The sequence below is a fragment of the Candidatus Hinthialibacter antarcticus genome, from assembly GCA_030765645.1.
GTDB classification, from domain to species: Bacteria; Hinthialibacterota; Hinthialibacteria; order Hinthialibacterales; family Hinthialibacteraceae; genus Hinthialibacter; species Hinthialibacter antarcticus.
This window is the reverse complement of record JAVCCE010000027.1, coordinates 1-57,671: the sequence shown is the minus strand read 5'-3', so window position 1 is coordinate 57,671 and position 57,671 is coordinate 1. Positions and strand designations below refer to the sequence as shown.

Sequence of the window (57,671 nt, the reverse complement as noted above, 5' to 3'; positions counted from 1 at the left end):
TGCGGCGCGCCCGCCATCAACACCAGCGTGGGCGCATCATACTCGGTCAGCAAACTGACGTGATAATGTTCGGCGTAATCGGGGTACGGTAGAATTTTTGGCGGCGGGTCGAGCAGGTTTTGGATGTCCATCGGCGTCGACTCGGCGTCGCACAGCAGAATATCGAAATGGCTGCGGCGATTGGCAGCCTCAAATTCGGCAATGTTGATTTCGAGATCCGCCCGCAATAGCAGTTCATCGCGCAGCAGCTGCGCCGCGAAATCAAACGCGCCGCCCCGCGCCGTGCACACCGAAACGATTTGGTTGAATGAGAGAGTAAAAGACATAACCCGATATTGTATGTGAATGGCGGCGGCGGAACAAAGGCCGCGTCCCGCCGTAGCGAATTAAGAGAGGGTCTATAGCAATGTCATTGACTTTAGACTTTAAGCCCCCCTTTTTAGGGGGGGACGGCGTTGAAAGCGCCAGAGGGGATTTCAAAACAGCACAAATAAAGGTTCATCCGGTAAGTGAGTACTTGCATTGATGGATGGTCATGATTTTGATTACGAAAACGTATCCCGGCGTATCAATAATTGACAAACCAAATATAGGCATGGGTGCAACTCTGGGAGCGCCTGTGCATAAGGGCCTGAAAGCCCGCACTGAAGCGAGCAGAGGTGTACCCATGCCACATGCAGCAAAATCTCAATTCAATTTATAAAAAAAGTATCCAATTTACGGAAGAACCCAAATAAAGCGATACATTCAAATAATACTTCAAGGGCTGGCTTCATTTTATTCAGCCTTGGCTCGCCACCCCTTAAGTCAATGACATTGGGGTCTATAGCGGTTACCAGAATTACGTGCGGTCGTTTTCGCCGCAGGGCGCCAAACATAACACAAGCGGTCAATGTTTGTTGTTAACGAAAAACGGGACGGCCAAATGACCGTCCCGGGGGATGTTCGATACGAAACGAAATACGAATTACATACCGTATTTCTTCTTAAAGCGCTCAATGCGCCCGCCTTTGGTGGCGTGTTTTTGCTTACCGGTATAAAACGGATGGCAGGCCGAGCAAATTTCGACTTTAAGTTCGTCCACGCCGCCGCCGACTTCAAATGAGTTGCCGCAAGCGCAGTGCACTTGGGTCAAGTAATATTTTGGGTGAATATCTTGCTTCATGGTTCTTTTCTCCAGTTCATTTACGCAGAGAAGAATTATAGTGGAACCCGCTCAGGGTTCAACCGCCGCAGAGCGATTTCTTTATGATGCGCCAACCAGGCGTTTTTTTTCTTCATCATGCAAAAAACAGCGTACGCTGCGCCCGTTTCCGGTTTGGATCTCCGGGCAGACTTCTTGACCGCACGGTTCAAAGCGCTTCTCGCAACGCGGCTCAAAGCGGCAATGGTCCGGGTAGGCAAACGGGCTGGGCACGGTCCCGCTGATGACATTGAGGCGCGCCTGGGTTTCATCGGTCATTGATGGAATCGAGCGCAGCAGCCCCTGGGTGTAGGGGTGTTGCGGGTCGGAGAAGATCATCTCCGCAGGCGATTCTTCGACAATTTGCCCGGCGTACATCACCGCCACCCGGTCGGCGACTTCGGCGATAACGCCCAAATCGTGGGTGATGAGAATAATTGAGGCGTTCATGCGCTCTTTGAGGTCGTCCATCAGCGCCAATATCTGCGCCTGCACGGTCACGTCGAGCGCAGTGGTGGGTTCGTCGGCGATGAGTAAGTCCGGGTCGCAGGCCAACGCCATCGCGATCATGATGCGCTGCCGCATCCCGCCCGAGAGTTGGTGGGGGTATTCTTTGGCGCGTTGCGGCGCTGCGGGGATGCGCACCTTTTCCATCATTTCAACGGCGGCGTTGAAGGCGTCGCGCCGCCCCATGCGGCGGTGGATGCGGTAGACCTCTGCGATCTGCTCGCCAACGGTAAATACCGGGTTGAGCGCGGTCATGGGTTCCTGGAAAATCATGGAAATCTGGTTGCCGCGAATTTTGCGCATCTCTTTTTCGGAACATTGCAACAGGTCTTGGTCTTTGAAGAGAATCTTACCGTCAACGATGCGCCCCGGCGGGTTTGGAACCAGCCGAAGGATTGACAGCGAGGTGATGCTTTTTCCGCAGCCTGATTCGCCCACGAGTCCAAGCGTCTCGCCGCGCTTCACTTGAAACGACACGCCGTCAACAGCGCGGCCTACGCCGTCAACCGTGAAGAATTGGGTTTTTAGGTTTTGTACGTCGAGTAAGATTTCGGTTGCATCATTCATATTCAAAAGCCAATCATGAAATTTGGTTGAAGGTTTATCTTACAACTTTTTCTTCAATTTGTTGAATGTACCAGAGTTTAGCGTACTTAGTGAATATGTAGCTGGCGGTTTGCCCGGCCAGAATCAAGCCTATGTAGCCGTCGAGAAACCCGCGCCGCAGCACATATTGTTTAAAGAACCCCCAAAGCGGATGCAGCAGAATCTTCACCCAGTTGGCGCGGACGCCCTGTTTGTTGAGTTCGATGGCGCCCCAAGAGGTATAGCGCTGAAACTTGGCGTATAACTGGTCAAACTCGCGGTAGGGGTAATGGGGCATGCGCCCGCGCAGCCATCCGGCGGGCTTGTCGAGGACCACTTCCGCTGCGAGTTGGCGCTCGCCGTAGCGGCAGTGGCGGTGAATGAGCCGCGCCGCCTTGTCGCGGTCCCAGCCGCCGTGGCGCACTTCGCGTCCGAAGACGAAATTGCGGCGATAGACAAAGTAGGCGTCGTGCTGCATGGGCTGCTCGAACAGCTGTTCGATTTCCTGGCGCAGTTCGGGGGTCATGCGCTCGTCGGCTTCGACGATGACGATCCATTCGTGAGAACATTGGGGGATCGCCCAATTTTTTTGGGCGGCGTTGTTGAGGTATTCGTGCTGCGCCACCCGGGCGCCGAACGACTCGGCGATTTCAACCGAGCGGTCGGTCGAAAAAGAATCGACCACGAAGATTTCGTCCGCCCATTGGACGCTTTGCAGGCAGTCGGGCAGGTTGGCTTCTTCGTTATAGGACAAGATCAGCGCGGTCAGTTTTTGCATGTTTTATTTTGAAATTCCACTAGGCGCCCGCATTCAGTTATTTTGACTGTATCTATCGCTGAGCCCCGGCCTGCGGTAGGCAGGTCTCGCTTTTCGATGCGTGAGATTACTTCGATCGCGATGCTCCCTCGTAATGACACTCTCGTCCTGCTCCCTCTCCCACCGGGAGAGGGTTGGGGTGAGGGTTTTTATGTCGTTTTGCGCAAGGCAAATTTTAAGCCCTCATCCTCCGTCCCTGCCTGCGGCAGGCAGGTTCTCCCAAAGGAAGAAAGAACTGAATGACACTCCCCGGCTACTTGATGATTTTGCGCGTCTTGAACCACTCGATACAGCGGTCTGGCCAGTCTGATAACGCTGGCTCGCTTTGCGCCAAGCCCAAGCCGTGCCGACCCGGTTCATAGATGTGCATCTCAGCGGGGATGTTGTGTTTGCGCAGCCCCAGATAAAACATGACGCTGTTCTCAGCCGGAACAGAGGTGTCATCGTTGGTTTGAAAGATAAACACGGGCGGCGTCTCAGCCGTAATCTGCTTTTCATTGGAAAGAAACTCAATCATCTCCGGCGATGGATTCTCGCCCAGCAAATTTCGACGCGATCCTTTGTGGGTATAGGGGTCTGTCATGGTAATTACCGGATACACCAACACGGAAAAATCAGGGCGGCAGCTAGCTTGTTCAATTGCGTTGTCGGCGTCCGCCTTGCCCGAATCAAAGTGAGTGGTCGCAGTCGAAGCCAAGTGTCCTCCCGCTGAGAAACCCAGGATGCCGATCTTGTCTGTCTTGATTTTGAACTCCGCCGCGCGGCTGCGTACGATGCGAAGGGCGCGCTGGGCGTCAGAAATCGGCGCCGGATGTTTATAGCGCGGGGCGATGCGGTATTTTAAAATAAACGCCGCGATGCCGTTTTTGTTGAGCCATTCGGCGATTTGTACGCCCTCGTGGTCCATCGCCAGGTGGCCGTATCCGCCGCCGGGGCAGACGACAATCGCCGCGCCGGTGTTCTTCTCTTGCGCAGGCAGATGAACGGTCAGGGTGGGGATATCAGCGTCTTCGCTGCCAATGGCGCCGGGCGCCCCGTCTGGCCAAAGGACAATGGTTTCTTGCGCCGAGGCGAAATTCATCAAACTAAGCGAAATAACCGCAAGCAAAAATACTTGACGAATAATCATTTTATCTCCCTATATGAGTTCGTTGGATTTTCATACCAGATTACACCTAAATTTTCTCGTTCTTCGCAGGTCAACAGGTCAAGATCGCCGTCTTGATCGAGATCGAGCATCTCCAGCCGGTCGAATTTTGTCCCGACCAGCCCGCCGATGTCATGCGCAACCCATTCGGTTTCTTTCGGGCTTTCTCGATACGACAGCCACATCACGCCGCGTTTATCTTGTGCATTTCCACAGGTAAAGGCGATATCCATATCGCCGTCGAGGTCGATATCGCCCACGCCGACGCTCTTGCCTGTCCCTGTATTGGGCGGCATTTTAATTGTCCATGATTCGGCGGCAAATTTCCAGCCTTGCTTGTTGATTTTCCTGTGAATATCAATTTCGTTGCCATAGGTTGCGACAACGGCGTCAAGTGAATCATCTTGATCGAGGTCGGCGAGGTCCATAAACATAACCTCTTTACCTATAGAACCGAACAAATTGGCCTGAATGCTTTTATCATCAGAGAAATGAAACTGTTTTGCGCTGCGGAGGTCGTTTTTCCGGTCTGTGACGAACAGATCGCTCAGAATCCCTTGCGGATTAGTCTGCCCGATCAGCGACATAATCCAGCCGGCGTCTGAGAATTTATGCACTGACCAATCCTCGAGGCGGGTTGGGTCAGCGGGCGACTGAAGCCAACAGATTGAGCCGTCTTTTCCCTTAGAACCGACTACTAAATCAACGCCGTCAAGCCCATCCACTTGCGCAGGGAGACAATACATCCATTGCTGGGTGTTGCGCAATTGCGGGAACGGCTCTGACTTCCATTCGCCCAGCGGTCCGCCGCTGGTGTTCCAATGCACCCACACCGAGCGCTCTTTTCCTTCGGCGCAGGTGATGACTTCATAAGTCCCGTCTCCGTCGAGGTCGGCCCAGACGGCGTCTTCGGGCGATGGTACCTCGGCGATGATCTTGGTTCGCCACGGTTGATGGACATGTTCAACGCCGGGATGGAGCGAAACGCTGATCTTGCCGCCTTCTTCCCAAGGCGTGACGATATCGAGCAATCCGTCGTGATTGGCGTCGACCAAGCGGACGCCGTCTGCTCCCTGAGAGACACTCGTGACGGTATGGCGCGTCCAGGCGCCGTTTTCGTTTGCAATCACCGCCGGGCAAAAAGTCATTGCGGCAAAAAGAAGGGGCAATATATTAATGCAAAAGCGATTTATCATGCTTATTTGTCCCCGCACTGGGTGCTTTTTTAGAATTTGAGTTGAGATTTCTCGAACCATCTCATAAATACTTAGTCTTTCGCTGCGTACGGCATGGGTACAACTCTGCCTGATTTGGTTTGTCAATTTTTGATATACCGGAATACATTTTCGTAACCAAAATAATGGCTATTCATCAAGATAGGTATTCAATTATCAGATGAACCTTAAATAAGATATTGGCTTTTTACTCGCGCTATACAAAAGATTGGATGTGCTCATAAAGCCGTCGGCCAATGCGCTGGATGTCGTGTTGTTCTTCAGCGAAGCGGCGGGCGTTTTCGCTTTGCGCGCGCCATTCCTCTTCATTGTTGAGCAGGTCGCTGGTGATTTTGACCAATTGCGCCGGGTCGCCGTTTGCGCAACCGCCTAAGCTTTTCTCGGTGAGGAGTTCGTCTGGATTGACGTTGAGCGACACAACCGGACGCCCCCACTTGAACGACTGCACAAAGGTATTGGGATACCCCTCGTTATCAGACGTATTGATTGAAATGCGGTGTTGTTCAAATAGATGCTCTGTCTCGCCAAACGACACGCCTGGATAGAACGTCACATTGGCAATAGCGCTGGCGCGCTCCTGAATATCTTGAAAGAGTTGCAGACGAATGCTATTGGGGTGAATCAGCGGACATACCATCGTGAATGAATGACCGGGCAATGCCTCGGCAAGATCAAGCAAAAGGCCGGGTCGCTTGCACTCATCGCAGCGGCCCACCCACAAGGCCGCGCCCGTCGGCGTCGTCGGACGCTCGGGGATAACATGGGCGGAACGCAACACCAGGCTGTCGCGGCCATAATTTTCCTGGAGCAGGTTTTGTTGATCAAGCGTCTGGGCGATGACGGTCGCGGCGTTTCGCAGCCCAAACATATAGAGCGAGCCGTATAGCCTTCCCCGTTCACGTTCGTGTACGCGGTCGGCGTCCCAAACCGACGAACACATAAAGGCAAAGGCGCGGCCTTTTTGTTTAGCGGCGAACGCGACCACGCCGGTTTCAACGCCGCCGCCGCGCTGAATGTAAACATCTGCATCTATGTCGAGACACGCTTTGTACATGTCCCACAGGCCCAACGTCGAACGCGCGGCGGAGGTCTTGCGATAGGGCAGTTTCCAGACTTCGACGCCGCTTTCGGTGGTGAAACGCTTAAACGGGCCTTGGCCGCGCGTGATAAACCGCACCTCGGCGCCGCACTGACTGGTAAGAAAATTGGCGAGCAGATACAGCTGTAGCTCCGCCCCGCCAAACTGCGCCGTTTCGCTTGCGTCAAATAGTTTTTGCGCCCAAAGCGATAGGATCGCGATCTTCATGCGTTCGTTTTCATGCTGGTCGGTTTCTCCGGCGCCATTATAGGCGCCGTGGAATGGCCTCGAAAGGGGTTCCTGATTTCAACCTTGATTGTAAAGTACAGCGTTGAGAAAGCATCTACTTTCTCAAAAAAACATTAACGCTACGAACGAGAATTATAAAACGATGAGTTACTTGGTAACAGGTTGTGCGGGTTTTATTGGAAGCCAGTTGTGCGAACGGTTGTTGCAGCAAGGCGAAGAAGTCATCGGGCTGGATTGTTTTACCGATTATTACAGCCCCGCCCGCAAAAAGCGCAACCTTTCCGCCATTCGAGAAAATCCTAACTTCACCTTTATCGAAGGCGACATTCTCAGCACCAACTTGCTCCCGCTATTGGCGCAGAGCGACTGCGTATTCCATACCGCCGGACAACCAGGCGTGCGCGGCAGTTGGGGCCAGCAATTTGACGTGTATACCAAAAACAATATCCTCGCCACTCAATGCCTGCTTGAATCGATCAAAAAATCCGAGAGGCGCATCCGTGTGGTGTATTCGTCGTCGTCGTCCGTGTATGGCAACACCGACCAATTGCCGACCAGCGAGACGGCTGTGCCGCGCCCTTACTCCCCCTATGGCGCCACCAAACTGACGGCGGAGCATCTCTGCATGTTGTACCATGACAACTACAACATCCCGGTGGTGTCGTTGCGCTATTTCACGGTGTACGGCCCCCGGCAGCGCCCGGATATGGCGTTTAACATTTTCATCAAAGCGATGTTGAACGACGACCCCATCATCGTTTTGGGCGACGGCCAACAGACCCGCGATTTCACGTTTGTTCAAGACATCATCAGCGCCAATATTGCCGCCGCGCAATTGCCGGTTGAAGGGAAAATTTTTAACCTGGGCGGAGGAACGCGCATCTCGCTGGCGGGCGTGATTCAAAAACTCGAAAAAGTGATGGGCGTGAAAGCGAACATCGAATACCGTGAAAAGAACCTGGGCGACGTGCGCGATACCTGGGCGGATACCAAACAAGCCCGCAAGCACTTAGATTACAAGCCTGAAACCGGCTTGGATGAGGGATTGGCGCAACAAGCCGCGTGGGAAAAAGCAGTCCTGTCGGGCGAAGAATTCGCCTAGGCTACCGGGCGTCTTTCATCTGGCTATTTCCGTCAGCCACTTGAATCGCACTGCCGTCATAGATCTGTGTTTCGGGATAGAACGTACTCCATGCAAACCAGAATGAATGGACGACTTCTACCGCCGGGCCTGCTTCGACCCAAACTCGATCATTACCAAGTTTTTTTAAGGCGACCTTCTCGCCGCCAACCTCATCGCTAATCTCAAAGCCTTCTTTCATCATCGCCAATGGATAGGCCTTGCTCTCGCCATTACTGAACAGCCCAAGCACGGGTTGTTTGATCGGCAAGCGTTTGTCGTGATGATTGATGGGGAACATTAAATTATCGCCGTCAAAATAGGCCTGGTAAACATTGCCCTGGTAGTTTCGTTTGTGTCCGGTTTTGTTGGATAACACCTGCGTATCCGGGTGCGCGTCTGTCCATTCTTGCCACGTAACCAGTTGGTGCGGCAACAACGCCAGCGGCTGTCCGGTGCGCTTGCCCGCGACGGCCTCGCCTTGCATTTGCGACCACAGGCTTTCATCGTCCGGCTCGGCCTGGCGGTCATATAGCAGTACATTGCTTTGATAGAGCAGGCCGGACACGCCAAACTCTAACACCTCATCGTCCACGCGGCGGTCAAACACGGTAGTCGAATCGCACAGCGGGCAATACACAACCGCAAAACTCGTTTCTCCGGTTTCAGCGTTCACAATTTCATGCCACTGTAGAATTTTCAGCGGGTAGGCCCGCGCTTCGCCGTCAAATTCGACACCAACCACGCGGTCTTCCGCTTCCATAAAACTTGCTTTCACAGCGGGGAGCATACGGGGATCGGTAAGCGCCGGGATGCCGTCTTTGGGCGGACCGCCAGCAAAAATTTGATGTGTGTCGATCGAAGCCGTTTCGGTGTCAAACACGGGCGGGCTTGAGGCGGCGGCCATGGCTTGTTGTTCGACTTTGTCGCACATGAAACAGATATTAAAATAGCATGTAGCGGCAATCACGCCGACCAGGCCGAGCGCAACATAGAGTTCACGTCCCTGCGGCCAAAACGATTTCGTCGAACAAAAAAGCCCCATCTTGGTTTACATCCTTTGCGGTTGCGTCTAGCGTCATTGTATCGGGCCAAGTTCTGTTGCAAAAAAAATACTCGTTTTAATGATATAAATCCGCCATAATACCATTAACGGGAGTCTTGGGCATGAACGCGCAGTCGCTAAGCGATCAAGAATTACAAGCCGAAATCACCACGCTGCGCCAAACACTGCATACGCAAGAAGAGAAAATTGAGCGCGGCGAAGACAGCGCCAGCCGCCCCGAGTTGCGCACCATGATGACTCGCCTCAATCAACTCAGCATCGAAGCGCGGCGACGCGGGCTGGTCGAAGAATGAAGTTGTGATAAAATTCGGCTCGAGTCTACCGTTTTGGCGCCGACAATATAAAAGACCATCTTTGCGCGTGGGAACCAAACAGCAATAGGGAATGGCATGACGCAGACCCATGTATCGTATGACTGGCTGGAAGACGCGCTGTTAGGCGTGTGTCGCGGCGTTTTTACCGACGCGACCTTACAGATCAAAAACCTGACCCCGCGCATTCACCGCATCTTTCCTCATTTAGAATACGCCTTCACCCTGACCTCAGACGACGCGCAAACCGATATTGTCTTGCGCTTGCAATACGGCTTTTTTTCTCTCTGGGAAGGTACCGAACCGCTCAAGATCACCAAAGAATATTCCGCCATGCGCCATGTTTACCAGAGCGGATTGGCAGTGCCGTTTCCATACACCTACAGCCCGTCTCGCCGCCCGTTTGGGCGCCCCTTTATTTTGATGGACGCCGGCGACGGTTATTTCTGGTGGGAGCGCGAAGACAGCCTGTCGCACATGCAAGAGCATGTCGTCGATACCTTGGCGGTGTGGATGGCGCAGATGCACCTGCAAACGCCGACCACCCATCCGTTGATCCCCACGGTGCATCTGACCGATCTGTTCGATAAAATTCAACCGCGCATCCAGCCGCTCGAAGACGAGAAACTCAACGCTTGTTTTGATGAATGCCGAAGCCAGATGGCTCACATCAACGACTGTACCTACGTCATGCTGCATGGGCGTCTGGATTTAGACTGCCTGCTGATTAACCGCGGCCAGGTGCGTTGCGTTACCAATTGGGAATACGCCGCTTTCGGCGACCCGCGTTGGGACGCCGCCTACACCTCGCTTTCGCTGCAACGCATCAATGACCGTACTCTCGCCAATTATTTCCTCGCCCGCTATGTGCAGGAACTTGGCGCGACGCTCGAAGACATCAGTTTTTGGGAAGGCGCGGCGGCGCTGCGTGAATATGCGCTCAGCCGATGGCTGCGCAGCCTGGACGCCAAAGGCTTCGAGTCGATTGCCGGCCTGCAAACCCAACTCTTCGACCAGGAAGACTGGCTGCGCGACCGCGTCTATCAACAATTCGGGTAGGCGAAGTACAACCGCCGTCAAGTATCATCGCGAGCGCAACGAAATAATCCAGAAAATACTGAAAAGAGATTGTCCTCCGGCGGATCGCAGGTAATGCAGAAAACGCGTGGGCGTCTCTGTGAGCGCCTGTACAAAAAGGGACTGAAAGCCTACACCGAAACGAAGAGAGACGCATTTACGCTTTACTCTCGCTGCCTTACGCAACCCTCACGCCTCATCCACCCATACGATGCGCTCGATGCCGAGAGATTGAAGTTGTTGAAAGAGGCTTGGCGGGACGCTGACGCGCAGTATGAGATCATTGTCGCGATACTTGGCATTGATTAACAGCAAACGCCCCAGGTCAGAATCAGAAAATAATTTTCCACTTGAAATGGATACACGAACGCCGCCGGGTTCTTGTGAGACCGCGACGGCGTGGTTTGGCAATAAGGTTTGAATTTCATCGAACGCAGCATTTGAATGTGGATCAAACTGATGCGCTGATTGCAAAGACATCGCGACTAAACGAAACGCATGTCTTTAGCGATGGCGAAGCGACGTTTGCGGCTGAAGGTCTTCGGTGTGCAAGGGCCTTCTCCCGATTTGCCCGCAATGGTGAAGGCGGTATAGCCTTCGCCGCCGTTGCCCAGACAGGCGCCGCAGGACGCGTTCGCCACGAACAAGTTGCAGTTCATCAATCGGGCGAACTCGGTGATGCGGTCAATGCGTCGGCTGTGAATAATGGCGGTGTGACCAAAGCCGTGCTCGGCTTCAAACGCCGCTTGAATGGCTTCTTCATACGAGTTGACCCGGACCATGCCCAACACCGGGATCATCATTTCATGCACAATATATGGGTGGTTGCGGTCAACTTCGGCGATGAGCAGTTCGCAGTTCGCGGGGACGCTCAGCCCCAGCGCTTGTTGCGCAACCACGGCGGCGTCTTTGCCGATGTAATCTTTGTTGACGTGATTGTCAGGCGTAATCAAGGCGCGGGTCAGCGTCTCAGTCTGCGCCCGGTCTAACAGGTAGGCGCCGCGCTGACGAATCGCGCTGATAAATTCGTCAAAGACCGACGAAACCACGAAGCACGATTTCTCTGTAATGCACGGTAAGTTGTTGTCGAAGCAGGAGCCTTCATACACGCTCACTGCTGCGTTCTGAATATCAGCGGTCTCATCCACCACGGCGGGCGGATTGCCCGGCCCGGCGACGATGGCGCGTTTGGGGCTTTCCATGGCGGCGCGAACAACCGCAGGCCCGCCAGTCACGACAAGCAGGCTGATGTCGTCGTGAGTCATAATGGTTTTGGCGGTGCGCAAACTCGGCTCCGCGACGGAGGTCATTAAATTCGCTGGTGCGCCTGCATCGGTCAATGCGCGGTTAATCACCTGCATGGATTGCAGCGTGCACGCCACCGCGTTGGGGTGCGGACCAAAGACGATGGTATTGCCCGCAGACAACATGGCGATGGAGTGGTTAATCACCGTCGCGACCGGGTTCGTCGTCGGCGTAATGGTGCCGATTACGCCGAAGGGCGCGTATTCTTCCATCATCAGGCCGCGGCTTCCGGTGACCGCCAGGGTTTCGAGGTCTTCAACGCCGGGGGTCAAGTTCGCCGCCATGCCGTTCTTCAAAATTTTATGATCGACGCGCCCCATTTTGGTGTCTTGTATGGTGAAGCGAGACCATTCGTCGTTATGTTGATGGGAGACTTCGCGAATCAGTTTGATGTATTTCTTTCGCTCATTGAGCGGGACGACGCGAAATTGTTGAAAGGCGCGCTTCGCTGCTGCGATGGCGTCTTCGATATTTTCAAACACGCCGTCGCGCCCTCCGCTGACCGCGCCGCCCATGCAGGTGGGGGTGTGGCCGCTCGACGCTGGCGCGCTCGCAGGCTGGTTTTGCAGCTCACCGAGTACGCGGTGAACAATATCGGCGATTCGCTGTTCGTCCATGGGTCAAAAGTCTCCCTTAAAAATTCGCTCTTTGTTGCGTCAATGCGCGGCTTGCTGCGGCGGCACAATGACGACTTCGATGCCCCGCCGGGTCAGCGATTCCATCGCCAGCGGGGTAATCAGCCCGCCGCGCGCCGCTTTGACCACGGGGCCGTTCAATTTGGCGGCGTCTTCTTCAGTCACCACACAAGTAATGAGTTCAGAACTTTCGTTATCGGCTTTATTACACGCGGTACAAAGTACCTTGTCTACCGCGTCGCATGTGGGCAATAACTTCACGCCCATGGTTCCCAACTGCATACGGTATTTGTCGAGAACGTCCTGCACGCCCGGCACGTTGTTGCCGAAAATGATGCAGGCGTCTTTATCGAGGCCTTCGCTGGATGCAATCACCGGAACCTTGTGCGCCAACGCGGCAATGGTGATTTTCAGCGCGGCGTCATCGGTAATGGCCAGCGCCAGTTTGGCGGCGTGGTTACGGCACACCGACGGCATGTATACCGCCGCATAGCGCCCCATGTCTTGCCGCATGGCTTGAATTTCGTCAACGCGATCGATCAAGCGAATGCCCAGGGCGTTCAGCTCATCGATAGAAAACGCGCCGACAGCGTCGGGTGAAAACACGGCGTCAATCTGGACGCCTTCGCCAATCCATTGTTGAAACGCATCGACGTTGGGCTGCCAGGGTTCTCGCGCTCCGGTGAAAATAACCAACACCGCCGGGCCGTCGCCTTTGGGCGGACACGCGCATTCTTCCTGCGGCTCCGCTTCGCACGAACACGCCGGGCTTTTGCAGGCGTCGGCGTCCAGCGTTTCGCTTTGCGGCGCGGGCAACAGGGTCTCGTCGCCGCGCTGCTCAGACAACGCTTTCATTACTTCGTCAATGATGATGCGTTCCAAGTCGGAGTTGTTCATAAAAGGCTATTCATTTCGCTGCGAATATCACAGCAGAATCTCGACTTTCTCGCCGCCGCGCAGCCCGCAGGCGTTGCCGTCGTCGGTGTCGAGGTGCATTTCGTCTTTAAAGAGTTTAGAGACCCGCGCCTGGCATTCTTCCAGCACGGTCTTCTTACCGTTGGCTTCCACGCGGACCTTCACGCTCTGGTTGTCTGCGATGCCCCACTTCGCCGCCGATTCGACCGACAGATGAATGTGGCGATTGGCCTGGATCACGCCTTTTTCGAGGTGCAACACCCCTGCCGGGCCGACCAGGATCAACCCCACGCTGCCGTTATGATCGCCGGAGCGGTTCACAGGCGGGTCGATGCCCAGATAGATGGCGTCGGTGCGCGAGACCTCAACTTGGGTGTATTTGCGCAGCGGCCCCAGAATGCGCACTTCGCCGAGGCAGCGCATCCGCGGCCCCACCAACGTCAGAGTTTGCTTGGAGGCAAACTCGCCGGTCTGGTATAAGGGTCGCATCGGTTCCAGTTCAGCACCGCGCCCATAGAGAACATCCATCGACTCGCGTGAGAGATGGATATGGCGTACGGAGATGTTGCATGGAACCGTCATGCGTTGCTGCGGCGCAACGGGCGCACTTGCACCCTGCAAACGCGCAACCACGCGGCGCACCACTTGTTCGACCAAGGCGTCGGAATTTGGCGGTAAGCTCATACGGCGCTCTCCCTCCGCGCTAGGCGCTCGCAAAAGAAAACATCACGAACCAGACAAAAAACCAAGCGCGGCAATGTAGCCGCGCTTGGACGTTGCCTTAACAATCGCAATTGTTTGGAGACGACCCAGGCGCGTCGTCCGACCGGGTTACGGTTTGGTCGGCAGAATGGCTTCGAGGTCGCTGTGCGGACGTGGAATCACATGTACGGAAACCACTTCGCCCACTTTGCGGGCCGCTGCTGCGCCTGCGTCGGTGGCTGCTTTGACCGCGCCGACATCGCCGCGCACCATGACGGTCACAAAACCGCCGCCGATTTTTTCTTTGCCAACCAATGTAACGCTGGCGGCTTTGACCATGGCGTCGGCGGCTTCAATGGCGCCGACCAGACCGCGGGTTTCGACTAATCCTAAGGCTTTACCTTCCACGGGTACGTCCTCCCTGAGAATCCGAAATGAATTCGGATGGTTTTTCTGAATTTCCCAATCAATATTGGAACCTCAAGGCTACCGAATTCCCTATGCCCCGTCAAGCGCAAGACCAGCCCATAAACGTTGAATTAACAAAGAGAAATCGCCCCAAAACCGATCAAATAGCACGGATAAAAATGACGTGTTTTGAAATAAGGCGACGACGCATCAAGTGAATTGGGTTGATGATGAAGTCGAATTCGCACTGGCCTACAATACCAACGGCAACCAGCAGCGCCTTGATGCAATTGAACAAAACAGAATCGAGCGGGCTGTGGGAGGGCGCGAGGATGAAAATAGCAAATCCTCCCTAGCCTCCCTTAATAAGGGGGGGGACGGCGCAGCAAGCGCCAGAAGAGGAAATTCAGAACATGCGTAAAAAAATCCGCTAGCGCTCGCTCAATACCGTGGCGACAAACACCAGGGCGGCGTTCCAGTCAATGGTGAATTCGTTCGAAGAAAAACTGGCGGAGTCGTCTTTGTACGCCGTCGCCGGGGGAGACGACGCACTGAAATTCGTCTTGAGAACGCCGTCATTCAATGACTGGTTCGGCCCCGCGACGATCAATCCCGGGATAGGCGTCTTGCCGCCCCCCGCATAGCGCTGCCACTGATAAGGCGACTGAGGCGAGGCCTCGCCAAACCCGGTGACGTAACTCATCCCCACGGGGTTGCGCCCCAAGAGATAATTCATTTGTTCGAGCGCCGCGTGACCGTAGCGCGGCTCCGGCTCCACCAACTGCGCGAGCAGTAAGATCATCGCGTTGCGCAATACGGCGCCGTTTGATCCCCAGGTAAATCCATCGGCATCCAGCGTCAATAAAAACGCGTCCTCTCCGGTTTTTTCGGCCAGACTATCCGCCAGAGAACGCAAATCGCTGCGCACCTCGTCACTGAGTTTTTCAAACGTTTCAATTTCGGTTGCGCTGACAATCGCCGCAGCCGCCAAGGGCGTCACGTCCCCCCAGTAGCCCGACGCATACAACAACGGGACGCGCTTTTCGACCATCGCTGCAATCACGGCGTCCAGCCGCTCGTCATTCAACGCGCGCCTCAGTTCCACCGCCGCCCACAAGCGTTCATCGCTGTCGTCAGCGTCTGCATACGCCTTGGTTTTCACGTCAGTTGGATTGCTGAACCCCCCATCGTTCGGGGTGAGTTCCAGCCACTGCCAGGTGCGCACCGCTGCGTTCAAACACTGCGCGGAAAAGGTCGCATCATAGGGCGAATACAACCGCGACGCCTTCGCCCACACCGCACACGCGCCCGCAGAGGCGGCGGTCGACGGCGCAAACAAATAGAGCGGCGCTTTTTCGGGTTGGTCGGGCGCGAGGGCGGTCGCCTTGTGATAAACCGAACCCGTTGAGGTTTGCATCGAAAATAGCCATTCCACTTCCCAGCGCACTTCGTCCAAAATATCCGGCACGCCGTTATGCGCCTCGGGAACCGACAACGACCCGTCTTCAAACACTTGGGGCAGCCACTCGTGCAGCGTCATCAATACACCCGCCGCATATACGCCGCTTGGGACGTACCGCCCGGCGTCGCTGCCGTCATGCCAGCCGCCGCCCAATGAAAACGATTTAGGCTCCGCCGTCGGGGGATACACCAGCGCCGCAGGGCTTGGTTGCGCCTTGCGCGCCCAGTCACCCGCGATAGGTTTCGGGAACCCGGCGCCCTCGCGTAAAAAATAGAATGCGTTTAGAGCGCGTTGCGCCAATGCCTTTGGCGGCGATGCGCTAATCGAGAAGGGATGAGACCGCCCCAAGCCGGGAACGTCAATCGCATAAACGCCGGTCGCATTCACGATACTGAAGTCCGCCTGCCAGACATGAACGCCCGATGCGGCGTGATTCGGCTCACGCAAGATCAATTGGCTTCGCAACACGGGCGATTCGGTTTGCAGGTTCCAAACCGTAAACGGCAAGGCAATGCTAGAAGAAACCAGGCCGATTTTTGAATGCCCGGCCACATACGCTGATTGATTCACAAAAACAGCCGGAGAGACGGGGCCATCGTCGGCAAAAACGCCCGCGCTGAACAAGAACGATATGAAGCAACAGCAACAAGTTCGCAAGGCCATCTGTGGTCCGTCCTTTTTTTGCGGGCTAACCGATTCTGCTATTCATTATCGTTGCGTTTATATGATACCATCGTTAAAGTGAATAGAGACGCCGTGCAGTCGTTGCGGCAATAACGATATTTACGGCGGAGTCGCCTCAATGATAACAAATCCCAAAAGGATTCTGACTATGTTTTCTGTTCGTGTTGGACTGTGTTGCCTGATAACGCTTACGTTTGCTCTGGCTGCGGCGGCGGATACTTTGCTGTTGCGAAACGGAGACCAGGTCATCGGGACGATCGTCGGCGAAACGACGGAAGACTATGTCGTTGAAGTTCCCGGCGAGTTGGCGATTCAAGTCAAAATCCGGCGCAGCGATGTCATCGAGATCATTCGCGGCGGCAGCGCGGAATATATCGCGCCGATACCAACTTACGCCACAAGCGTGGTCAATGCGACCCAACCAGGCATGAGCGAAAATCCAATCACGCCCCCGATTGAAACCATACAAGAATCCGGCCCCATGCCGTTGTTGCCGGTGATGGTTCCCAAGGGCGATGTCTATCAGGTCAGCGGCGCGGGAGTGCGATTTCGCGAAGGGCCGAGTTTGAGTTTCCCTGGCAAATCGCTGCCGGGACGTTCGATTTTACTCGCAATTGAATTTGTCGACGGTTGGCTGCACGCCAAAACCATCGAAGGCGAAGACGGGTGGATCCATCCCAACTTTATTGCGCCAATGAATCGCCAGGTTTGTCTGGTGACGGGCGACTTGGTGAATGTACGCGAAGCCCCCGGCGATGTCTATCGCGTCTTAGGCCGCTTTCGCAAAGATGACGTCGTGGTCCGCATTGAAGAACGCGACGCATGGAGCCGCGTCCTCTCCGGAAGCGGCGTCGCCGGATGGTGCAGCACCGAATACTTGCAACCGTTGAACGACCAGGCCGCGTACGCGCCGCAGATCGCCGTCGTCGAAAACCGCGAGGCCGGCCAACCGGTTGAAGCCCAGCGGGCGTTTGGCCCTTCCGGCCCGAAAGAAATTCAATTTGTGGTACGCGACGAACGGTTGGTGCGTTCAGGCATGACCAAACTGATTATCTTTCATCGCGACGCCCAAAAACTCGAACAATCCGCCGACCAATACCGGGGCGAAAGCATCTACCAACGCGACCGCATCGACGGTTCCGTTAAATTGTTAGAAGCCGGGTTCCCCGAAGAAATTGGCGTTGCGTTTATCGGCGTGGAAATGTTGACCATGCTGGGCGAGCGCGTTGGCGCTAACTGGTCATATAAACTGATTGCGCCCGAAGACGAGACGGTGCGCTTTGGCTTTGTGGTGCAGCGCGGCCCCTCGCGAGGCACTCTGGTGATGATCGACGCTTAAGCCATACGTTTACCGTTTGGCAAAAGCGCTTCCAGCGGGCATCCCTCGCATTTGGGCGTCTTGCGGCAAAAGTTGTTTCCGACCGCCACCAGTTGAGCGTGATAGTCATTGTATAAATCCATCTCGCGCGGCAGCCCGCCTTCAAATAGTTCTTTCATATCGCTGTAAGTCGCGTCTTCGCTGATCCAGCCATGACGGGTGAGGACGCGGTAGGTATACAAGTCGATCACAAACGAAACATGCCCGCCCGCGTAGAGCAATATGGAATCCGCCGTTTCCGGGCCGATGCCTTTCACGCTGAGCAAACCTTCGCGCAGCGCTTGGGTCTCTTGCGCGAACAATCGTTTGAGGCTGCCGTTGTAATTTCGTTCGATGAAATCAATCAACGCTTTGAGTTTTTTTGCTTTCTGGTTGAAATACCCCGACGGGCGGATGAGTTGCGCCAGCGCTTCGGTTTCGATGTCGCGCAATACGCGATACGACAGCGCCTTGGCTTGCTTCAAATTCGCGATGGCTTTTTCGACGTTTTTCCAATTGGTGTTTTGGGTGAGAATGGCGCCGACGGCGATCTCTAACGGCCCGTCGCCCGGCCACCAGTCGCGATGACCAAAATGCGCCCGCAAGGTTTTATAGATTCTGAGCAAGTCGGGTTTCATGGTGAGAACACACTATCGTGATTTTTTGATTGATAGAACAGATGTGGGATTATTTATCAATTAGTCCAAGCGGCTCACCAGGAGGTTCGCCCTCCCCCTGGTCTATTAAGCAGAGATGCACCCAAGCCTGTTAGGCTACAACGTCGCGCCTTGGTCAGGCGAGGTGATGTTGTGGAGGTCGTTGCCGAAGAGGGTTTGTTTGTAAGGCATGGCGCGTTCCCACTGACCAAAGATTTCACGCAGCCAATGGGCGATGTCGGGAAAGCGCTGCAAGATGTCTTCGCTTTCGCCGATGTCTTTTTTTAAGTCGAATAACATTTCCTTGCCGTCAATTTCGAGCCATTTCCATTTGCCCCAACGTACGGCGCGCTGGTTGCGAAATGTATTACGCCACACCAGGGTTTGTTCAACTGGATTACGGTATCCCGTCAGGTAGGACAACAGGTCCATGCCGTCGAGTTTACGGGTGGGCCTCACCATCGCGGCGGAGAGCAGCGTCGCCGAGAGGTCCATGGTGATGGATGCTTGCGAATTGGTCCCGCCCGCAGGCAACACCCCCGGCCAACGCATCACGCACGGCACCCGGACGCCGCCTTCCCACAGGTGGCCTTTTTGCCCGCGCAACGGCGTATTGCGCGAAGAGCGGTCGCCGCCATTGTCGCTGCAAAACACCACCAGCGTGTTTTGTTCCAGCCCGCTTGCTTTGAGCTGGTCGAGAATCTTACCCACGCCTGCGTCGATTTGCTCAACCATACGGATGTAAGTCGCGCGGTCTTTCTCGACCCAGTTTTTCCCTTGCACGACTTTCTTATCTTGGTCGTCCGGCCCCTGCATGGGCCAATGGGGCGCGTTGTAGGCGACGTAGGCGAAAAACGGCGCTTCCCTTTTGCGTTCTAAAAAATCGACCGCGCGTTCGGTAATGAGATCGGTGATATACCCGTCGCGCTGGACGGGTTCATTGTTTTCGTAGAGATCGGGGGCGCCGTTTGCGATGCGGTGTTCAAAATAATCGAGGTTGCCGCCCAGATGCCCGAAAAACTCGTCGAAGCCGTGCTGGTTGGGGCGCCATTCTTCGCGCTCGCCCAAGTGCCATTTACCGAACATCCCGGTCGCGAAGCCTGCTTTATTGAGCATGGTTGCGATGGTGGTTTCGGTCGGCGCCAGGCCAACAGTGTTGACGCCCGTGTACAGCGCCCATTCCAAGTTAGGGCAACGCGCCTGGTAGCGCCCCGTCATCAGTGCGCATCGCGTCGGCGTACACACCGGCGCCGAGGCGTAATAATCGGTCAGGCGGACGCCTTGCGCAGCGATGCGGTCAATATTAGGAGTCTGAATGTCATCGCAGCCATAACAACCAAGGTCGCCATAGCCCAGGTCGTCGGCCATGATGAGCACGATGTTGGCTTTGCGCGGAGCGTCGTCTTCTTGAGCGTGAGACAAGCGGGAAAGCAGCGGCGCCGACAGCGCGGCGGATTGAAGAAACGTCCGGCGGTCGATGCTAGACATGAGATCGGCGCGTCCTTTCCGGCGTTAGAGAGGCTGCTGTAGCCGGGGCGGGACTTGAACCCGCACGACGTTGCCGCCAAGGGATTTTAAATCCCTCGTGTCTACCATTCCACCACCCGGCCAGCGCTATAATCTTAGTCAAAAAGCCTGTTCACGTGAATGGTTTTGACGTGTTTTTAAGGAATATGTTTAAAATGGATATTCTCTACTCATGAAAGACTGCGTCATCTCAAATTACAGAGGGGTAAAGCAGTTTCATCTTCTTCAAAAAACAGCTTGACAAAAGCGGTCAGTTTACGCATCGTCTATCCGATTTGCTTAAGGAGAATACCAAATGAAAAAAGTTCGCGCATTGGTCATCGGTTGCGGCGCCATCGCCCATAACTGCCACCTGTTGGGATATGATTCAGACAAAGACTGCGAAATCGTCGCCGTCGCCGACCCCAGCCCCAAAAACCGCAAGTCGGCGCAAGAGAAATTCAAAATCGGCAAAGCCTACGCTTCCGTCGATGACATGCTGAAGCGCGAATCGGCGGATTGCATCAGCATCACCTCGCCCAACGCGTTCCACGCCGAACACGCCGTCATGGCCTTACAAAAAGGCCTGCATGTTTTGTGCGAGAAGCCGCTATGCACCAGCAAAAAAGAAATCGACCAGATTTTACGCGCCGCCAAACAGGCGGACGTCTTGTTTATGACCGCGTTTTCAAACCGCTTCTATAAGGGAACCCAAAAAGCCAAGCAGCAAATCGAAGCGGGCAAGATCGGCAAGCCGTACATGATTCGGGTGCGGTTCGCGCATGAAGGCCCCAAAGACTGGATGATGTCGAAATCGTTTTTCAACCCCGCCCAAGCGGTCGGCGGCGCGTTGTTTGATATGGGAATCCACGCCATTGATCTGGCGCAATGGCTTTACGGCCCCATCGCCAAAGTCAGCGCCATCACGGCGACCCTTCAACATAAAATCCCGATGGAAGACAACGTCATCATGCAGTTCCAATTCCAGAGCGGCGCCTTGGGATACGCCGAAGCGGGTTGGACCAGCAAGCAGGGCTTCGCCGGGATCGAGATCATGGGCAGCGAAGCGGCGATTGAGGTCGACTACAACAAGAATACCACCGTGCGCATCGTCGGTTCCGTTGACCCGGCGGGCAACCGCAAAGAGAAACGCGCGATGCTAGTTAAAAATGCGCTCGACGGCGGTTGGCCTGCGCAGATGAAATATTTTTTGCAATGCGTTCGTAAAGGCGTACAGCCAGACTGCGACGTACACGCTGGCGCCGCCGCAGTGCGGGTTGCGCTGGGCGCGTATGAATCTCATCACAAAAACAAAATTGTTTCATTGTAAAGTTGCTTTGTTGATCCCCCCCTGGCCGTGGCGAATTAAGAGAGGCTAGGGGGATTCATCCAACGGCATGGGCGCCTTTCTGTGAGCGCCTGTGCAATAACACGCTGTCGGACGTTGATTGACTTCTTGTGATTTTGGTGAACTTTGATGCTGAAGCGGATTTGCTTGTCTGTTTGTTTATTGGGGATTTTCGCCAGCGCTGATGCGCGGACCTTTCACGGGCCGTCTGGTGAAATTCTGCTCGGCTCGGCGCCGTTTATGGGCATTGCGGTTTCTGACGACGGCTCGCGTATGGCGACCGCCAACCGCGCATTCGGCGCGTTTGTGTGGAACACGCAAACCGGAGAGATCGAACACGACCTCATCGCCCACCTTGGCGAAGTGAATAGCATCGCCATCTCGCCCGACGGCAGCCGCGTTCTGACAGGTGGAAACGACGCCCTCGCCCGAATTTGGGACGCCAACACTGGCGAGTTATTAGAGACGCTCGAAGGCCACGTAGGTGAGGTCTCCGCCGCTGCGTTCTCGCCCGACGGGCGCTTCGTCGCCACTGGCGGCGAAAATGGCTCCACCTTTTTATGGAACGCCCGCAACGGAAATCCACAACAGGCGTTTCTTCTCAGCGGTGAAGAGATTGGACGCATTGACGCCATCGCGTTTTCACCCGACGGCGAACAAATCATCACTGGCGGCTGGGACAAAACCGCCCGAATATGGGATGTCGATAACGGCAGACTTTTACACACGCTCGATGCGCACACCTGGTATGTATTTGCCGTCGCCTTCTCACCCGACGGCAGCCGGGCGGCAACCGTTAGCGAGTCCAACCTGTTAATCTGGAACCTCAACGGCCCCACGCTCGAACGCACCATCGAAGCCCACAGCGCCGACATTACCTCCGTCGCGTTCTCGCCCAATAGCGCCGAAGTGTTGACCGCCAGCGAAGACGGCTTCACCAAACGATGGAACGTCGCCGACGGATCGCTGCTCAAAACATTCGCCGGACACGCCAACACCGTGCAAACCGCCGTGTTTTATAACAACGGAACCCAAGTCATTACTGGCGGCGACGCCGGAGTCGCCATCCGTTGGAACGCGAACGGAGGCCCGCCTCAGAAACTTTACTTCGTCACCCAAAACGGCGGATTCGGCGGGGTAAACGTCGCCCGGTTTTCCCACGACGGGACCCAAGCGCTGCTCGGCAAACTCGACGGCGATGTTCACATCTGGGATATCGAACGCGGCGTGGTGGTGGGCATCCTACGCGGGCATACAGACGAGATCATCTCAATGGAACTCGACCGCAACGGGCAACACGTCGTCACGGGTTCCAAAGACAATCACGCCATTGTGTGGGACCTCGCGACGCAACAAATAATCGCTGACTTGAGCGACCATTACCGCGTGGTCAACGGCGTGAGTTTTTCACCCGGCGGCGAACTATTGGTTACCGCCAGCGGCGACAATTTCGGGCGTATGTTTTTATTGCCCGACGGCCTGTTGGTGCGAGCGTTTTCCGGTCATACGCTGGGGCTGACTTCGATCCAATTCAGCCCGGACGGCGCCCAAGTGGTCACCAGCGCGCTCGACAACAGCGCCCGCTTGTGGGACATCGCAACCGGACAGCGAATCCGTACGCTGCTGGGGCATACCTTTGCCGTCACCGATGCGGCCTACTCGCCCGACGGGCAACGTATTCTCACCACCAGCTGGGACAAGACCGCCAAGATTTGGGACGCGGCGAGCGGAACCGAAACGCTGACCCTGAACGGACACCAAAGCAAAGTAGACGCCGCCCGTTTTGGCCCTGACGGCAAAACCGTTTTGACCGCGTCGGAAGATAAGACCGCCATTTTGTGGGACGCGCAATCCGGCGAAGCCATGCGGACCTTCGCTGGTCACGGTCATTGGGTGCAATCGGTAGACTACTCGCCGGACGGGACACGCGTTCTGACTGGCAGCGTAGACGGCGCCGCGCGCGTTTGGGACATCTCAGACTTGGTCGAACCATACGTCCCGACTCCGACGCCCGACCCGCTTTCGCAACTGCGCTCGCAAGCCGATTTCAACAACGACGGACGAATTGGCGCGAGCGACTTGTTTGAGTTCGCAACCGGATGGCGCCGCTTTGAAGAGAAGCACGACCTCGACCAAGACGACTTCGTCGATTCGCTCGACCTGCTGTTATTCATGCGCGTCTGGGGCGACGCCGCGCCGTAGTCACTCTCACTTACGATACAGGTTCATCAGTGAACGCGAGAGAGTCAGCACATCGACGTGTTTGGCCCCGGCTTCAATCAACACCCGCGCAATTTCATTGGTGGTGCTTCCCGTCGTATAAATGTCATCGACCAGCAACAGTTGAGCGCCCTGGATTACGCTTGCGTCTTTCACCGCAAACGCGCCAAGCACATTGGTTTTTCGTTTCAATGGCGTCATTGAAGTTTGCGGTTTCGTGTGTCGAATTCTCATCACAGCGTTCTCGATCATGGGCAGATTATGCTCGCGCTGAATCGCTTGTGCGAGCAAGGTCGCCTGGTTGAATTCACGCTGGCGCTTTCGCTTTCGATGCAGCGGCACCGGAACGATGGCGTCATATTGTTCATCTTTGAAATACTGGTTGAATCCCTCCAGCATTAAATCCCCAAGCGGAACCGCTAAACCCGTTTGGTAGTGAAATTTGAGACCCTGAATCAGTTTTTTCACGGTTTTATCTTGATAATCGAGCACAGCGCGGGCGCGGTGGTAGTGGGCTTTTTCAGGGCATTCGGGGCAGTGTTTTGCGTGTGGGTTTTCTCCCGGAGCGCCGCAGGTTTGGCACAACGGTTTCTCAATACGCGGCGCCGAGAGCAAACACGCTTCGCAGACGGGCGGGCCGGTTCCCGCGACCTCGCCGCCGCATCCCGCGCAAACAGGCGGGTAAATTAAGTCAATCAGCGTTTGAAATAATGCATGGGCGGTTGCAAGAGGCATGATAAATTCGCTTTTAATAGAACGTATCTCATAAACATACGTGTCATCGCGAGGAGGCTGAAGGCCGACGCGGCGATCTTGCATTTTTGCGCTAAAAAACGAGATTGCTTCTATTTAAAATTTCAAGCCGAAGCGGGCCAAGTTTTACTTCACCGTCGCCTGCGTTTCGCGCTGGGCGAGATAGTCGCTCAAGGCTTCCTTCCAACAACGCATGTCGGGGTAGCCAAGCGTTTTGAATCTTTGGTTGTCTAAACTTGAATTGCGGGGACGCTTCGCAGGGGCGCCGTATTGCTCGGCGGTGACTGGCTCCACATTGACGGACAAGCCCGCGCCGCGAAAAATTTCCTGGGCGAATTCTAACCACGAACACTGCCCCTGGTTCGACAAATGGAACACGCCCCGGTCTTCGCGGTCGACCAGGCGGCGGACCTGCGCGGCGGCGTCTTGGGTGAAGGTCGGCGAGACGTATTCATCGCTGACGATGCGCAACGGCGCCCCTTTTTTGCCGAGCCTCAGCATGGCTTCGACGAAATTGGTGCCTTTCATGCGACTGGGCGACAATCCAAACAATCCTGACACGCGCACAATGGCGCTATTGGCCCAGGTATATTGGATATATTCTTCGCCAGCGCGCTTGGTGACGCCATAGGCATTGATGGGGCGGGTGACGTCGTTTTCGTGATAGGGCGCGCCTTTTTCGCCATCGAAGACGTAGTTAGTGCTGATGTGGACCAGCGGGACGTTCCAGCGCTTGCAGGCCAAGGCGAGGTGAAGCGGCCCCAGCGCGTTGATTTGAAAGGCGCGTTGATGTTCGCGCTCGCAATCATCGACGCGAGTGAAGGCGGCGCTATTGATAATCAGGTCAGGACCGATGAACGAAACCTGCTGCTGCACCTTGGCTTCATCGGCGATATCCATATCTTCCGAATCATACAGAGTCACCTGACAATCGGAAAATGCGGCGGCGAGGTCGCGCCCCAACTGGCCGCGCGCGCCCACGATCATCACATGCATTCGCCTAAACCTCCCAAGAGTCTCTTTGTGGATGATGAAGCCCGATGTACGATAACCCAAATCACTCTAAAACATGAGGTCTGATTGAATGATCGACGGCGTCAAATTGATTCGGCTCAATCGTCATGCTGACGACCGGGGGTTCCTGGTCGAAGTGTTGCGCAACGACGACGAACATTACCAAGGCTTCGGCCAGGCGTACATCTCATTTTTGCGCAGCGGCTGCATCAAAGCCTGGCATAAACATCAAAAACAAACCGACCATTTTTACGTCGTCTCCGGCACGTCAAAAGTCGCGTTGTATGACGACCGCGACGGCAGCCCCACCAAAGGGCAATACCAAACCGTTGCCCTGGGAACCGACGGGCTGGATGCGCTCTTGACTATCCCCCCGATGGTGTGGCATGGTCAGATGTCGCTCTCGGCGGAAACCTACTTACTGAACATGCCGACCGAGCCATATAACGTAAATGAGCCGGATGAAATTCGGGCGCCCGTCGACGCTTTTGACGATGTTTGGTCAATTGAAAACCGGTAAGGGATGGCGGCAGCCCGTCGCGGCGTGGATGACGCCGAAGCGCCAGCACGGAGCCAAATTACTTATAACCAGTTATTAACACTGCGTTTAAGTAGTTTTGATTCTTCAGAAAATGTGTTATAATTAAGCGTCATATCATGGCCTGACGATGAGAGCGGTTCATATTTTGAAATTTCCGAATAAAGTTTATTGCAGACGCTTGACTGTTTGCCTATAATGAAAAATACGGTTAGTGTAATTTATATGTGATTTTAGATGGACTAATTGGGTATAAACCTAATATATTTTGGGAACTCTGGCTGTAAGGGAAGAATCTGTTTCATTGGTAGGTTGTTATTACTATGTGCGCATTGCTTAGAGAACGGGTGCAAAACGTAAAACCAGGCGTATTTGACCTCTGGCAGGCGCAACAGCAGGGGGAAGGTATCAGATGAAATCAATGACGGCTATCTCGGAGATCACTTCCGCAAATTCTGACGACTACTGCCAGATTCATCCAACTGCAGTAATTGATCCAAGCGTTCAACTGGCGGAAGGCGTTGTCATTCACGCCAATGTCGTTATCGAAAAAAACGTGCGCATTGGTCGCGGCGCCGTGATTCAAGTCAGCGCTTACATCGGCGAAGACTGCATCGTCGGCGATGAATCAATTTTGCATCCCTTCGTCACCCTGCGCGAAAAAACGCAAATCGGAAACCGTGTTGTGATTGAATCCGGCGTTGTGATTGGCAGCGACGGCTTTGGTTACGCCAAACAAGAAGACGGCGTGAATTATAAAGTGCCTCAAGTGGGGTCTGTTGTCGTGAAAGACAACGTACACATCGGCCCCAACTCGACCATTGACCGCGCTACCCTGGGTAGCACCGTGGTTGAAAATGGCGCAGAAATCGGCGCACTGGTGCAAGTAGGCCACAATGTCGCCATCGGCGAAAAAACAACCATCGGCGACGGCGCCGGCATCTGCGGCAGTTGCAAAATCGGCGCAAAAGTTAACATCGGCCAAAGCGTCGGCATGGTCGGCCATATTCAAATCGGCGACGGCGCCGAAATCAAAGACGGCTCCGGCGTGAGCAAAGACATCGCCAACGGGGCGGTGATGGTGGGCGCACCCGCCATGACCAACGATCAGTACACGACCTTCCGTGGATATGTGGACGGATTGAGCGAGTTTGTGCGGCGCTTGAACGACATCGAAGATAAACTGAAAAATCGTAACGGTTCAGCGAAATAATCCGCTACTTTCTGCCGTAAAACACAAAACTTTTTAATCGGTCTTGCTGTGAATTTTTTTCTGCGACGATTGGCGCCGAGAGACCTTCGATCCAACGCGCGCCTGATAACCCCGCCCGTTCAAACCACCGGGCCATGTCTTTTTCCTCAAACCCCAACCAACTATGCGCGAGTTCGTCGCGCAGCCATTCTTCGGAGTGCCGCTGCAAGTCGATAATGGTGACCGCGCCGCCCGGTTTCACGATTCGCGCCATTTCTGAAATCGCCAGCGACGGATCGGGCGCGTGATGTAACACCAACCCCGCGAACACCGCGTCGACTTCGTTATCTTTGAACGGCAGGTTTTCCATATCGCCAAAACGCAGTTCGACGTTTTTGTACTTGGCGCGTTTAGCGTTCTTTTCAGCGAGCGCCAGCATCTTTTTTGAATTATCAACGCCGATCACTTTGTGCACCACTCGCGCCAGCGTCAGCAGAATATGCCCTGTCCCGCAACCAATGTCGGCAACCACCAACTGCGGCGGGACCAGCGACTCCAACGATTGCAGCGTGACCAGGTCGCCGCAGATGCGGGCGCGGATATCGTCCCACTCGTCGGCGTGTTGACCGAAAAAGCGACGGCTTTGTTTGCGTTTGCGTTCTAAAACATCATGCAGTTTTTTATGGTCGTCCGCAGCGGTAGCGTTTTCATTGGCCCAAGCGCGAATCATATCCCAGGCTTGATGGGCCTCTGCGGGCATGGCGCCGTTTTCGGCTTTACGGTAATACGACCAAGTGCCTTCGCGGCGCAGTTCGAGAAAGCCTGATTCTTTCAGCACGTTCAAATGGCGCGACACCCGCGACTGAGTCGAAGCGAGAATATCCACCATATCATTGACGGACAGCTCATGTTGATCGAGCAGCCACAACAGGCGCAGACGCGTCTCATCAGAGAGCGCCTTACAGATTTTCACGGGATCAGCGTGGGTCGTCATACATTCATGCGTCCATTCGGATATATGCATATATCATGATGGATCGTGACGACCGGGTCAAGCGACAGTGAGTTTTGATCAAACGGCGGCAAAGACTTTTACTAAAAGAAACTTGTTTCGAATCTCATACCCAAGTACCATGCAATTAACATCTAATTACATGGTGATATCGTATGTTAAACTTAGACAATATATGCTCTCTTTCAGAGTTTCAGCGCAACACCAAATCGGTGTTAGAACACATCAAGCAAACCGGACTGCCCCAAGTATTGACCGTTAACGGCAAGGCTGAAGTTGTCGTTCAAGATGCGGCATCCTATCAAAAAATACTCAACCTGTTAGACCGCCTAGAAGCCATTGAAGGCATAGAGCGCGGACTGAAATCTATGAAGCAAGGCAAAGGCCGCCCTGCGGATGAAGTATTACAACGGCTTGCGAGTAAGTTTGATATCCCAACCGAATAATGAAATACACCGTCATCATTGAGCCGCCTGCGGAAGACGATCTGGAACGCGCATTTCTTTGGATTGCCAAAGAATCACGAACCCGCGCTGAGCAATGGCTCCACTCTCTCGTAAAAGCAGCCAAATCATTAGAAGGGTTTCCTGAGCGTTGTTCATTGGCGCCAGAAAATGGCGCATTCCAAAAAGAAATACGTCAGTTGATGTATGGAAAAAAGCGGGGCGTCTACCGAATTTTATTTACCATTCAACACATGAATGTGCATATCCTTCATGTGCGTCATTGCGCTCAAGAACAAATCGAGCCAGATCGAGACTCTTTCTATTCCAATTTTTTGAGAACAAAGCGCTGATAGGTCGCGAGGCTTGGGTCGCCATCGTCTCTGACTGTTAACATAATATGGTATTCGGTTTTACCTTCTTGTAATTTGTCAGGAAAAATGAACGTGGCCTTTTTCGTATCAGCGTCTTTGATCTTGATTCCTTCTATGTCGCCGCTGGGGCCGTCATAAATCCACCAGTGATATGAGAGTTCGTCCCCGTCTGGGTCTTGAACTTCAAACGCTTTCAGCGTTTTTGTTTCTCCCGGGCTTATGGTTCCATGCGTAACAAGCGACTTATGCTCGTGATGCGGGGCGTGGTTCGCTTCACCAAACGGTTTGACGCACCAGTCAGCGCGGGCGGCGAAGTCGTTTTGAAAATCTTCCGCCCATCGCCACAGTGGTTTGATGCGGTCATTGTCGTCTTTGGCGTCCACCCAAGTATTTTCTGAGCCTTTTTCTAACTGAAAGCGTCCGCCCCAGCCGCCGTAATAGGGTTCATGGCTGCCCACTAATCCTGTTGGGATTTGATGTAAATACGCAGGCGAATCGCCCTCTGAACGAAACGCGCCGTCTTTTCGCGCTTCATAACTCGCACACAAAGGGCCGTGGCCTTCAAGAATATTTTCTCTCATCCATTCAGCGTCAAAATACGGATGAAACTGCTTAGGCATCGACTGTTCCCAACGATAGGCGATGACGCCAAACTGCTTGCTGATAATAGTCTGCAACTTGGGCCAGTTGGGTTGAATATACTCTCTGTAGGTTTTGTCTTGGTCTAGAATGAGATAGAGGGTCGCTTTTTGAGAGACGCGCTCCATTTGGTCTGGATGCTTCTCTTGAATGGTCTTCAAAGCGCGGGCGATGGTATTCGTGCCGCCCCAGGCTTGAAGATCAACCCGGCCTTTCTTGTCACCGAGCAACACGTCAACGATATGTTGAGAACCGCGAGTGACTTTCTCCATCTCGCCTTCGGCGTCTATGTTTCCGACAAAGGTTTTTTCTCGCAAATCAAGCGGAGACGGAAACTCAGGATCATGCAACAGCAGGTTCGGATACACTTCTTTGTATAAATCATATTGATGATCAATCCACTCTTCGCCGGCCCACGTATTACCTACCCAGTGATATTTCGAGCTGGATAGAATTAATCCTTCTACATCGAATTCGTTTGCGTAAAGAAGAAACCGCACCATCGAACAGCGGTCGTCAATTTCGCCGTCAGTTGTAACGATGACGCGCGGCTTGGCTTGTATGGGATATAAAAAGATGACTGAAAAAGTGATTACGATAAAAAGTTTGTAGAAAGGTTGGAATTTCATCATTTCTCCCGCTGCAAAAAATTATAGATCATCTACATTATGACAAATACAAAAGCAGGGCGCAATGAGAATAAACGAATGGACTAAATTGTTAATCCATTACCTCACCGCCTCGGAATGATCTTGCCGCCGGGAACGGCGCGGTTTTATCTGCGGACCGCAATTGAGTCAAACCAATATTACTTGCTTTGTATCACTCAGTGACATAGAATATATGTACAACTTGAAAAGGCGTCAACAGTGAGAATATTTAAAACCAAAGTATTCAGCCGCTTTGTAAAGAAAGAACGAATTTTAGATTCGCAACTTGCTGCTGCAATAGAAAAAATTGAAAAAGGCCAAGTTGATGCTGATTTGGGTGGTGGAGTTATTAAGCAACGACTATCACGATCGGGCCAAGGAAAATCAGGAGGATACCGGGCTATAGTCTTGCTTCGATTCGAAGATAAAGCGTTTTATGTATACGGCTTTGCCAAAAATGAACTAGACAACATCAGCCCAATTGAACTGAAAGCGTTTAAAGCGTTAGCGAAAGAAATGTTGAATTATGATGATGATCAATTGAAATTGGCAGTAGACCATGGAGCGCTAATTGAGGTGAAAAAATGAGTCCCGCAAAAAAATATAAAAGCAAAATTCTTGGTGCAATTCATGAAACCGCGTCTGACCTAAGCCAGTCGGGCGTGATGGATAAGAAAACGCTGAGAGAATTTGATGCGATGTGTTTGACCTCGGTTGCGCCGCTTTCGCCTGATGAAATTCGTGAAATCCGATTGCGCGAACGTGTCAGCCAAGCAGTATTTGCGCTACATCTCAATGTCACGACCGGGCTAGTCAGTAAATGGGAGCGCGGCGACAAACACCCAACCGGCCCGTCACTTAAACTACTTCAGCTCGTAAAAGATAAAGGCTTAGAAACGATTGCGTAATCTCATTCTCACCGCCTCGGAATGATTTTGCCGCCGAGGACGGCGCGGTTCATGCGCTTGTCGAGCACGGCGCGGGTGCCAAGGTCGGCAACCACTTTCGAGGCGGAATTTAACAAGAGCGCACAGATAAACGCCCGGCTCATCTCGGGCTTGAAGGTTTCTATATACGCTTTTTGTTTGTCGAGGTTTTTTAATTTTTCAAATTTCTGGATCGCCTGGCGCACTTCGATGGGGTTCTTTTGAATATAGCGCTGCGCCAGAATTTCTTGAATCTCCGCCATGCGCACCGCCTCGTCGCCAAACAACTCAACCAATTCGTCACGTAAACTCACAGGTTTTCCGCCTCCCTCTTTTCGAGTCTTCGCCGCAGCGATAGACTATTGTTTTCCGGTCAATGGACGGACGTTCTCTGCTTCATTATCGGCGTAAATTCAACTTTTTGAAGAAATAATTCAGCCAGAAGGAAAACCCGACATGACCGCCTCCGCTTCCCCGCAACCCTCGCTTAGTGAAATCGTCTCGTTATGCAAACGACGGGGGTTTGTGTTCCCCTCGAGTGAAATCTACGGCGGATTCGCCGCCTCGTGGGATTACGGCCCGCTGGGCGTTGAACTCAAAAACTCGATCAAGCAATCGTGGTGGAAATCGGTGGTCACTGATCGCGAAAACGTAGTCGGCATGGACGGCGCCGTCACTACCCACCCGCGCGTGTGGGAAGCCTCCGGTCACGTCGAAGGATTCCACGACCCGCTGATTATTTGCAACACCTGCGGCCACCGATTTCGCGCTGACAAGATCGGCGAAGAGCAATGCCCGCAAAAGCCCAGCAAAACCCCGCATGAGTGCGGCGGCCAGCTGACTGAACCCAAAGACTTCAACTTGATGTTTAAACTACATTGGGGCCCAGTCGAAGATTCGGCGAACATCACTTATCTTCGCCCTGAAACCTGCCAGACCATTTTTCCCAATTTTAAAAATGTGGTCACGACCACCCGCCAGCGCGTCCCCTTTGGCATCGCGCAAACCGGAAAATCGTTTCGGAATGAGATTACCACCAAGTCGTTTATTTTCCGTCAGCGCGAATTTGAGCAGATGGAACTCGAATTTTTCTCGCATCCAGACGAAGCAAAAAAGTGGTTTGAGTATTGGCTCGAAGAACGCAAAAAGTGGTATGTCTCTATTGGCGTGCGGGAAGAAAACCTACGTATGCGTCAACACGACAAAGACGAACTCGCCCATTATGCTGACGACTGTTACGATGTGGAATATAAATTCCCGATGGGTTGGCAAGAGTTAGAGGGCATCGCCAACCGCACCAATTATGACCTCAACCGCCACATGGAATTTTCAAAGAAAGACCTGTCATACCGCGACGACCGCACCAACGAAAAGTATGTGCCCTACGTCATCGAGTCGTCGGCGGGCGTTGACCGCACGTTTCTGGTGATTTTGTCGGACGCCTACGACATCGACAAAGCGCCTAACGACAAGGGCGAAATGGAAGAACGCAACGTCATGCGTTTCTCGCCCAAGGTTGCGCCCGTGACGGTGGCGGTGTTCCCATTATTTAAGAAAGACCCGCAGATTGAAATGGCGCGCAAGATCGAAAAAGACCTGCGCGGATTGTATAAAGTCCAATATGACGAAGCGGGCAACATCGGCAAGCGCTACCGCCGCCAGGACGAAATTGGTACGCCGCTGTGCGTCACGATTGACTTCGATTCGCTCGATGATAACGCGGTCACCATTCGCAACCGCGACACCATGGAGCAGACCCGCGTCAGCGCCGACCAGTTGAAGGCCGCCGTCGCCGATCAAATTGAAGAGATGTCGAAACCGCGCAGTTAACAAATCACATAATTTCATCTAAGGCGCGGGCGCGTCTCTCTTCGCTTCGGTGCGGGCTTAACGCCTCCTTGCACAGGCGCTCACAGAGACGCACCCGCGCCTTGTTTGTTTGTATCGAAGAGGTCGCTTTTTCACATAGGCAAGAGTTTTTTCAAGCGTTTGACTTCAGCAGGTCCAGACTTTGCGAGATTATTGTTTTCGAGTGGATCGCTTGTTCGATCAAACAACAGGGTTTGCTGTTGCTTGCCATAATTGACCACCAGTTTAAAGCGCCCATCATCAACCATTCGCCAAGGGCCAAGGCCAGACAAAACAAAGTCGCGCGTCTTGTCTGTTTTTCCATTCAAGATCGGCCATAGCGACTGGCTGTCGATGCGAGCCGGAATTTTTGCCCCCGCGCATTCTAAAAAAGTCGCCGCCAAATCGAGAGTCGTTACGGGTTTTATATTTGGCTTCGAGTCGACCACGCCCGGGCCGCTGATGACAAGCGGTACGCCGACAGAGGGCTGATAGGGATGCGTTTTCGCCCAGAGGTTATGGTCGCCCAACATCTCGCCGTGGTCGCTGCTGAACACAACCAGCGTATTGTCTAATTCGCCGCGTCTCTCTAGTTCATTGAGATACACGCCCACCCAACGGTCAATGTTCTCAACCATGGCTGAATAGTTCCTGCGAATTTCGACGTGCTTCTCCGGCTCCAATTGCGTATTCTGATTGGGTTGAGGGAACTCGACGCCCTCATATAGTCTCGACATCGAATGAGTGATATCGACCGGATCATGCGGCCCGGTAAAATTGACTTGCAGAAACCAGGGTTGATTTTGAGGAGCGCGGCGCAAGAGAAACAAGCCGTTTTGTCCGATCCAGTTATCGCAATAGGCCGGTTCAGGCAATGGAGTTGCGAAAGTCGCATTTTTGCCTTCTTTTCGGCGTTTCATAAAATCATCGACATGAGTCTGCGCCAATCCGTGGTCGTGCAGAAAGGCCATGTAGGGGTCTTTCGGAACCTCGCGGCCTGAATTGATCGCGTCCCATTTGCCTGCATTGTCGATACCGTCGTCAAATCCCCAATCGTGGAGGTTTGTTCGTCCATCAAGTCCCCAAGTTTGGCTTGCTTTGTGAAGGTCAAGTTTACCGCAGCCCAATACGTGATACCCCGCTTCGTGAAGCGCGTGATAGAAGGTCGGTTGGTCCAGCGGGTAGTTCGCGCCGTTATTGGGAACGCGGCAGCGATCATATTCGTTTCCCGAAGCAAGACAGGCGCGAGAAGGCGCACAAAGTGGAGACGGGCAGATTGCGTTTTTGAATTGAACGCCGTTCGCCGCCAACCGGTCGATGTTGGGCGTTCGTACCGGAAGATGCGTTGAAGAACCGAGCCAGTCAAAACGATGCTGGTCGGGAAACAGGAGAAGTATGTTGGGCGCTTTCGCTTGGCTTGGCAGCCCCGTTGCCGCTTTTGTGGTTTTTGAAGTAGTGGTGATTGCGGCTCCAATAGTGAATGATTTGATGAAGCTGCGTCGTGAAGAAACCATTGTAATCTTCTCCCAACAATTCAAAGTAAGATCAGAATTGTATTATAACGGGGGCTTGGGTAGCCGAAACCAAATGTTGTCGGCCCGAACTAAAAACTGCCTTCAAGAGCAATTTCTTTCATCGGCTTACGTTGCGACGGCGTTTCGCCCTTTTGCATGTCCTGCGGCAAAACGTCAATCGGCCCGGGTTTTCCAACAGCGATCATGATTTCCACCGAATGCCCGCCCGGCAGGTTGACCGCAGCGGCGGCTTTTTCTTTATCGAACCCGGCCATACCGTGAACCACCAGCCCATTCACAGAACCTTGCAACGCCAAACTCTGCCAGGCGGAGCCTGAATCAAATGAATGCCAGTCGTTTGGGTTGTTGTTCAATGCAAAGGTATCCTGTGAAACAAGCACGATGAGCGCAGCGGCGTTGTTGCACCAGGTTTGATTAAACTCGACCAGACAATTCATAAAACGCTGAAACGGCTGGCTGCCGCGCATGGCGTAGACAAAACGCCAAGGTTGTTCGTTATAGCAGGAAGACGCCCAACGCGCCGCTTCAAACAATGACATCAATTCGTTGTCAGAAATGGCTTCGCCCGACATGGCGCGCGGCGAGTTGCGGTTAATAAAAATATCATGGACCGGAAACTCGGCCGTACGAAACTCTCGTAAACTCATTGTTTTCTCCTCCGAATGAAATATACCCACCATATTCTTCGTAGTGAAAGAAAAGCGCAGTACATTTTATATGGAATCATAGTTGAAATAGAGCGGCGCCGCTGATGGGCCGTTCGGTGGATAGTATAAAACCGGACGCGTTGAATTGCTATTAAGTGAAATTTTGCTTACAATAGAGCAACGATTGATATTCTGCCCGTTTTACACTCTGAAGGAGAATCACAATGGACCCAGCGTTATTTTCTGTTATGTCTCTTGGACTCGTATTTGTATTCCTCGCGCTATTTTTATACTTCATCCCGATCCGGTTGTGGGTTGCGGCCCTGACCTCAGGGGTTCACGTATCATTGCTGACGCTTGTCGGGATGCGCTTACGTCGCGTTCCACCCAGCAATATCGTAAACCCGTTGATTAACGCGACCAAAGCGGGCTTGGTGTTAAACACCAACCAACTCGAGGCCCACTATCTCGCCGGCGGAAACGTCTATCGCGTGGTGCAAGCGTTGATTTCGGCTGACAAAGCGAACATCCCTCTCACATTTGAACGCGCCGCCGCAATCGACCTGGCGGGCCGCGATGTATTTGAAGCCGTTCAGATGTCGGTGCGTCCGAAAGTGATTGACGCGCCAGACCCAAAAGCAGGCTATGACAAAGTGGCGGCGGTCGCGATGGACGGCATCCAGTTGCTGGCCAAGGCGCGGGTCACCGTGAAAGCCAACCTCGACCGCCTGGTTGGAGGCGCCACCGAAGAAACCATCGTCGCGCGCGTCGGCGAAGGCATCGTCACCACCATCGGTTCGTCAACGTCACACAAGCAAGTTCTTGAAAACCCCGACATGATCTCCAAGAGCATTCTCGACAAGGGGCTGGATTCAGGCACCGGGTTTGAGATTCTCTCCATTGATATCGCCGACATCGACGTAGGCGAAAACATTGGCGCGAAATTGCAGATCGACCAAGCCAACGCCGATAAGCAGATCGCCCAGGCCAAGGCCGAAGAACGCAAAGCGATGGCGTTGGCGCAAGAACAAGAGATGCGCGCCCGCGTCGAAGAGATGCGCGCCCGCGTGGTCGAAGCCGAAGCGCAAGTTCCGCTGGCGATTGCCGAAGCGTTCCGCAGCGGCAACTTGGGCGTGATGGATTATTACAACATCAAAAACGTCATGGCGGATACGCAAATGCGCGAATCCATCTCTGACACAGGAAAACCGTCGACTTCAGAATAAAAAATCCTATTTCTTCGTTCAGCGATTGAATGATGGATAAACAAATAACATGAACACGAAACAGGGGGGCGCATTCAATTGCGCCCCTTTTTGTTTGTCCTCAAAAAGAAAAAGGCCAGGCGCCCGGTAGTGGGAGAGCCTGGCCTTCGGGAACCGACAATACGGTTGCTCTATTCAATCACCAACTCGCGGCCTTGCGACTCGGCGATCACGTCGCGGTCGTAATATAAATACGCCTGGCTAACGCCCTGATCGGCCTTCACCGGGAACTTCGCCAACACCTGGAAGCTAAAATCAAACGGCTCGCCGGACGCCAGATTGTCGAGATAGACAATCACCTTGCGGCCCGCGACTTCAACGCGCTTGATGTTTTCCATCGCGCGTAATTTCTCAATGCTTTCGCCCACCACGCCGAACCCGGTCGGGACGGAGACGTCCACAATCGACATGCCCGCTTCTTCGCCGCCAGCGTACATGACAGAAACGAAGACATCTACCACGTCATCGACTTCGATGTGTTCGGCGTTGTAATTCACGCTGAGAGTAATCGGCGGCGCATCCATTAGCGTTTCGGAACCAGGTACGTTGTACGAATACGCGCCCTGGTACAACACCGAACCTTCGCCGCGCTGCTCCAACGTAACCACCTGCGTTGGAGCGATATCAACAAACTGCATAATGTCGAAATTGTTTTCATTCACTGTGAATGTATGCGCAACGTCGCCTTCCACAATCACATCAATTTCAGTATCCAGATTGCGGCTTTGTTGAATCGCGGCGGAGGTGAGCGCCTTAAACGCGACCACGGTGTCTTGCGTACCGCCGTAACCGCCGAGGTTATTGCGCTGCGCTGAGAGCCATTCCAGCGCGGCCTGCGACTCGGGGCGCTGCTGCTGTAACAACGCCATGATCGCGTAACCAGTGGCTTCGATCGAATGCGGCTCCCAATAGAGGCCGTCTTTGTCAGACTTCGCCATCGAGAGCAATTGGTCGAGAGCGCTATCAGCGGCGGCGTGCCCGGCTTGTGAAAGCGAATAAGCGATCAGCGACATGATGTACGCATTTTTCACTTGGCTGATATTCGACGCGACGAAGTCGAGTCCCTGTTCGACAGCGGTCGAATCGGCGCCGCCGTACTCAAGCAGCGCATTTAAAACATAAGCGCTCAGCCCCAGGTTGCCTTCCAGCCCGCCGTCCATTTCCTGGTGAATGACGAGGCCTACTGGCTCCCACGAACCGTCTTCGGCCTGATGGTCGATGATCCACTGTGCGGCGCGCGCGATCACATTGTCGTCGATGGGGTAGACCTCGCGGGCGTTGCTAAAGGTAGAGAGCACGAACGCGGTCAGCCATAAACTGCCCGACTCGTCGCTCTCGCCAAAGGCGGAGAAAGAGCCGTCGGAATGCTGAAAAGTCAATTGGCGCTGGTAGCCAGTGGTGATAAAGAACTCCGCTTGCGCGCGCAGTTCGGGGTTTGACTGTCCGGTGGCGTCGAGATAGCGCAACACTTCAACGTCGGGCGCGAGAAAGATCATGTTCTGTTCGCCGCAGCCGTAGGGCATGTTGAGCAAGTCGCCCAGGCCGGACAGCGACTGGCCGAGCAGGCTGCCAGTCACGGCGATGCGCAGTTTTTCTGAATCAGCAACAATCTCAATCGGCATCGGCGTCAAACCGTCGTCGCGTTCTAAAAAGATTGGTCCAGGGACAAATGACAACGCAATTGAGGTCGCATCTTTGATGATGCCGTTTTGTACAATCTGGCGCTTCATGCCTTCCGGTTCGACCCGCAGGTTTTTACGAATCGCGTCGGCGCGGTCTGCGGTCTTCGCAGTCAGCGACACCGGCAGCAAACCGACCTTGTCGGGTTGGAGCGTAAACTCGACGCCGACTACGCCGTTTTCTGGAACAAAAACTTCCCGCGTCGCATCGCCGACAAGCCCCAGTTCGTCGCCGTTCTCCAGCGTAATCAAAACCGTCTGCGGTACATCAATATAATTGAACACCCGCACCCGCATCGGGAAGCGGTCGCCGCGAATCACCGCGACAGGCAGGTCAGGCTCGACGAAGAAATCCTGGAAGACGCGAATTTCCGCCTCTGCGACACCGAGTCCATTCCCTGAAGTGGAGGTCGCTTTCAATTTCCAATTGGTGATGCTGTCGGGCGCGGTCAATTCGAGAGTCGCCATGCCGCCGTCGCCGCTGGTGAGGAACTCTGGTTCCCACAACCAGGTTTCGGGGAAATAGGTACGAACGCGGTCGGGTTCTTGATATTGCTTTTCAGCGCCGCCGCCCGCTAAGTCATCAACCGCTTCGGGGAACGGGAAAAACTCGAAGGGAACGCCTCGGCGAATCAGGTCATTGTTAAACAACAGCCATGGGTCGAGTGTGCGGCCTTGGGGAACCGTCAATTCTTCTGACGCAACAATTTGCAGGTTGTTATCAGCCAGCAAGTCTTGCGCGCCCTTCAACGCAGGAGGTGGAAAGCCACGTCCGAAGCCCTGATCGTCATGAACTTCAACTTGCGGTTGCATGAAGATTTCTTCTAACTGCGCAAAAATGTTTTGTAAATTCAGGCGGCCTTCGACCAGCGAATAGACCGCTTCATCAACAATGGATACGCCCACCATCGCATTTTGCCGCGTGGAGATTTGAAGCGTCACCGCTTCGCCGGGGCGCACTTCTTCCGCGCTGAAATCCGCTCGTAACAAATCCGACGCGACGGCTTCGACTTCAAACGGCAGCACGTCGGCGGAAATTTCATTGTTGGGCTGAATCATATACACCATCAGCCGCGCACTACCGCTCATTTGCGGTTGGACAGAAAACTCGATCACGCCGTCATTGCTGGTTTGTGAAAATACGGTGCGACCGTTGGAATAAACTTCATAAAACACTGTCCCCGGGTTTGTCGAGAACACGTCAAATGTCGCAACGTCTCCAACCGTGAACATGCCCGGCTGGCGCTGACGAACGTGAATGAAATGAGCGCCGGGCGAGTAGGCCGCGTTTAACACTTCATACGCGCTGGTCGATTTGCCGTCTAAACTGGCGCTGACGGAAAACGTACCCACCGCCGCGTCAGCGGGAACACTGTATGTATAAGTGAGCAAGCCGTTGTCAGTCGCGGCGCGATCTTCAATCTGCCCAACCGTCGATCCGTTCTCATCCACAAATACCAAGTCAATCGAAACGTCCGTCGAGAGCGGCGCGCCGTTGGGCGTCTGAGAGAGAATGAGCACATCCTGCTGCAAGCCGGGTTTGATGACGGGCGAGTCATTCACCAGTTTGAGCGAGACGCCTGCGTCAACGATGCGCAAGAGTTTGTCGGTCAGTTCTTCTTTGCCGCCGTCGTCGACGACGGAGAGTTTTAGTTGCAGAGTAGCGTCGCCTTCTTCGCTGGCGGTCCCGGCGGCATAGGTCACAGGCGGCAGTTCAAACTCATAGCGTCCATCTTCGAGGCGGCCTGAGACTTCGGCGTATTGTTCCCAGGTCGAAACGTAACGATAGGCTTCGATCTTGACCTCGCCTTTCACCGGCTGCCCAAAGAAGTAGTTGCTTTCAATGGTTCCGGTGATGGCTTCATCAACCAGAAACCACTCTTTCTCAACCTGCACATCAATCTCAAACGACGGCAAGACATAGCGGTCAATTTCGAGGTCGAGTTCGGTTTTGGCGTCGCCGCTTTCTGCGGTGAGTTTCCAGGTTCCCATGTTGACTTCGCTCGCTAGCGGTAGTTCAAACGGGACCACGCCGTAGTCGCTGGCTTGTTCGGTCATTTTATAAATGCGGATGCCCTTGGCGTCGGCGATGTTCAGTTCGACCTCGCCAGCCAGCGGGCGCAAGGTGTTGTCGAGAAGAAGAATGCGCCCCTGGATTTTTTGCCCCGGCTGATAGATGGGCTTATCGGTTTCGATCAAGAGCAAGGCGCCGTCTTCAATCTGCGCCGGGCCTTGGGCGAGGGTGCGCCCGAAGGCTTCGACTACAATCTGCCATTCGCCGTTTGCGGAGGCAGGCACGGTAAACGTCTTCGCGTCAAATCCTGATGCGCTGGTTTCACCCGATCCCAGTAAGAGCGATTCGCCGTCTTTGGTTAACATCACTTTATAAGGAACACTGACCGCATTGCGCGTTGAAGCGTCAAGCGTGTTGATGGAAAATGACGCTTGGTTTAGCCGGAACATTTCTTTGGGCGCAGCCAAAATCGCCGCAAGGGTCTTCGGCGCCGCGACAGAAACAATCGGCGTATAGTCAGCGCTGTTCATCGTCAACCTACGCACCTCGACGTTATCAACGTTGACTACGCCGCCATTGGCGCCTGCGCCGTTTTGCAAAACCAGGTCAAGCGACTCAGCCGGAGGCAAGAAATTTCCACCGCCTCCAAAATAAGTCACGCCATTGAACGTCTTCAGGTTCTCGTTTTTGATAAACACGCCCGACGCCCAATTTTCACCATAAAAGAGCGAGGCAAATGTCCCGTCGGCATCTGGATCGCGGTTGGCGTCAATCTTGGCGTAGAAAAGAGTTTCCTCTTCAACAGTCTCAATCGAACCGACAGGAACCGCCATGTTCGCTGCCTGGTTCGCTTCAGTCCGAAGCATCCAGCGGTCACCTTCTGCATCATAAACCGGCTCGCCCTGATCGTTGTTTATGTTAAGACGGATGTTCTCATCCAATTCGGAGAACGCCCACGATTGAAACACTTCCGATTTTTCTTCGATGCCTTCAATGATGCGAACCGCCAGTGAATACAACGCCACCCGCGCCTCCACGTCCGTCAGGTTGACAACTTGGACGGCGGGCTGCATCGAACCTGACGGCGGCGCGAACAGGCACACTAGGCGTTCGGGCGTTCCAGGCGTGGCTTCGCCGTGGCTCATGCGCTGGGTCAAGCCGATTTGTCCGTCGGGGATTCCCTCAACCGAATTAAACGCGACCACTGCAACATTGGCGTCGCCGCTGACTACGTCATATTCAACCGAGACCGCAGGTCCGCCAGCGCTTTGAATCGCGACCGCGTCCCGCGCCACAATCAGCAGGCCTTCGCCGGGTTTTAGCGTAAGTTGGTAGCCTTCACGGAACGCGTCACCCGCCACGGTACGAATGGCGCCGCCGGGGGCGAGGCCGAAGTCGATGACTGGCGAGAGAATCAATTCGCCGCTTTGCACGGTCTTCTGAGTGATCGGATATTCAGCAATGACTTGCGCTGAAGCCATCATGCTGAATACGAAAAGAAATAATGGGACGAATATCCCGACGAAATAGCGGTTCATGGTCACTCTCCAAATGGGTATGAGAACCCGTTGTCTCCCTGAATTAGAGCGTTTATCAAAATTCTGTGCGTTCAATCCGCACACAATTCTGGCAACGACTATAGACAAGGCCATCTACATCTATATATCACAACCAGGGAAAATTATTCCCGATTTTTTGGGGAATCTTGTCTCACTTCATCAATGGCGGGCTGCAAATTGGGGTTGGCGTTGACGGCGCGCTTCCAGTGGGCCTGTGCTTGATGCTGGTTTCCCTGCTTCCACTCAAGGACGCCCAGGTTGTAGTAGGCTTCTCCGTAGAGCGGGTCGAGTTCAATCGCCTGCTGGAAGGCGCTTCGGGCCTCGACGGGGTTGCGGCCAAACAACATGCCCTTCAAATTGTAGATCGGCGCATAGAGCGGGGCCAAAACTTCCGCCCGCACCAAATGAGTGTATGCGGCGTCGGGTTCACCCAGGCGCAACAGCAACCGTGAGATGTTATAGTGCGCCAGCCCTTGGCGGCGCTCGGCGTTGCGTTTTCCGGTGAGATATTTGGCGGCGAGGCGAAAATACTCGAGCGCTTGCTTGTTATCGCCGCGTTTCTCGATTAATGCGGCGAGGTTGTAATACGCCGTTCCATAATTGGGCGCCGCTTCGAGGGCCTTTCGGTAGTTGCGTTCCGCCGCGTCGGCGTCGCCGCGCTGGCTTTCGGCGCGCCCCATGTTGAGCCATACCTGCGGCTGGTTGGCGTCTAGACTCAAGGCGTGGTTCCAGGTTTCAAACGCTTTGTCCTCGATCCCGATGCGATGATAGGCCGACCCCAGCGCCGCCCAGGCAGGCGCATGTTGGGGGCGTGAATCAACGGCGGACTTCCAAAGCGATATTTCATTGCGCCAATCGAGGCTGCGATTGATGGTCTGCGCAGAGAATAATAAAACCACCATGCTCAACCCAATCAGCGGCCCCCGCTGGTATTTTCCCAACAGCCGAACCAAACCAAACGCGATCAGTAATGAAAACCCAACACAGGGAATATATAAATAACGGTCTGCGATCAAGTATGAAATCGGCAACGCACCCGAAACCGGCGCCCAGGCGGCCATAAACCAAAACAGCGCGAACGAAATCTCCGGCCTGCGTTTATAGGTGAACGCGCATCCAGCGACAGCCGCCGCCAACACCGCTCCACCCAGCAGCCAGCGGGTATCGAACAGCGATTGCACTGGCGGGAAAGCGTGTTCGATGGTCAGATCGAGCGGAACCAAACACAGCCACGCCGAACGCCCAAACGTCGCCAGCGGCGTAAGCAGCGCTGACAAAACCGTATACGACGCATCACGCGCACCGGGGTCAAAATAGGCGCCGACGACCAGTTCCTGTTGCAATCGTGAGAACAACCCGAAGTCGAATATCACAAAACCAATCACAATCACAAACATTGGCGCGGCGGCGAACGCCAACCGCTTCCAGGCGATTGTTTCCAGACTGATGCGACGATAGGCGATCAGCGCGCCCACCATCAGCAGGGGCGCGGCGGCGGCGACTTGTTTTGACAGCAACGCCAACAACAACGCAATGATCGACGCGGCGTATGCGAGGCGGTGAATCCGCTGGCGGTCTTGCAGCGCAGCAACGAAGCACGCGCACGAAACCAATTCAAAAAACAGGCACAGTTGTTCCTTGCGGCCGGAGATCCACGCGGTCGCTTCAACGTTGATCGGGTGCACGCAAAAAATCAGCGCCGCCCAAAACGCCGTCGATGTTGAAACGCCCAGCATCCCAAATAAAAAATACGCCATCAACACATTGGCGGTGTGCCAGGCGATGTTTTGCAGGTGGTAACCGATGGGGTTATAGCCCCACAAGGCGTGATCGAGCATGTAGGTAAATTCGCGCAGCGGGCGGTCCCACGATAAGACCTCCCACATCGAGGCCTCGCCGGTCAGCGCGGGATTTTCGACGACGGTAATCGCCACGTCGTCATAGACAAACTCGCCGCGAATCACACAGGCGTATAAAACCAACGGCGCAATCGCCAATGGAAAAATTCGGTGTATAGAAAAAAAGTCTTTGGTCTCGCTATTCATTTTCATGCACTTAAACTTCTTCTACCGTAAACTCCACTCCCAAGAAAAATGGTGGGTTAAGAACCCACCCTACTTTGACTGCTTGTTCACTTTATTTCTATTATCCCCCCGGCGCTTTCAGCGCCACCTCCTTATTAAGGGGGGCTAGGGGGGATCAAGCGTTAAAAACTCGAAGGCAGCAAAATGAGAAATTTTGTGGTATTTCTAATTACATAGTATGACTTTACATTGACTCAAACGAAGTGTAATTCAATTAGCCGATGTTGCGTCGCCAATCGACCCCGCTTCGTTGCTGCGGGCGGGGATCAGCCACTTGCGGTCAAACGGATTGCCGATTGGGTAGGGCGAAAGCAACTCGCGCTTGGCGGGCGTTTGTTGTCCGCCGTCTAGCGTTGTGGATTGCCAATCGACGGCTTCTAATCCGCCCAGCGGGAAAAATCCGCTGCTGGATTGCACGTTCGACGCGGCGGCGGGCGTGGCGGGGTTGACCATCAGCGGCGCTTTTTTGGCGGCGTCCCACGCGGCGATGGCTTGCAAGCCTTCTTGCAGCGCAAACGCATACTGGCGGCGCGCCTGCGCCTGGTCGGTCGGCAGCGCCCGCGATACCATCAGCGGCCGAATCTCGTTCAAATTGGTGACCAGTTCGTAGATGCGCCCTGCGGGTTCCTGACGGGTTTCAACCACGCCCAGCGATTGCTCGACCAGATTTTTCATCAGACGAAATTCTTCGATCTCTTGTTCTTTTTCCTCGCGCATCATGGCGCGTTGTTGCGCTTCAGCTTCCGAAACTTCTTTCGCGTGCAATAAATTGATGCCCGCCGCGATTTCTTGAAACGCTTTGCCCAAAGCATCCGCCGCATCCAGCAGCGCCTTTTGTTCGGCTTTGACGTACGACGACTTATCGCCGAACCAAGGCAGTTCCGAATAAAAGCGGTTGGAATAAATCGGCTGGCCGAGGTCCATATCAAACGCAACCAAATCAAATCCGATCAGCAGCATTTTTTTATCTTTTCGCCAGGTTTGTTCATAGGCGGTTCGTTCTAAAAAAATGATGGTATCCACATCAAGCGCGACGCCTCTTTTTAGCAGCGCGTCAAAAAATGCGTCCGGCTGAATTTTATTTTGTAATTTCCATTGATTGATCAGATCGACCACGGCGAGTTCGACGTCTTTGCGTTTGGTTTGTTTACGGTCATTCACGTCGTCGAACGACTCCAGCGTAATCACATCGCTGCACAACGACGACAGGTATTGAGTCATAAAGGTGTGAAGCCGCTGGTCGATCAGGCGGTTTTCTCGCTCTTGAGGCAGCGTATAGAAAAACGCGCGGATGCCGCGCATACGCTCATCGTCAAAATCCCAAAACTCGATGTCGTTGTACTTGGGTTCGAGCCGGTCGCCGCCCAACAGGCCTTTGATCCACGTGTCTGGCGAAAACGCCTGCGTCGGCAACCCAAACGCAACCAGAAGAAAAAGGAGAAGAAGTTTTCGAATGCCGTCCATTGGTCTCGCAGCCCATTTCAAAGTTACACCGTCTATTATAGCAGATTATCGGCGGCGCGCAGCAAAACAAAAGCCCCGCAACGGTCGGCTGCGGGGCTTGATAAGCGTCAATTCAATCTGAGTTACGGCGTAAATTGGATGACTTGGTCAGCCGTGCTGGTTACGCTCAGGCCCGAATCGGGATTCAGCGCCTTCAACTGATACGCTTGAGTCGTTGAAGGGATCACCGTGTTGGCTGGAATAATCTGCACCATTTCGTCAGACTCGCCGGTTCCAAACAGCGGTGAAATGTTGATGTCAAAGAGTTCTGTAATCATCGGCAACGCGATTTCTTCCGCCGTACCCACTGGGATCAGGAAGAACCGTGTGGGTGATTCGGACGTAATGGTTTGAATGCCCAAGCCACGGAAGTTGTCGCCAACGATTCGTACTTCGTGCGTCGCCGTCGCCGACAAGACCTGGTCGTTCCAATCATCTCCATCAAGATCAGGGAACAACACCGGCGGCTGCGGGTCGTTCAAATCAAAGGTGAAGGCTTGTTTCGCTCCGCCCGTGTTCCAAATTTCAGCCGTGAGCGTACCCGTGTTTTCGATCAACAGCGGCGAGATCGAAAGCGTGGTGTTAAATTGTCCAATCGCGACGTCAACGCTGGCGCCGGGAATATTCACCGGAGCGGACGCGTTAGCGATCAGGGTCGCTCCGTTAATGGCGACGTTGAAGGTGTCAGAATCAAACCCTTCGCCGGTCCAAATCAGGGTGAAGACCTGGTCGCGTTGAAGCAGGTAGGTCTCAATGGACGGCTCATAACTATGCCCGCCCAAACCGCCGACTTCGACGACGAATTCGATCACATCAATTGTGCTTGAAAGCGAAATGGTGACGGGATCGCTCTCGAGACCTGACAGTTGGTTCAAGACAGAAATTTCTACGTTGCCCGGGTCGAAGTTCTGCAAACGGAACGCATCCACTTCGATTCGGGTTCGCGTACGCACGTCATAGTCGAACGCGTCGCTCATGGTTAACTCGCGGGTTCCCTGCCGCGCGATGACCACGGTTGCGTTGGTTTGAGGGGCGCCGTCAAACGCGGGGCGGAAGAAGTCGCCCGTGATGGTCAAGAAAGTGTCTACTCCAGCCAGCGGGAACACCGGAGGCTCAACCGCAGCGATGACCGGCTTCGGCGCCGCCGCGATGGAAATATCAAATATATTCGACTGACCGCCGTCGCTACGAATGACTTGCAACGAGGCCGACGCAGCGTCAACGGGGTTGCTCAGCGCGGGCAGCGTCACCGTGACGTCATTGCCTGAAACGGCGCCGACTAGGTTCTGGGCGCCGCCGGGCGCGTTGAAAATCACCTCAGTCAGCGGAGACAGGTTGTCGCCTTGAATGGTGACGCGGTTTTGGGTGTCGGCATACAACGCGTCGCCATCTCGTGGAACCACGGCGGTAATGACCGGGTCGCCTCCTGCGACCGCGTCATAGACGCGAATGTTATCAATAAACGCGCCCAAGCCGTCAGACCCGCTATTGTCGCTCTCAAAGCGGAACGCGATACGTACGATTTGGTCTTTCGGCAATACGCCGGTCACGGTAACAAAGTGGCCCTTTTCAAGTTGAAATTCAAAATTATCTAAATCGAGCTGCGTATCAAAAATACCGTCGAACGAGCCTTGGCTGAGCGGCCCGGTTCCAACGACGCCCAAGTCAGTAATCACTTGGTTGTCGCCGTTGATATCAATCGGCGCCCAGGCGTCGTCAGCCGAAGTATAGGCTTCGATCACTAGGTAATCACGAATGACAGCGGGATTCGAAAGCGGTTCCAGATCAAAAGCGATATCAAATTCGATGCGCGGCGCTGAAGCGCAGTCAGTATTGAACACTTGGTTGATTTCAAGAACCGAAACTTGGTTGTCAAAGTAGGATAATCCAAAGAAAACTTCAGAATTAAACCCTGCGCTCTTGGGGGCGCTATTGGCGACGCCGTCAGCGGCGTTGTCAACCGCCTCATCAAAGATAAACCAGGGAGCCAGTTGTTTTCCGTCTGGCAGGCGGCCTTCGCTCACCAGAATATCGCGGGTGGTTTGATCGACCGTTTCGTCGTATGTAATCAACATGCCTTCGTCGATGGCGGCGATTTCATCAAAATTTTGGGTGAATTCTTCTAAATTACAGGGTAAAGGCGTTGGAATCGGCGTAATCGTCGGCAGCGGCGTGAAGGTCGGCTCCGGCGTTGGACTCGGGAGTTCAGGGGTTGGAGTCGGCAACTCAGGCGTCGGCGTCGAGACGGGATCAGTCGGGCCGACGATTTCTCCGCCGAAGTTGTGAATCAGAAACAAAAGGTCTTCCTGGTTCACGACGCCGTCGGTGTTGAAGTCGGTCGCGAATGGAGCAGTGGTGGTTTGCCATTCATCCGCCAATTGAAACAAATCGACTTTGTCGATTGGGTTGGATGAGCCTTGGGCGAAGACAGGCAAGGCGGCGAACACAATCAAAACCGCCCAAACGAAGGACCTCCAAGTAGTACAATACTTCATCGGCTTTTTGCTCCCTAGGCAACGGGAGACGGGGGTTCCATCTCCGGTGATATCAAGGACGTATGTTACATGTACCGTAATGGCTGGTTTATCAACCGTTAGTATTCCCAACAATACTGTGCACTATAGCAAATGTTAAAGGATTTGTCATGTATTCGAGCGACTTCGGCAACGAATCGCCCCCCTTTCTCCCCCCGGCGCCAAGAGTACAATGCCCTCTTGAACGGAATATCTTATGACTGACGCAAAAGAGACAACTGTAATCGGCGTTGTCGCCGACACCCACCTGCCCGAAGAGGGCCCGCTGCCGCTGCAACTATTAAGCGCGCTGGAAACCGTAGACGTCATCGTCCACCTGGGCGATTTTAATGATTTAGACGCCTATAAAGAATTCCAAAAAATCGCCCCGTTAATCGCCGTCTATGGAAATCTGGATACCGAAGAAGTGCGCTCGCTGGTTCCTGAAAAGAAAAAACTTGAGGTCAATGGTCGCACCATCGGCATCATTCATGGCTGGGGGCCGAAAAAAAATCTCGAAAAGCGGGTCGCCAAAGCGTTTGACGATGTGGATATCGTCTTGTTCGGCCACTCCCACGCTCCATTCAGCGATACCATCGACGATAAATTCGTCTTTAACCCCGGCAGCGCCACCTGCAACGCCGACGGCAGCGCCACCTACGGCGTTCTCGAACTCGGCGAAACCCTCGTTCACAAAATCGTCCGCCTCGACTGAAAGCCAACTCAAAATACTATTCGTGACATTGCGTGAGATTGCTTTGCTGCGCTCGCAATGGCACATTAGAAAAGCCCCCCTTTTTTAAGGGGGGAAGGCGCCGCAGGCGCCAGGGGGGATAATGGTTTTTACCCTTGTCCTACCCATGCCTTTCGCAGTTCACAAATAATCAGCGCCCAAATCACTGCGGCGGCATGACTCCATCCACAGTTTCAGTTGATGAGCCAACCGTTGAACGCGGGATGGATTTTCAGCAGCAAGGTTCTTCTCCTCGCTGGGATCGCTCTCAAGATCGTATAACTCATATTGCGGATCGCCTTCGATCTGCGCGATTAACTTATATCGCCCATCGATCCAAGCGGCGCGTTTTTGATATTGAAACCCAATCGGCTTGGGCCGCATCGTCATGCCCTGATCTAACGCCGCCCTCATGCTGAGGCCGTCTATCGGCTCGACTTGGCGGTCGGGCTGGATATTTAAGTAATCAAAAATCGTTGGCAGATAATCAGACGTGCTGCACGCCATATCTACCTGTTTGGGTTCACGAAACATACGCGACCATTCCAGCAGGCTTATCACTCTGACGCCGCCCTCATAGAGCGTTGCTTTCCCGTTGCGATAGGGCAGGTTTGTCCCTGGGAACCCAGGCCCGCTGTCGCGGGCGCCATTGTCGCTGCAAAACCACAGCATGGTGTCATCTACCGCGCCCAGGCGCTCTAACTCACGCCGCAAGCGGCCTATTTGTTCATCCATCGCGGTCAGCGCGCCCCAAAAATTCTGCTGAGATTCGCTGTGATATTCATACATCGCTTTGTGTTCTTCATCGGCAATGAAAGGGACGTGAGGCGTATGGAACCAGATCACCGTGAAGAACGGCGTATCATTGCTGACCGCATTCTCGATAAACGGCAGCGCCCGGTTCATGATGTGCATCGAGTCGTCGCCTTTAAGCGGCGCCACTGGTTCGCCGTTGTGAACGTAATCTTCAGGATCAAGCGTCGAGACTTTTCGCACCGTCGAAAACCACTCATCAAACCCATGTTGAGCGGGCGTATTGGCGTTGTCTCCTTTTACGTTGCCCAAGTGCCATTTGCCAAAGTGTCCGGTGGCATACCCGTATTGTTTTAGCGCCTCCGCCAGCGTCAATTCTTGCTTGCGTAATGGAAATTTTGATGGCGCCTTCGCGTCGCCGGAGTTGGCGCCGAAAACGCCGATTCGATGTGGGTGGCGCCCGGTCAAGCAACTGGCGCGCGTGGGCGAGCACACCGGCGAGGCCGAGTAAAACCGATTGAAGGTCACTCCGCGCCGGGCCATGTCATCTAACGCTGGCGTCTTGAGGTGTGGATGTCCGCGAAAGCCCGCGTCGCCCCAGCCCTGGTCGTCAGACATCATCAGGATGATGTTGGGCCGATTGGCGCCGCTCGCGCCTGCCAACGGCGCACCCGCCAGCGCGGCGAGGCTGCTTAAACAAAAGGTTCGACGATTCAACGGCATAGGGATTCCTCTACGTTTTGATTTATCAAAAAAATTATAGATGTATTTGAAATGAAAATGGCAAGAAGATCAATACGCTCGTAGGGGAGGACAGTTCTGGCAGCGCCGCGAAGCAATCTTGGAGCGCGAGCGTCCACGCTCGCATTGAATGCCGTTGTGGACAACGGCGCTCCAACATTAACGCTTTATCGCATTTCTTTTATTTGTGTGAAACCGTATTTCCTTCTCCCAGCGGGGGCGAGGGTGTAGGTTGCGCATAATTATTACCCTCTAGACAACACGAAGGCCGCGCCCTACTTCATCTCAAAACGTGATGAGAGCGCGAGGGTGAGGGTGGTTTCGTCGGCGTATTCGATGTCGCTGCCGGATGGCAGCCCGCGGGCGAGGCGGGTCACTTTGATTCCCAGCGGTTTGACAATGTCTTGAATGTAATGCGCGGTGGCGTCGCCTTCGATGGTGGGGTTAGTCGCGAGAATGATTTCTTCAATCGGCTCATGCAGGCGCTTAATGAATTTGGGAATGCCGATCTCTTCCGGCCCGACGCCGTCAATCGGCGAGAGTACGCCGCCGAGGATGTGATACTGCCCCCGGAATTTGCCGGTGCGTTCGACGGCGATGAGGTCTTGTTGTTGTTCGATGACGCAGATCACGCTTTTTTCGCGGCGCTCGTCGCTGCAGATGCGGCAGGGGTCGGTCTGGTCGAAGTGTCCGCACACGCTGCACGCGAATACGTTGTTGACCAGTTGCGACAGCGCATGCGCCAAGTCTTCGACTTCCTGCCTGGGGCGTTTGAGCAGCGCCAACACCAAGCGTTGCGCCATGCGCGGGCCAATGCCGGGCAGTTTCGACAACTGCCTCACCGCCGTTTCAATGATCGGCGCCGATGAGAGCGGGCCTGGCGCGTCGTTCATGACGTGATTCCTGGAATGTCGATGCCCCCGGTCAGCGAGGTCATGCGTTCTTTGACGACTTCTTGTACGCGGTCTTGGGCTTCGTTGACGGCGACCACAATCAAATCTTCTAACATACTTAAGTCGCTTGGATCGACGATGTCGGGCTCAATTTTAATCGCGGTAATTTTCTGCTTGCCGTTCATGGTGACTTGCACCATCCCGCCGCCAGCGGAGCCAGTGACCGACTCGCGCTCGAGTTCGGCTTGAATGTCAGCCATTTTTTGCTGCATTTGTTTCGCTTGGGCAAACAGGTTGCCAATATTTCCGAGACCTTTCATATCTGCTCCTGTGGGGCCGGGCTTAGGCTTTTTCGGGTTTGATGTCGGTGATGCGTCCCGGCAGTTCTTCTATAAGTTTACTCATCACCGGGTCTTGTTGAACCTTCTCCAACAATTCGCCGCGCGTCATGGCGGGTTCGGCAGGCTCCGGCTCAGCCTCGTCGCTGCTGGCTTCGGTCGCGGGCATGTCCTGCCGTACTTCATAAATGACCTTGAGCGGCTTACCGAATGATTTCTGTAAAAACTGGGTAATCGCCTTGCCGTTGCGCGGTTGGTTGAGCAATTTTAAGTGGTACGCATTCTCAGCCGGCAACGCAACCCGCAAGTTTTGTCCGGTGATTTCAATGGGGACGCTGTCGTTCAAACTGCCTGCGAGAAACGGGTTTTCTTCTTCAACTTCATGCAGAAACTGGTCCCAGGTCGAGCGCAACAAATCAGCGGTCGGCTCGGCGCGTTTTGGTTCCACAGCAGGCGCCGCCTGCGGGACCGGCTCCGGCGTAGGCTCTGGCGTCGGCGCAGGCTCATTCACAATGGGCGGCGCTTCGCCAATCGGCGGTGGGACATCGTCGTCAGACGCGGCTTGCGCTGGTGGTGTTTGTACTTTCGGCTCTGGAGCAGGAGCCGCAGGTTTTACGGGTGCGGTGATCAAAGCGTCCGCGCCGGGGTTGGGCGCAATACTCTGCGGCAGCGCGACGGGCGCGTTGCCAATCTTGCTGAGCAGGTCGTCGATCTTCACCGCCTGGCTGACCTTCGACGCTTTGAGCGCGTACATCTCCATGATGAGTCGCGCATCAGACGAAAACGCCATGCGGCGTTCGGCGTCCCACAGCATGTCGGTAATGTATAAAATTTGTTCCAGGCTGGTATTGCCTGCGGTTTCTTCCAGTTGCTTGATGAACTCAATCGGCAGGTCAAGCAAGTCGGCGTCGGCGCCAGAGAGTTTGCACACCGCGAGGTTGCGCAGATGCTTGAGGCTCTCCGACAAAAACAGGCGAATATCTTTGCCCATGTCGGCGATCTGGTCGATCAGCGCGAACGCCTCCGCCGCTTGATTGTTAAACAAAGCACGAACAAACGCATCGATGCGGTCGAACTCGATCACGCCGAGAATCTCTTCGGTCTCGGCGGCGTTCAGCCCGCCCGAACAAAACGCCAGCGCCTGATCGAGCAACACCAGCGCGTCGCGCAAAACCCCTTCAGCGCGACGTGAGATATGAAACAACACCCGGTTGAGTTCTTCCTCGCCCGGCATCTCGACTTCGTCCTGGTTTTTCAAGATCGACTTGAGGTGTTCAACAATCACCGCCACCGGGATGCGCCGAAACTGGAAGCGCTGGCAACGCGAAAGAATCGTATTCGGAATCTTATGAAGTTCAGTTGTCGCGAAAATAAACTTGCAATGCGCGGGCGGTTCTTCGAGCGTCTTCAAAAACGCATTGTTCGCGCTTTTGCTGAGCATGTGGCTTTCGTCGATGATATATATCTTGTACGGGCTTTGCGACGGCGAAAAACGCGCGTCCTCGCGCAGGTCGCGAATGTTATCCACACTGGTATTCGAGGCCGCGTCGATTTCGATCACGTCGGGATGGACGCCGCGCATCACCGCCTTGCATGAATTGCACTCGTTACACGGCTCGGCGTTTTGGCGGTTTTCGCAATTCAGCGCCTTGGCGAAAATACGCGCACTGGTGGTTTTTCCCGTGCCGCGCGATCCCGAAAAAATATAGGCGTTGGCGATGCGTTCGCGTTCGAGGCTATGTTGTAGGGTTCGGATGACGTGGTCTTGGGCAAGAACTTCGCCGAAGGTTTGAGGACGATGTTTGAGCGCGGAAACAATAAAGCGTGTGGATCGCGTCGACATAATACATCGCCCTGAAAGTGGAATTACCCGATGGTTAAGCAACAGCGCAAGGCGCTCCAGCCGCATCATACACATGCCGGGAATCGTTGAAGGCTGCTTCCTTTCGGATCTGACCTGATTCACGAACCGACATTGCAGAAAATCGACCTTCGACGCGCCTTACGCCGCGCTTACGGCGGTAAAGCCGCAAGCTGCATAGTTTACAGTCTTTTCAAGAAACCGGAGACAGCGACAGCGCCCCGATTTTGATTATTCAGCCTTTTTACTGGCTTCGTATTTTTCCCACGTCATGATTTTGACGTGCTTGACCACAATCGGCTCGACTGGCGTGCTGCGTTGCGGGCCGCCGACTTTGGTTTCAGCAATCTTGTCGAGTACGTCCAACCCTTCAACCAACTCGCCGAACACGGTGTATTGACCGTCGAGATGCGGCGCCGCCTGATGGCAGATGAAGAACTGGCTTCCACCTGAATCGGGGCTGGCCGAACGCGCCATCGAAAGCGTACCTTTTTTATGCGATTTCTTGTTGAACTCGGCTTTGACCGAATGGCCCGGGCCGCCGGTTCCCCAACGCGCCGCCTGGCTGTCGTCTTTGGTCAACGGATCGCCGCCTTGAATCATGAAACCTTTGATGACGCGGTGAAACTTGGTTCCGTCATAAAAGAGTTCGCCCTTGTCGTCTTTTTTGCGGGCGAGGTCTTTAAAATTCTTCACATGGCCCGGCGCAACATCCGGGAAAAATCGCAGAACCATGTCGCCTTCGCTGGTCTGCAACAATGCAATTTCTTCTTCGGGTTTGATATCCATTTTTTTCTCTTTCGTATCTTGGGCTTCTACGGAAGCGGCGAGTAGCGCAATAGCACATAAAGCGAATGGAACCAATAATATACGTCGCATTCTGCAATCCCCTTTGTTTCATATAAGTTTAGCGATGGAACTAGGAAACATAGGCGGAAACCGCCCGTCTGTCAATTGTGGTGAATTCTCTTATCTCTCCTTCAATTCATTCGTTCGTTTCAGGCATGGGTGCAACTCTGGGAGCGCCTGTGCAAAAGGGCCTGAAAGCCCGCACTGAAGCGAGCAGAGTTGTACCCATGCCTAATGCATCAAGATAAAAAATGAATCCAAATTACGGAGAAACCAGAAATAGTATTGTCCTCTCAAATTGACGGAAACTATCAAACTCACCGCCAATTTGACGAATTTCATTCGATTCACTCTTTTTCCTCACGCATCGCCGCCCTCCTAAACCAAATAAAAACAGTGGATTAAGGAATATCGACCAATCAGGCAAACTGGCGTGGTATTGGCTCTATCTCCATTCACTGAAACCAGGAGCGCTCTGACGAATGAACCTGTTACGATGGATGTTTCTTTTGTTGCTGATGTTATCGCCATTGGGCGCGAATGGAGAAATTCTGCGCGCCGCCCATCGCGAAGCGCCAGACTTCAATCGCGCCTGGAACGGCGGTTCCCAGACGCGAAATGCTCCCTTCTGGCAATTTGCCGTTGACGATCCAGGTTCCCCGGGCGCAAAAATCCTCCGAACCGACCTGAGTTCGCCAAACACTGCTCCGCAAGAATGGGGCGCCGCGCCTCAAGCCGAACAACACACCCAACCCATTTTCGCGCACAACCGCGTTGTCGCCGCCATCCAAACAAAGGGCGGCTGGCGAGTGGTATCCTCAGACGCAAACAGCCCCGCGCCGCAGTGGCTCGACATGGGTGAAGCCCCGATTCAGGCAGTCGAAACGCTCTCCATCAATGGGCAAGATGAATTGATGATCGTTGGCCGCAACGACGACAACGCCCCCGCAATCTGGCAAGGCGCGTTCAGCGGCGGCGGCATGGGGCTTTCATGGCAACAACATGACCCCGCGCTTGCTTCAAGCCCGAAAGAAAAAGCGGTGATGGGCGAGTTTGATCTGGGCGACAGCGGACGCATGTTGTCGCTGACCTGGAACCCCAAACAAAGCAGCGTCCAGATGCAATACCGCACCAGCCCGGCGGCGGGCGAACCGTATAGCGCCTGGAGCCAACCCGTGCAATCCGACGCAACCCAGTTGAACAAACGCGGACGCTTTCTTCAATATCGACTGACCCGCAGCGACGGCTCGCTCGTATCCCGCGATCAATTCCCTCCGATTGAAGTCGCCTATAGCAATGGAGAAGACGAAAACGGCGCCGACAAGAACAAATACGACAATGCCCCGGGCGGCGTCAGCGGTTCGGGTGGCGGGCTTAATGTTGATTCGTCGTCTGATATAGATGACATGAGTGGAACGGACCTGGGTGCAAACGCCAGCGCGAATAGCGACAGCGCGGCAAGCCAGTCGAGCAGTTCATCATCAAGCGGCGGCGCATCCTCGTCGAAGCCGGGCAAGTCGTCCCCGCCAGCAAAATCGAAGACGCCCAATGCAGCGCCAAAATCAAACAGCGATCAGAAACCGACATCACAAAACAAAACGCCGTCTCCCCAAAAGGGTTCACAAACAGCCCAACAACAAACGCCCAACGAAAATTCCAATACGAATCCAGCGAACACGAGCGATACTTCTGTGAAGAACGCTCAACCTGGTTCAGAAAAAGAGAAAAACAACAAGCAAGACGAAAACTCTCAGCGTCCTGAAGATAACGAAGAAAATGACAATCAAGAAAACAAAGAAGAAAAACCCGAAAGTGACAACGCTGCGGCGCCGGACGAACAACAATCCAATAACGGCGGCGGCGGTAATAACCAATCAATGAAATCACCGGGCGGTGGTGCGGGTTCCGGCTCCGGGGCGGCGGCGGGCAACGGGAATTCCAACGCGGACCAAGGGCGGCAACAAGAAGACAGCGGCGACGGCGCTAACGCAAACGGCGCGGAAGATCAATCGCCGTCTGGACAAAATGCGTCTCCCGCAAACGCAGGCGACGCACCAGAGGATGAGGGCGAAAATACGCCCGCCGAAGAAGAAGACGAACCCGATCCGGCGTCCGCGCCGCCGCCCCCCACAATGGTTCCTTTCGCGAACCCCGGCTCGATTCCTCTCAGCAGTTTGCTAGGGTCATCAATGGCGCCTGCACAAAAAGAACAAGCGCCCAAGTTGGATGATGCGCGAGGAGGCGGCGATGAATCCACCGCGCCAGACGGCGGATTGCCCACAGAAAACACCGGCGACGAGCCTCCCAAAGAAATAGGCGACGCCAACGGAAGCGACGAAGAGAGAGAGGCCGACGCAGGCTCTCCCTTGGGCGATAGGCAGCAAGACGACGCGCTCTCAAAACGCTTCGGCTCGGTCCGACCGGGATTCGGCGGCGGAGGCGGCGGTTCGGGCCGCAGTTCAAGTTCGTCAACCAACGGGCGCACTGCGCGAGCGACCGACGAAATCGAATACGCCACTGCGCCTGCGTTTGCAAACATGAAGCCGCGCACCGGAAATCCTGATACGAATAATGGAACGGGCTGGATGTGGATGCTATTGGTTGCGGCGTTAACGGCGTGGTTGGCCTATCGAGTTCGCAATCAACGCAACCGCAAACGCGAGATGGAAGAGCTCCAAGCCCAGCAGGCCCCGCGTATCGTTCCTCAAAAGCTCATTGATGAAACTCACGCCCGCCAAGGCGCCTGGGAACAAGTGACCCACTTCGTGCCCGATGTGCAAGCCGTTGCGATAAAAAATGGCACGCGCTACGCCGTGATGAGCAGCGGCGATGTTTGGAAAGAACCCGAACAGTCAAACACCGCGCAATCGGCCCCGCTCAAACACGTCGGGCGCTTCGCCGGAGAATGGCTGAATGCGCATTTGTCGGTGAGCGACAACGCGCTCTTCTTTTTGGGAAAAAACGCAAGCGGCCATTTGCAGGGGCGGGTCATGCCTCTGCGCCAGATCAACGCCAAGCCGCTCGCTTTCGCACCGCCCAAAGGGTTACAAGACGTACAGCGGGCTTGGTTCCATAAAAGCCGCCTGTGGCTGCAAGGCGATATGAACGGCGAACCTGCGGTCTATTCCGCGATGGCCGACGCTGCGGGCGTGGGCGGCTGGGTGCAAGAAACGCCCAATAAATTCGACGCGGCTGACTCGGTCTGCGTGTCGTCGGGCGCATCCATGTTTTTTGCGGGATCACCCAAACAAGATCGCGAACACTTGTGGCTCTACACCGGCGAGAACCGCACACGCGGACGCCTCGATTGGAAACCCGCCGCCAAAACCGCGTACCAGGGCGGCGAGGTGTTCTTGTTTGGCGATGCGAAAAAATGCTTCATGGTTGAATTCGACAGCCAGCGTCCGCACCTGTGGTTTCATGTATTTGGGCGCGGCGATGAGGGCGAATTTTTGGGGCGCTTCACCAAAGAATTCGACATGCCCGCATCCGCCCGCGTGTTTGAATCGCACGTCTCTAACGGACACTTGGTGCTTGCCGGGCGCGACCCCGAAACCAACCGCGTCGTCCATTTGCAAGCCAAAGTTAAAACCCTACTCGGCGTGAACCAGAATTAAGGTTCATCCGGTAAGTGAGTACTTGCATTGATGGATGGTCATGATTTTGATTACGAAAACGTATCCCGGCGCATCAAAAATTGACAAACCAAATCAGGCATGGGTGCAACTCTGGGAGCGCCTGT

49 protein-coding genes, 1 tRNA gene and 1 other RNA gene (1 of these 51 running past the window's edge) are annotated in these 57,671 nt (G+C 54.3%); 17 read left to right on the top strand and 34 right to left on the bottom strand.

The genetic code is table 11. The annotated features are described in order from the left end of the window. The 7 genes from P9L94_07505 to P9L94_07475 all read right to left on the bottom strand — a co-directional run. Window positions 1-326, bottom strand: partial view of a hypothetical protein gene (locus P9L94_07505; GenBank protein ID MDP8243910.1) — the start only. 844 nt of this gene lie to the left of the window's left edge; only the first 326 of its 1,170 coding nucleotides appear in the window; its start codon is at window positions 324-326; the stop codon falls past the left edge of the window. Between the two features lie 641 nt (window positions 327-967). After that, window positions 968-1,165, bottom strand: coding sequence for a 50S ribosomal protein L31 (rpmE, locus tag P9L94_07500; protein ID MDP8243909.1), 198 nt, complete (start codon window positions 1,163-1,165; stop codon window positions 968-970). 81 nt (window positions 1,166-1,246) lie between these two features. Continuing rightward, window positions 1,247-2,257 (bottom strand): ABC transporter ATP-binding protein, encoded by a 1,011-nt coding sequence (locus tag P9L94_07495; protein MDP8243908.1) that lies wholly within the window; start codon window positions 2,255-2,257, stop codon window positions 1,247-1,249. Window positions 2,258-2,291: 34 nt separating this feature from the next. Further along, complete coding sequence (locus P9L94_07490; protein ID MDP8243907.1) at window positions 2,292-3,053, bottom strand: glycosyltransferase family 2 protein; 762 nt, start codon at window positions 3,051-3,053, stop codon at window positions 2,292-2,294. A gap of 292 nt (window positions 3,054-3,345) precedes the next feature. Next, window positions 3,346-4,221: an alpha/beta hydrolase gene (locus P9L94_07485; protein ID MDP8243906.1), complete on the bottom strand. Its 876-nt coding sequence runs from the start codon at window positions 4,219-4,221 to the stop codon at window positions 3,346-3,348. After that, a complete protein-coding gene (locus P9L94_07480) occupies window positions 4,218-5,435 on the bottom strand; it encodes a VCBS repeat-containing protein (GenBank protein MDP8243905.1) in 1,218 nt (405 codons plus the stop codon). The genes P9L94_07485 and P9L94_07480 overlap by 4 nt, the downstream gene beginning before the upstream one ends. Before the next feature lie 235 nt (window positions 5,436-5,670). Further along, complete coding sequence (locus P9L94_07475) at window positions 5,671-6,780, bottom strand: glycosyltransferase (GenBank protein MDP8243904.1); 1,110 nt, start codon at window positions 6,778-6,780, stop codon at window positions 5,671-5,673. A 163-nt stretch (window positions 6,781-6,943) separates the two neighbouring features. Between P9L94_07475 and P9L94_07470 the strand changes: the two genes are divergently transcribed. Beyond that, window positions 6,944-7,903 (top strand): GDP-mannose 4,6-dehydratase, encoded by a 960-nt coding sequence (locus P9L94_07470; protein MDP8243903.1) that lies wholly within the window; start codon window positions 6,944-6,946, stop codon window positions 7,901-7,903. 1 nt (window position 7,904) lies between these two features. Here the strand turns inward: P9L94_07470 and P9L94_07465 are convergent, their stop codons facing one another. After that, a complete protein-coding gene (locus P9L94_07465) occupies window positions 7,905-8,966 on the bottom strand; it encodes a DUF3179 domain-containing protein (GenBank protein ID MDP8243902.1) in 1,062 nt (353 codons plus the stop codon). A 122-nt stretch (window positions 8,967-9,088) separates the two neighbouring features. Here P9L94_07465 and P9L94_07460 point away from each other — a divergent pair, with 122 nt between their 5' ends. Next, the gene (locus P9L94_07460) at window positions 9,089-9,280 is read left to right on the top strand and encodes a hypothetical protein (protein ID MDP8243901.1); all 192 of its coding nucleotides are present in this window, start codon (window positions 9,089-9,091) and stop codon (window positions 9,278-9,280) included. A 96-nt stretch (window positions 9,281-9,376) separates the two neighbouring features. Beyond that, window positions 9,377-10,357: a phosphotransferase gene (locus P9L94_07455; GenBank protein ID MDP8243900.1), complete on the top strand. Its 981-nt coding sequence runs from the start codon at window positions 9,377-9,379 to the stop codon at window positions 10,355-10,357. A 207-nt stretch (window positions 10,358-10,564) separates the two neighbouring features. Here the strand turns inward: P9L94_07455 and P9L94_07450 are convergent, their stop codons facing one another. From P9L94_07450 to P9L94_07430, 5 genes are all read right to left on the bottom strand, one after another. Beyond that, window positions 10,565-10,855 (bottom strand): hypothetical protein, encoded by a 291-nt coding sequence (locus P9L94_07450; GenBank protein ID MDP8243899.1) that lies wholly within the window; start codon window positions 10,853-10,855, stop codon window positions 10,565-10,567. Between the two features lie 5 nt (window positions 10,856-10,860). After that, window positions 10,861-12,297, bottom strand: coding sequence for an aldehyde dehydrogenase EutE (locus P9L94_07445; GenBank protein ID MDP8243898.1), 1,437 nt, complete (start codon window positions 12,295-12,297; stop codon window positions 10,861-10,863). A 39-nt stretch (window positions 12,298-12,336) separates the two neighbouring features. Further along, window positions 12,337-13,212, bottom strand: coding sequence for a hypothetical protein (locus tag P9L94_07440; protein MDP8243897.1), 876 nt, complete (start codon window positions 13,210-13,212; stop codon window positions 12,337-12,339). Between the two features lie 27 nt (window positions 13,213-13,239). Further along, window positions 13,240-13,914: a phosphate propanoyltransferase gene (gene pduL / locus P9L94_07435; GenBank protein MDP8243896.1), complete on the bottom strand. Its 675-nt coding sequence runs from the start codon at window positions 13,912-13,914 to the stop codon at window positions 13,240-13,242. A gap of 147 nt (window positions 13,915-14,061) precedes the next feature. Beyond that, window positions 14,062-14,340 carry a BMC domain-containing protein gene (locus P9L94_07430; GenBank protein MDP8243895.1) on the bottom strand — a complete coding sequence of 93 codons (279 nt, stop codon included), beginning with the start codon at window positions 14,338-14,340 and terminating at the stop codon, window positions 14,062-14,064. Window positions 14,341-14,554: 214 nt separating this feature from the next. On the opposite strand from P9L94_07430, the gene P9L94_07425 reads away from it, so the two are divergent. Then, window positions 14,555-14,761: a hypothetical protein gene (locus P9L94_07425; protein ID MDP8243894.1), complete on the top strand. Its 207-nt coding sequence runs from the start codon at window positions 14,555-14,557 to the stop codon at window positions 14,759-14,761. A gap of 9 nt (window positions 14,762-14,770) precedes the next feature. Here P9L94_07425 and P9L94_07420 read toward each other — a convergent pair whose 3' ends face one another. Then, the gene (locus tag P9L94_07420; GenBank protein MDP8243893.1) at window positions 14,771-16,465 is read right to left on the bottom strand and encodes a glycoside hydrolase family 9 protein; all 1,695 of its coding nucleotides are present in this window, start codon (window positions 16,463-16,465) and stop codon (window positions 14,771-14,773) included. A gap of 169 nt (window positions 16,466-16,634) precedes the next feature. Here P9L94_07420 and P9L94_07415 point away from each other — a divergent pair, with 169 nt between their 5' ends. Next, window positions 16,635-17,825 carry an SH3 domain-containing protein gene (locus tag P9L94_07415; GenBank protein MDP8243892.1) on the top strand — a complete coding sequence of 397 codons (1,191 nt, stop codon included), beginning with the start codon at window positions 16,635-16,637 and terminating at the stop codon, window positions 17,823-17,825. Here P9L94_07415 and P9L94_07410 read toward each other — a convergent pair. From P9L94_07410 to P9L94_07400, 3 genes are all read right to left on the bottom strand, one after another. After that, a complete protein-coding gene (locus tag P9L94_07410) occupies window positions 17,822-18,481 on the bottom strand; it encodes an endonuclease III domain-containing protein (protein ID MDP8243891.1) in 660 nt (219 codons plus the stop codon). The genes P9L94_07415 and P9L94_07410 overlap by 4 nt on opposite strands. Before the next feature lie 135 nt (window positions 18,482-18,616). Continuing rightward, complete coding sequence (locus P9L94_07405; GenBank protein ID MDP8243890.1) at window positions 18,617-19,987, bottom strand: sulfatase-like hydrolase/transferase; 1,371 nt, start codon at window positions 19,985-19,987, stop codon at window positions 18,617-18,619. Window positions 19,988-20,026: 39 nt separating this feature from the next. Beyond that, window positions 20,027-20,109: transfer RNA gene (locus P9L94_07400), tRNA-Leu, on the bottom strand. Between the two features lie 212 nt (window positions 20,110-20,321). Between P9L94_07400 and P9L94_07395 the strand changes: the two genes are divergently transcribed. Continuing rightward, window positions 20,322-21,335: a Gfo/Idh/MocA family oxidoreductase gene (locus tag P9L94_07395; protein ID MDP8243889.1), complete on the top strand. Its 1,014-nt coding sequence runs from the start codon at window positions 20,322-20,324 to the stop codon at window positions 21,333-21,335. Between the two features lie 147 nt (window positions 21,336-21,482). After that, window positions 21,483-23,555 (top strand): WD40 repeat domain-containing protein, encoded by a 2,073-nt coding sequence (locus tag P9L94_07390; protein ID MDP8243888.1) that lies wholly within the window; start codon window positions 21,483-21,485, stop codon window positions 23,553-23,555. A 6-nt stretch (window positions 23,556-23,561) separates the two neighbouring features. Here P9L94_07390 and P9L94_07385 read toward each other — a convergent pair whose 3' ends face one another. Together P9L94_07385 and rfbD are read right to left on the bottom strand one after the other, a co-directional pair. Further along, a complete protein-coding gene (locus P9L94_07385; protein MDP8243887.1) occupies window positions 23,562-24,308 on the bottom strand; it encodes a ComF family protein in 747 nt (248 codons plus the stop codon). A gap of 144 nt (window positions 24,309-24,452) precedes the next feature. After that, window positions 24,453-25,322 (bottom strand): dTDP-4-dehydrorhamnose reductase, encoded by an 870-nt coding sequence (gene rfbD / locus P9L94_07380; GenBank protein ID MDP8243886.1) that lies wholly within the window; start codon window positions 25,320-25,322, stop codon window positions 24,453-24,455. Between the two features lie 88 nt (window positions 25,323-25,410). On the opposite strand from rfbD, the gene P9L94_07375 reads away from it, so the two are divergent. After that, a complete protein-coding gene (locus P9L94_07375) occupies window positions 25,411-25,860 on the top strand; it encodes a dTDP-4-dehydrorhamnose 3,5-epimerase family protein (GenBank protein ID MDP8243885.1) in 450 nt (149 codons plus the stop codon). A 430-nt stretch (window positions 25,861-26,290) separates the two neighbouring features. Beyond that, window positions 26,291-27,091, top strand: a complete 801-nt coding sequence (gene lpxD, locus P9L94_07370; GenBank protein ID MDP8243884.1) for a UDP-3-O-(3-hydroxymyristoyl)glucosamine N-acyltransferase — start codon at window positions 26,291-26,293, stop codon at window positions 27,089-27,091. Window positions 27,092-27,095: 4 nt separating this feature from the next. Here the strand turns inward: lpxD and P9L94_07365 are convergent, their stop codons facing one another. Then, window positions 27,096-28,064, bottom strand: coding sequence for a metalloregulator ArsR/SmtB family transcription factor (locus P9L94_07365; protein MDP8243883.1), 969 nt, complete (start codon window positions 28,062-28,064; stop codon window positions 27,096-27,098). 173 nt (window positions 28,065-28,237) lie between these two features. On the opposite strand from P9L94_07365, the gene P9L94_07360 reads away from it, so the two are divergent. Both P9L94_07360 and P9L94_07355 read left to right on the top strand, forming a co-directional pair. Continuing rightward, window positions 28,238-28,528: a type II toxin-antitoxin system Phd/YefM family antitoxin gene (locus P9L94_07360; protein MDP8243882.1), complete on the top strand. Its 291-nt coding sequence runs from the start codon at window positions 28,238-28,240 to the stop codon at window positions 28,526-28,528. Continuing rightward, entirely contained in the window at window positions 28,528-28,878 is a 351-nt protein-coding gene (locus P9L94_07355) for a type II toxin-antitoxin system RelE/ParE family toxin (GenBank protein ID MDP8243881.1), read from the top strand. Before P9L94_07360 ends, P9L94_07355 begins: the two co-directional genes overlap by 1 nt. Here the strand turns inward: P9L94_07355 and P9L94_07350 are convergent. Continuing rightward, window positions 28,848-30,170, bottom strand: coding sequence for a DUF1593 domain-containing protein (locus P9L94_07350; protein MDP8243880.1), 1,323 nt, complete (start codon window positions 30,168-30,170; stop codon window positions 28,848-28,850). The two genes, P9L94_07355 and P9L94_07350, sit on opposite strands and share 31 nt — an antisense overlap. Window positions 30,171-30,407: 237 nt before the next feature. Here P9L94_07350 and P9L94_07345 point away from each other — a divergent pair, with 237 nt between their 5' ends. Together P9L94_07345 and P9L94_07340 are read left to right on the top strand one after the other, a co-directional pair. Continuing rightward, entirely contained in the window at window positions 30,408-30,776 is a 369-nt protein-coding gene (locus tag P9L94_07345) for a type II toxin-antitoxin system RelE/ParE family toxin (GenBank protein ID MDP8243879.1), read from the top strand. Beyond that, window positions 30,773-31,096 (top strand): DNA-binding transcriptional regulator, encoded by a 324-nt coding sequence (locus tag P9L94_07340; GenBank protein ID MDP8243878.1) that lies wholly within the window; start codon window positions 30,773-30,775, stop codon window positions 31,094-31,096. Before P9L94_07345 ends, P9L94_07340 begins: the two co-directional genes overlap by 4 nt. 8 nt (window positions 31,097-31,104) lie before the next feature. On the opposite strand, the gene P9L94_07335 is transcribed toward P9L94_07340, so the two are convergent. Next, window positions 31,105-31,428, bottom strand: a complete 324-nt coding sequence (locus P9L94_07335) for a hypothetical protein (protein ID MDP8243877.1) — start codon at window positions 31,426-31,428, stop codon at window positions 31,105-31,107. A gap of 142 nt (window positions 31,429-31,570) precedes the next feature. On the opposite strand from P9L94_07335, the gene P9L94_07330 reads away from it, so the two are divergent. After that, window positions 31,571-32,944 carry a glycine--tRNA ligase gene (locus P9L94_07330; protein ID MDP8243876.1) on the top strand — a complete coding sequence of 458 codons (1,374 nt, stop codon included), beginning with the start codon at window positions 31,571-31,573 and terminating at the stop codon, window positions 32,942-32,944. Window positions 32,945-33,075: 131 nt separating this feature from the next. Here the strand turns inward: P9L94_07330 and P9L94_07325 are convergent, their stop codons facing one another. Next, the gene (locus tag P9L94_07325; protein ID MDP8243875.1) at window positions 33,076-34,476 is read right to left on the bottom strand and encodes a sulfatase-like hydrolase/transferase; all 1,401 of its coding nucleotides are present in this window, start codon (window positions 34,474-34,476) and stop codon (window positions 33,076-33,078) included. A gap of 89 nt (window positions 34,477-34,565) precedes the next feature. Next, window positions 34,566-35,144 (bottom strand): nitroreductase family protein, encoded by a 579-nt coding sequence (locus P9L94_07320; protein ID MDP8243874.1) that lies wholly within the window; start codon window positions 35,142-35,144, stop codon window positions 34,566-34,568. Between the two features lie 224 nt (window positions 35,145-35,368). On the opposite strand from P9L94_07320, the gene floA reads away from it, so the two are divergent. Next, complete coding sequence (gene floA / locus P9L94_07315) at window positions 35,369-36,370, top strand: flotillin-like protein FloA (protein MDP8243873.1); 1,002 nt, start codon at window positions 35,369-35,371, stop codon at window positions 36,368-36,370. A gap of 170 nt (window positions 36,371-36,540) precedes the next feature. Here the strand turns inward: floA and P9L94_07310 are convergent, their stop codons facing one another. From P9L94_07310 to P9L94_07295, 4 genes are all read right to left on the bottom strand, one after another. Continuing rightward, window positions 36,541-41,640, bottom strand: a complete 5,100-nt coding sequence (locus P9L94_07310; GenBank protein MDP8243872.1) for an MG2 domain-containing protein — start codon at window positions 41,638-41,640, stop codon at window positions 36,541-36,543. Between the two features lie 143 nt (window positions 41,641-41,783). Further along, window positions 41,784-43,712 carry a tetratricopeptide repeat protein gene (locus tag P9L94_07305; GenBank protein ID MDP8243871.1) on the bottom strand — a complete coding sequence of 643 codons (1,929 nt, stop codon included), beginning with the start codon at window positions 43,710-43,712 and terminating at the stop codon, window positions 41,784-41,786. A gap of 243 nt (window positions 43,713-43,955) precedes the next feature. Next, on the bottom strand, window positions 43,956-45,209 hold the full coding sequence (locus P9L94_07300) for a hypothetical protein (GenBank protein MDP8243870.1): 1,254 nt from the start codon (window positions 45,207-45,209) through the stop codon (window positions 43,956-43,958). 122 nt (window positions 45,210-45,331) lie between these two features. Then, window positions 45,332-47,743, bottom strand: coding sequence for a hypothetical protein (locus tag P9L94_07295; protein MDP8243869.1), 2,412 nt, complete (start codon window positions 47,741-47,743; stop codon window positions 45,332-45,334). A 235-nt stretch (window positions 47,744-47,978) separates the two neighbouring features. Between P9L94_07295 and P9L94_07290 the strand changes: the two genes are divergently transcribed. Further along, window positions 47,979-48,476, top strand: a complete 498-nt coding sequence (locus tag P9L94_07290; protein ID MDP8243868.1) for a metallophosphoesterase — start codon at window positions 47,979-47,981, stop codon at window positions 48,474-48,476. Window positions 48,477-48,635: 159 nt separating this feature from the next. On the opposite strand, the gene P9L94_07285 is transcribed toward P9L94_07290, so the two are convergent. The 6 genes from P9L94_07285 to P9L94_07260 all read right to left on the bottom strand — a co-directional run bounded on the left by P9L94_07285 (window position 48,636) and on the right by P9L94_07260 (window position 53,959). After that, window positions 48,636-49,970 (bottom strand): sulfatase-like hydrolase/transferase, encoded by a 1,335-nt coding sequence (locus P9L94_07285; GenBank protein ID MDP8243867.1) that lies wholly within the window; start codon window positions 49,968-49,970, stop codon window positions 48,636-48,638. 293 nt (window positions 49,971-50,263) lie between these two features. Then, entirely contained in the window at window positions 50,264-50,881 is a 618-nt protein-coding gene (gene recR / locus P9L94_07280) for a recombination mediator RecR (protein ID MDP8243866.1), read from the bottom strand. Further along, window positions 50,878-51,201 carry a YbaB/EbfC family nucleoid-associated protein gene (locus P9L94_07275; GenBank protein ID MDP8243865.1) on the bottom strand — a complete coding sequence of 108 codons (324 nt, stop codon included), beginning with the start codon at window positions 51,199-51,201 and terminating at the stop codon, window positions 50,878-50,880. Before P9L94_07275 ends, recR begins: the two co-directional genes overlap by 4 nt. A 22-nt stretch (window positions 51,202-51,223) precedes the next feature. Continuing rightward, window positions 51,224-53,062, bottom strand: a complete 1,839-nt coding sequence (gene dnaX, locus P9L94_07270) for a DNA polymerase III subunit gamma/tau (protein MDP8243864.1) — start codon at window positions 53,060-53,062, stop codon at window positions 51,224-51,226. Window positions 53,063-53,112: 50 nt separating this feature from the next. Beyond that, an RNA gene (gene ffs / locus P9L94_07265) (signal recognition particle sRNA small type) lies at window positions 53,113-53,211 on the bottom strand. 100 nt (window positions 53,212-53,311) lie between these two features. Then, on the bottom strand, window positions 53,312-53,959 hold the full coding sequence (locus tag P9L94_07260; protein MDP8243863.1) for a peptidylprolyl isomerase: 648 nt from the start codon (window positions 53,957-53,959) through the stop codon (window positions 53,312-53,314). A 452-nt stretch (window positions 53,960-54,411) separates the two neighbouring features. Between P9L94_07260 and P9L94_07255 the strand changes: the two genes are divergently transcribed. After that, window positions 54,412-57,546 carry a hypothetical protein gene (locus P9L94_07255; protein ID MDP8243862.1) on the top strand — a complete coding sequence of 1,045 codons (3,135 nt, stop codon included), beginning with the start codon at window positions 54,412-54,414 and terminating at the stop codon, window positions 57,544-57,546. Window positions 57,547-57,671: the final 125 nt, after the last annotated feature.

Bases quoted from the DNA above. Each gene is read 5' to 3' on its own strand.
- dnaX (MDP8243864.1), bottom strand. From the start codon at position 53,062: ATGTCGACGCGATCCACACGCTTTATTGTTTCCGCGCTCAAACATCGT.
- lpxD (MDP8243884.1), top strand. From the start codon at position 26,291: ATGAAATCAATGACGGCTATCTCGGAGATCACTTCCGCAAATTCTGAC.
- P9L94_07350 (MDP8243880.1), bottom strand. From the start codon at position 30,170: ATGATGAAATTCCAACCTTTCTACAAACTTTTTATCGTAATCACTTTT.
- P9L94_07480 (MDP8243905.1), bottom strand. From the start codon at position 5,435: ATGATAAATCGCTTTTGCATTAATATATTGCCCCTTCTTTTTGCCGCA.
- P9L94_07450 (MDP8243899.1), bottom strand. From the start codon at position 10,855: ATGTCTTTGCAATCAGCGCATCAGTTTGATCCACATTCAAATGCTGCG.
- P9L94_07405 (MDP8243890.1), bottom strand. From the start codon at position 19,987: ATGTCTAGCATCGACCGCCGGACGTTTCTTCAATCCGCCGCGCTGTCG.
- P9L94_07300 (MDP8243870.1), bottom strand. From the start codon at position 45,209: ATGGACGGCATTCGAAAACTTCTTCTCCTTTTTCTTCTGGTTGCGTTT.
- pduL (MDP8243896.1), bottom strand. From the start codon at position 13,914: ATGAGCTTACCGCCAAATTCCGACGCCTTGGTCGAACAAGTGGTGCGC.
- rpmE (MDP8243909.1), bottom strand. From the start codon at position 1,165: ATGAAGCAAGATATTCACCCAAAATATTACTTGACCCAAGTGCACTGC.
- P9L94_07455 (MDP8243900.1), top strand. From the start codon at position 9,377: ATGACGCAGACCCATGTATCGTATGACTGGCTGGAAGACGCGCTGTTA.
- P9L94_07295 (MDP8243869.1), bottom strand. From the start codon at position 47,743: ATGAAGTATTGTACTACTTGGAGGTCCTTCGTTTGGGCGGTTTTGATT.
- P9L94_07475 (MDP8243904.1), bottom strand. From the start codon at position 6,780: ATGAAGATCGCGATCCTATCGCTTTGGGCGCAAAAACTATTTGACGCA.
- P9L94_07415 (MDP8243892.1), top strand. From the start codon at position 16,635: ATGTTTTCTGTTCGTGTTGGACTGTGTTGCCTGATAACGCTTACGTTT.
- P9L94_07355 (MDP8243881.1), top strand. From the start codon at position 28,528: ATGAAATACACCGTCATCATTGAGCCGCCTGCGGAAGACGATCTGGAA.
- P9L94_07365 (MDP8243883.1), bottom strand. From the start codon at position 28,064: ATGACGACCCACGCTGATCCCGTGAAAATCTGTAAGGCGCTCTCTGAT.
- P9L94_07420 (MDP8243893.1), bottom strand. From the start codon at position 16,465: ATGGCCTTGCGAACTTGTTGCTGTTGCTTCATATCGTTCTTGTTCAGC.
- P9L94_07255 (MDP8243862.1), top strand. From the start codon at position 54,412: ATGAACCTGTTACGATGGATGTTTCTTTTGTTGCTGATGTTATCGCCA.
- P9L94_07390 (MDP8243888.1), top strand. From the start codon at position 21,483: ATGCTGAAGCGGATTTGCTTGTCTGTTTGTTTATTGGGGATTTTCGCC.
- P9L94_07260 (MDP8243863.1), bottom strand. From the start codon at position 53,959: ATGCGACGTATATTATTGGTTCCATTCGCTTTATGTGCTATTGCGCTA.
- P9L94_07325 (MDP8243875.1), bottom strand. From the start codon at position 34,476: ATGGTTTCTTCACGACGCAGCTTCATCAAATCATTCACTATTGGAGCC.
- P9L94_07340 (MDP8243878.1), top strand. From the start codon at position 30,773: ATGAGTCCCGCAAAAAAATATAAAAGCAAAATTCTTGGTGCAATTCAT.
- P9L94_07320 (MDP8243874.1), bottom strand. From the start codon at position 35,144: ATGAGTTTACGAGAGTTTCGTACGGCCGAGTTTCCGGTCCATGATATT.
- P9L94_07460 (MDP8243901.1), top strand. From the start codon at position 9,089: ATGAACGCGCAGTCGCTAAGCGATCAAGAATTACAAGCCGAAATCACC.
- P9L94_07375 (MDP8243885.1), top strand. From the start codon at position 25,411: ATGATCGACGGCGTCAAATTGATTCGGCTCAATCGTCATGCTGACGAC.
- recR (MDP8243866.1), bottom strand. From the start codon at position 50,881: ATGAACGACGCGCCAGGCCCGCTCTCATCGGCGCCGATCATTGAAACG.
- P9L94_07275 (MDP8243865.1), bottom strand. From the start codon at position 51,201: ATGAAAGGTCTCGGAAATATTGGCAACCTGTTTGCCCAAGCGAAACAA.
- P9L94_07410 (MDP8243891.1), bottom strand. From the start codon at position 18,481: ATGAAACCCGACTTGCTCAGAATCTATAAAACCTTGCGGGCGCATTTT.
- P9L94_07305 (MDP8243871.1), bottom strand. From the start codon at position 43,712: ATGAAAATGAATAGCGAGACCAAAGACTTTTTTTCTATACACCGAATT.
- P9L94_07490 (MDP8243907.1), bottom strand. From the start codon at position 3,053: ATGCAAAAACTGACCGCGCTGATCTTGTCCTATAACGAAGAAGCCAAC.
- P9L94_07440 (MDP8243897.1), bottom strand. From the start codon at position 13,212: ATGAACAACTCCGACTTGGAACGCATCATCATTGACGAAGTAATGAAA.
- P9L94_07360 (MDP8243882.1), top strand. From the start codon at position 28,238: ATGTTAAACTTAGACAATATATGCTCTCTTTCAGAGTTTCAGCGCAAC.
- P9L94_07285 (MDP8243867.1), bottom strand. From the start codon at position 49,970: ATGCCGTTGAATCGTCGAACCTTTTGTTTAAGCAGCCTCGCCGCGCTG.
- P9L94_07310 (MDP8243872.1), bottom strand. From the start codon at position 41,640: ATGAACCGCTATTTCGTCGGGATATTCGTCCCATTATTTCTTTTCGTA.
- P9L94_07290 (MDP8243868.1), top strand. From the start codon at position 47,979: ATGACTGACGCAAAAGAGACAACTGTAATCGGCGTTGTCGCCGACACC.
- P9L94_07485 (MDP8243906.1), bottom strand. From the start codon at position 4,221: ATGATTATTCGTCAAGTATTTTTGCTTGCGGTTATTTCGCTTAGTTTG.
- P9L94_07465 (MDP8243902.1), bottom strand. From the start codon at position 8,966: ATGGGGCTTTTTTGTTCGACGAAATCGTTTTGGCCGCAGGGACGTGAA.
- P9L94_07385 (MDP8243887.1), bottom strand. From the start codon at position 24,308: ATGCCTCTTGCAACCGCCCATGCATTATTTCAAACGCTGATTGACTTA.
- P9L94_07470 (MDP8243903.1), top strand. From the start codon at position 6,944: ATGAGTTACTTGGTAACAGGTTGTGCGGGTTTTATTGGAAGCCAGTTG.
- P9L94_07495 (MDP8243908.1), bottom strand. From the start codon at position 2,257: ATGAATGATGCAACCGAAATCTTACTCGACGTACAAAACCTAAAAACC.
- rfbD (MDP8243886.1), bottom strand. From the start codon at position 25,322: ATGCATGTGATGATCGTGGGCGCGCGCGGCCAGTTGGGGCGCGACCTC.
- P9L94_07395 (MDP8243889.1), top strand. From the start codon at position 20,322: ATGAAAAAAGTTCGCGCATTGGTCATCGGTTGCGGCGCCATCGCCCAT.
- floA (MDP8243873.1), top strand. From the start codon at position 35,369: ATGGACCCAGCGTTATTTTCTGTTATGTCTCTTGGACTCGTATTTGTA.
- P9L94_07445 (MDP8243898.1), bottom strand. From the start codon at position 12,297: ATGGACGAACAGCGAATCGCCGATATTGTTCACCGCGTACTCGGTGAG.
- P9L94_07330 (MDP8243876.1), top strand. From the start codon at position 31,571: ATGACCGCCTCCGCTTCCCCGCAACCCTCGCTTAGTGAAATCGTCTCG.